48 protein-coding genes and 1 tRNA gene (1 of these 49 only partly in view) are annotated in these 57,671 nt (G+C 52.5%); 27 read left to right on the plus strand and 22 right to left on the minus strand.

Translation table 11 applies throughout. The features are described 5' to 3' along the window. Window positions 1-450 precede the first annotated feature (450 nt). On the plus strand, window positions 451-2,028 hold the full coding sequence (locus KOR42_RS05985; RefSeq protein ID WP_197440905.1) for a DUF885 domain-containing protein: 1,578 nt from the start codon (window positions 451-453) through the stop codon (window positions 2,026-2,028). Window positions 2,029-2,133: 105 nt separating this feature from the next. Here KOR42_RS05985 and KOR42_RS05990 read toward each other — a convergent pair whose 3' ends face one another. The 3 genes from KOR42_RS05990 to KOR42_RS06000 form a co-directional block, all read right to left on the minus strand. Next, window positions 2,134-2,727, minus strand: a complete 594-nt coding sequence (locus KOR42_RS05990) for a redoxin domain-containing protein (RefSeq protein ID WP_146507919.1) — start codon at window positions 2,725-2,727, stop codon at window positions 2,134-2,136. Between the two features lie 168 nt (window positions 2,728-2,895). Further along, the gene (locus KOR42_RS05995) at window positions 2,896-5,022 is read right to left on the minus strand and encodes an alpha/beta hydrolase family protein (protein ID WP_146507921.1); all 2,127 of its coding nucleotides are present in this window, start codon (window positions 5,020-5,022) and stop codon (window positions 2,896-2,898) included. Between the two features lie 101 nt (window positions 5,023-5,123). Then, window positions 5,124-5,822, minus strand: a complete 699-nt coding sequence (locus KOR42_RS06000) for an SGNH/GDSL hydrolase family protein (protein ID WP_146507923.1) — start codon at window positions 5,820-5,822, stop codon at window positions 5,124-5,126. 387 nt (window positions 5,823-6,209) lie between these two features. Here KOR42_RS06000 and KOR42_RS06005 point away from each other — a divergent pair, with 387 nt between their 5' ends. The 3 genes from KOR42_RS06005 (at window position 6,210) to KOR42_RS06015 (ending at window position 11,285) form a co-directional block, all read left to right on the plus strand. Beyond that, entirely contained in the window at window positions 6,210-7,070 is an 861-nt protein-coding gene (locus tag KOR42_RS06005; RefSeq protein ID WP_146507925.1) for a transposase, read from the plus strand. Between the two features lie 183 nt (window positions 7,071-7,253). After that, entirely contained in the window at window positions 7,254-9,692 is a 2,439-nt protein-coding gene (locus tag KOR42_RS06010) for a DUF1549 domain-containing protein (protein WP_197440906.1), read from the plus strand. Window positions 9,693-9,812: 120 nt separating this feature from the next. Beyond that, a complete protein-coding gene (locus KOR42_RS06015) occupies window positions 9,813-11,285 on the plus strand; it encodes a DUF1501 domain-containing protein (protein ID WP_231740693.1) in 1,473 nt (490 codons plus the stop codon). A 116-nt stretch (window positions 11,286-11,401) separates the two neighbouring features. Here KOR42_RS06015 and KOR42_RS06020 read toward each other — a convergent pair whose 3' ends face one another. Further along, window positions 11,402-11,929 carry a DinB family protein gene (locus KOR42_RS06020; protein WP_146507929.1) on the minus strand — a complete coding sequence of 176 codons (528 nt, stop codon included), beginning with the start codon at window positions 11,927-11,929 and terminating at the stop codon, window positions 11,402-11,404. Window positions 11,930-12,114: 185 nt separating this feature from the next. Further along, window positions 12,115-12,567 (minus strand): ankyrin repeat domain-containing protein, encoded by a 453-nt coding sequence (locus KOR42_RS06025; RefSeq protein WP_146507931.1) that lies wholly within the window; start codon window positions 12,565-12,567, stop codon window positions 12,115-12,117. A gap of 358 nt (window positions 12,568-12,925) precedes the next feature. On the opposite strand from KOR42_RS06025, the gene KOR42_RS06030 reads away from it, so the two are divergent. After that, window positions 12,926-13,285 carry a cupin domain-containing protein gene (locus KOR42_RS06030; RefSeq protein WP_146507933.1) on the plus strand — a complete coding sequence of 120 codons (360 nt, stop codon included), beginning with the start codon at window positions 12,926-12,928 and terminating at the stop codon, window positions 13,283-13,285. A gap of 41 nt (window positions 13,286-13,326) precedes the next feature. Here KOR42_RS06030 and KOR42_RS06035 read toward each other — a convergent pair whose 3' ends face one another. Both KOR42_RS06035 and KOR42_RS06040 read right to left on the minus strand, forming a co-directional pair. Then, window positions 13,327-14,817: a sulfatase-like hydrolase/transferase gene (locus KOR42_RS06035; RefSeq protein ID WP_146507935.1), complete on the minus strand. Its 1,491-nt coding sequence runs from the start codon at window positions 14,815-14,817 to the stop codon at window positions 13,327-13,329. A gap of 100 nt (window positions 14,818-14,917) precedes the next feature. After that, window positions 14,918-16,336, minus strand: a complete 1,419-nt coding sequence (locus KOR42_RS06040) for a DUF1501 domain-containing protein (RefSeq protein ID WP_146507937.1) — start codon at window positions 16,334-16,336, stop codon at window positions 14,918-14,920. A 513-nt stretch (window positions 16,337-16,849) separates the two neighbouring features. Here KOR42_RS06040 and KOR42_RS06045 point away from each other — a divergent pair. The 3 genes from KOR42_RS06045 (at window position 16,850) to KOR42_RS06055 (ending at window position 19,440) form a co-directional block, all read left to right on the plus strand. Beyond that, entirely contained in the window at window positions 16,850-17,779 is a 930-nt protein-coding gene (locus tag KOR42_RS06045) for a dihydrodipicolinate synthase family protein (RefSeq protein ID WP_146507938.1), read from the plus strand. 50 nt (window positions 17,780-17,829) lie between these two features. Next, window positions 17,830-18,246 carry a YkgJ family cysteine cluster protein gene (locus tag KOR42_RS06050; RefSeq protein ID WP_146507940.1) on the plus strand — a complete coding sequence of 139 codons (417 nt, stop codon included), beginning with the start codon at window positions 17,830-17,832 and terminating at the stop codon, window positions 18,244-18,246. A 105-nt stretch (window positions 18,247-18,351) separates the two neighbouring features. Further along, a complete protein-coding gene (locus tag KOR42_RS06055) occupies window positions 18,352-19,440 on the plus strand; it encodes a hypothetical protein (RefSeq protein ID WP_146507942.1) in 1,089 nt (362 codons plus the stop codon). A gap of 73 nt (window positions 19,441-19,513) precedes the next feature. On the opposite strand, the gene KOR42_RS06060 is transcribed toward KOR42_RS06055, so the two are convergent. Next, window positions 19,514-20,608 carry a phosphatidate phosphatase App1 family protein gene (locus KOR42_RS06060; RefSeq protein WP_146507944.1) on the minus strand — a complete coding sequence of 365 codons (1,095 nt, stop codon included), beginning with the start codon at window positions 20,606-20,608 and terminating at the stop codon, window positions 19,514-19,516. A 316-nt stretch (window positions 20,609-20,924) separates the two neighbouring features. After that, window positions 20,925-21,350, minus strand: coding sequence for an alternative ribosome rescue aminoacyl-tRNA hydrolase ArfB (gene arfB, locus KOR42_RS06065; RefSeq protein ID WP_146507946.1), 426 nt, complete (start codon window positions 21,348-21,350; stop codon window positions 20,925-20,927). 320 nt (window positions 21,351-21,670) lie between these two features. On the opposite strand from arfB, the gene KOR42_RS06070 reads away from it, so the two are divergent. The 3 genes from KOR42_RS06070 to KOR42_RS06080 all read left to right on the plus strand — a co-directional run bounded on the left by KOR42_RS06070 (window position 21,671) and on the right by KOR42_RS06080 (window position 24,114). After that, entirely contained in the window at window positions 21,671-22,576 is a 906-nt protein-coding gene (locus KOR42_RS06070; protein ID WP_146507948.1) for a YdjY domain-containing protein, read from the plus strand. Window positions 22,577-22,712: 136 nt separating this feature from the next. After that, window positions 22,713-22,786, plus strand: a tRNA-Arg gene (locus tag KOR42_RS06075). A 164-nt stretch (window positions 22,787-22,950) separates the two neighbouring features. Further along, window positions 22,951-24,114 carry a tyrosine-type recombinase/integrase gene (locus tag KOR42_RS06080; protein WP_146507950.1) on the plus strand — a complete coding sequence of 388 codons (1,164 nt, stop codon included), beginning with the start codon at window positions 22,951-22,953 and terminating at the stop codon, window positions 24,112-24,114. 5 nt (window positions 24,115-24,119) lie between these two features. On the opposite strand, the gene KOR42_RS06085 is transcribed toward KOR42_RS06080, so the two are convergent. Continuing rightward, entirely contained in the window at window positions 24,120-24,362 is a 243-nt protein-coding gene (locus KOR42_RS06085; protein WP_146507951.1) for a helix-turn-helix domain-containing protein, read from the minus strand. Between the two features lie 215 nt (window positions 24,363-24,577). Here KOR42_RS06085 and istA point away from each other — a divergent pair, with 215 nt between their 5' ends. From istA to KOR42_RS06100, 3 genes are all read left to right on the plus strand, one after another. Beyond that, window positions 24,578-26,092, plus strand: a complete 1,515-nt coding sequence (gene istA, locus KOR42_RS06090; protein WP_146507953.1) for an IS21 family transposase — start codon at window positions 24,578-24,580, stop codon at window positions 26,090-26,092. Next, window positions 26,089-26,883: an IS21-like element helper ATPase IstB gene (istB, locus tag KOR42_RS06095; RefSeq protein ID WP_146507955.1), complete on the plus strand. Its 795-nt coding sequence runs from the start codon at window positions 26,089-26,091 to the stop codon at window positions 26,881-26,883. The genes istA and istB overlap by 4 nt, the downstream gene beginning before the upstream one ends. 526 nt (window positions 26,884-27,409) lie before the next feature. Next, a complete protein-coding gene (locus tag KOR42_RS06100; protein WP_146507957.1) occupies window positions 27,410-28,765 on the plus strand; it encodes a glycerate kinase type-2 family protein in 1,356 nt (451 codons plus the stop codon). Between the two features lie 56 nt (window positions 28,766-28,821). Here the strand turns inward: KOR42_RS06100 and KOR42_RS06105 are convergent, their stop codons facing one another. Continuing rightward, entirely contained in the window at window positions 28,822-30,117 is a 1,296-nt protein-coding gene (locus KOR42_RS06105; protein WP_197440907.1) for a hypothetical protein, read from the minus strand. A gap of 547 nt (window positions 30,118-30,664) precedes the next feature. Next, window positions 30,665-30,967 (minus strand): hypothetical protein, encoded by a 303-nt coding sequence (locus KOR42_RS06110; protein WP_146507961.1) that lies wholly within the window; start codon window positions 30,965-30,967, stop codon window positions 30,665-30,667. Between the two features lie 236 nt (window positions 30,968-31,203). Between KOR42_RS06110 and KOR42_RS06115 the strand changes: the two genes are divergently transcribed. After that, window positions 31,204-32,439, plus strand: coding sequence for a M28 family peptidase (locus KOR42_RS06115; RefSeq protein WP_197440908.1), 1,236 nt, complete (start codon window positions 31,204-31,206; stop codon window positions 32,437-32,439). A 109-nt stretch (window positions 32,440-32,548) separates the two neighbouring features. On the opposite strand, the gene KOR42_RS06120 is transcribed toward KOR42_RS06115, so the two are convergent. From KOR42_RS06120 to KOR42_RS06130, 3 genes are all read right to left on the minus strand, one after another. Next, a complete protein-coding gene (locus KOR42_RS06120) occupies window positions 32,549-33,652 on the minus strand; it encodes a tRNA adenylyltransferase (protein WP_146507965.1) in 1,104 nt (367 codons plus the stop codon). Window positions 33,653-33,896: 244 nt separating this feature from the next. Then, entirely contained in the window at window positions 33,897-34,565 is a 669-nt protein-coding gene (locus tag KOR42_RS06125) for an LON peptidase substrate-binding domain-containing protein (RefSeq protein ID WP_197440909.1), read from the minus strand. An 18-nt stretch (window positions 34,566-34,583) separates the two neighbouring features. Next, window positions 34,584-34,955 carry a DUF309 domain-containing protein gene (locus KOR42_RS06130; protein ID WP_146507969.1) on the minus strand — a complete coding sequence of 124 codons (372 nt, stop codon included), beginning with the start codon at window positions 34,953-34,955 and terminating at the stop codon, window positions 34,584-34,586. A gap of 179 nt (window positions 34,956-35,134) precedes the next feature. Between KOR42_RS06130 and nth the strand changes: the two genes are divergently transcribed. The 4 genes from nth to KOR42_RS06150 all read left to right on the plus strand — a co-directional run bounded on the left by nth (window position 35,135) and on the right by KOR42_RS06150 (window position 41,575). Then, the gene (gene nth / locus KOR42_RS06135; protein WP_146507970.1) at window positions 35,135-35,797 is read left to right on the plus strand and encodes an endonuclease III; all 663 of its coding nucleotides are present in this window, start codon (window positions 35,135-35,137) and stop codon (window positions 35,795-35,797) included. A gap of 413 nt (window positions 35,798-36,210) precedes the next feature. After that, complete coding sequence (locus KOR42_RS06140) at window positions 36,211-39,741, plus strand: acyl-[ACP]--phospholipid O-acyltransferase (protein WP_146507972.1); 3,531 nt, start codon at window positions 36,211-36,213, stop codon at window positions 39,739-39,741. A gap of 87 nt (window positions 39,742-39,828) precedes the next feature. Beyond that, window positions 39,829-40,473 (plus strand): nucleotidyltransferase family protein, encoded by a 645-nt coding sequence (locus tag KOR42_RS06145; RefSeq protein WP_146507974.1) that lies wholly within the window; start codon window positions 39,829-39,831, stop codon window positions 40,471-40,473. A gap of 340 nt (window positions 40,474-40,813) precedes the next feature. Continuing rightward, window positions 40,814-41,575: a DNA polymerase III subunit delta gene (locus KOR42_RS06150; protein ID WP_146507976.1), complete on the plus strand. Its 762-nt coding sequence runs from the start codon at window positions 40,814-40,816 to the stop codon at window positions 41,573-41,575. 118 nt (window positions 41,576-41,693) lie between these two features. On the opposite strand, the gene KOR42_RS06155 is transcribed toward KOR42_RS06150, so the two are convergent. Beyond that, a complete protein-coding gene (locus tag KOR42_RS06155) occupies window positions 41,694-43,037 on the minus strand; it encodes an FAD:protein FMN transferase (protein ID WP_146507978.1) in 1,344 nt (447 codons plus the stop codon). A 291-nt stretch (window positions 43,038-43,328) separates the two neighbouring features. Here KOR42_RS06155 and KOR42_RS06160 point away from each other — a divergent pair, with 291 nt between their 5' ends. Both KOR42_RS06160 and KOR42_RS06165 read left to right on the plus strand, forming a co-directional pair. Then, complete coding sequence (locus KOR42_RS06160) at window positions 43,329-43,982, plus strand: hypothetical protein (protein WP_146507980.1); 654 nt, start codon at window positions 43,329-43,331, stop codon at window positions 43,980-43,982. A 1,298-nt stretch (window positions 43,983-45,280) separates the two neighbouring features. Beyond that, window positions 45,281-45,478, plus strand: coding sequence for a cold-shock protein (locus tag KOR42_RS06165; RefSeq protein ID WP_146507982.1), 198 nt, complete (start codon window positions 45,281-45,283; stop codon window positions 45,476-45,478). Window positions 45,479-45,759: 281 nt separating this feature from the next. On the opposite strand, the gene KOR42_RS06170 is transcribed toward KOR42_RS06165, so the two are convergent. The 3 genes from KOR42_RS06170 to KOR42_RS06180 all read right to left on the minus strand — a co-directional run bounded on the left by KOR42_RS06170 (window position 45,760) and on the right by KOR42_RS06180 (window position 47,780). Further along, a complete protein-coding gene (locus tag KOR42_RS06170) occupies window positions 45,760-46,446 on the minus strand; it encodes a hypothetical protein (RefSeq protein WP_231740696.1) in 687 nt (228 codons plus the stop codon). 54 nt (window positions 46,447-46,500) lie between these two features. Beyond that, on the minus strand, window positions 46,501-47,220 hold the full coding sequence (locus KOR42_RS06175; RefSeq protein ID WP_146507986.1) for a hypothetical protein: 720 nt from the start codon (window positions 47,218-47,220) through the stop codon (window positions 46,501-46,503). A 68-nt stretch (window positions 47,221-47,288) separates the two neighbouring features. After that, window positions 47,289-47,780 (minus strand): DUF2752 domain-containing protein, encoded by a 492-nt coding sequence (locus KOR42_RS06180; protein ID WP_146507988.1) that lies wholly within the window; start codon window positions 47,778-47,780, stop codon window positions 47,289-47,291. A 607-nt stretch (window positions 47,781-48,387) separates the two neighbouring features. On the opposite strand from KOR42_RS06180, the gene KOR42_RS06185 reads away from it, so the two are divergent. Continuing rightward, window positions 48,388-48,594 carry a small basic protein gene (locus KOR42_RS06185; protein WP_146507990.1) on the plus strand — a complete coding sequence of 69 codons (207 nt, stop codon included), beginning with the start codon at window positions 48,388-48,390 and terminating at the stop codon, window positions 48,592-48,594. 229 nt (window positions 48,595-48,823) lie between these two features. Here KOR42_RS06185 and eboE read toward each other — a convergent pair whose 3' ends face one another. Then, entirely contained in the window at window positions 48,824-49,996 is a 1,173-nt protein-coding gene (eboE, locus tag KOR42_RS06190) for a metabolite traffic protein EboE (protein ID WP_146507992.1), read from the minus strand. Window positions 49,997-50,196: 200 nt separating this feature from the next. Between eboE and KOR42_RS06195 the strand changes: the two genes are divergently transcribed. The 5 genes from KOR42_RS06195 (at window position 50,197) to KOR42_RS06215 (ending at window position 54,210) form a co-directional block, all read left to right on the plus strand. After that, on the plus strand, window positions 50,197-50,808 hold the full coding sequence (locus KOR42_RS06195; protein ID WP_231740698.1) for an RNA polymerase sigma factor: 612 nt from the start codon (window positions 50,197-50,199) through the stop codon (window positions 50,806-50,808). Between the two features lie 19 nt (window positions 50,809-50,827). Further along, window positions 50,828-51,340, plus strand: a complete 513-nt coding sequence (locus tag KOR42_RS06200) for an anti-sigma factor family protein (protein WP_146507994.1) — start codon at window positions 50,828-50,830, stop codon at window positions 51,338-51,340. Further along, window positions 51,333-52,754, plus strand: coding sequence for a hypothetical protein (locus KOR42_RS06205; RefSeq protein ID WP_146507996.1), 1,422 nt, complete (start codon window positions 51,333-51,335; stop codon window positions 52,752-52,754). Before KOR42_RS06200 ends, KOR42_RS06205 begins: the two co-directional genes overlap by 8 nt. Window positions 52,755-52,846: 92 nt before the next feature. Continuing rightward, window positions 52,847-53,560: an ABC transporter ATP-binding protein gene (locus KOR42_RS06210; RefSeq protein ID WP_146507997.1), complete on the plus strand. Its 714-nt coding sequence runs from the start codon at window positions 52,847-52,849 to the stop codon at window positions 53,558-53,560. Then, the gene (locus KOR42_RS06215; RefSeq protein ID WP_146507999.1) at window positions 53,557-54,210 is read left to right on the plus strand and encodes a hypothetical protein; all 654 of its coding nucleotides are present in this window, start codon (window positions 53,557-53,559) and stop codon (window positions 54,208-54,210) included. The genes KOR42_RS06210 and KOR42_RS06215 overlap by 4 nt, the downstream gene beginning before the upstream one ends. Before the next feature lie 105 nt (window positions 54,211-54,315). Here the strand turns inward: KOR42_RS06215 and KOR42_RS06220 are convergent, their stop codons facing one another. Further along, the gene (locus KOR42_RS06220; protein ID WP_146508001.1) at window positions 54,316-56,340 is read right to left on the minus strand and encodes a DUF2079 domain-containing protein; all 2,025 of its coding nucleotides are present in this window, start codon (window positions 56,338-56,340) and stop codon (window positions 54,316-54,318) included. Window positions 56,341-56,443: 103 nt separating this feature from the next. Next, window positions 56,444-57,671, minus strand: partial view of a family 16 glycoside hydrolase gene (locus KOR42_RS06225; RefSeq protein ID WP_231740700.1) — the 3' portion only. 488 nt of this gene lie beyond the right edge of the window; only the last 1,228 of its 1,716 coding nucleotides appear in the window; its start codon lies off the right edge, out of view; it ends in the stop codon at window positions 56,444-56,446.

Consider the following 57,671-nt stretch of genomic DNA (forward strand, 5'->3'; position numbering starts at 1 on the left):
CGTGCGGACTTTGACCGCCTGCGGGCATTCTACCGTTCTACGAAGAACTTTGCGTCGAGCAGGGTTGAAATCCTTTCGCGATTCGAAAAAACCGGACCCGCCTGCTATAAGTTTGTGTGAGCAGTTCTTCGAATCTCCCATTCATTTTATGTTTGTCACGGGGCGGATTCGCGATCCGTTCGCATCAGCTACACGTTGATCTTCCTCTTGGAATGTTCTCACAGAATCGATGAATGTCATGACGCTTCGATCTATCCGTTGTTTCGTTTTTCTCCTGACACTCTTCTCGATTGTCCCGCACTCGCTTTTTGGACAATCCGAATCAAAGAACGCCGCAGATCGTTTGCAGGATTTGTTCGATTCGGAGTGGGAGCGAACGATGCGGGAGTCGCCCACGTGGGCCTCTTCACTCGGTGACCGGAGGTTCAACACGAGTGGCCTGACCTGACCGTGGAGGCAATCGAGAAGTCCCATCTTGCAGATCGAGCCGTACTCGAAGCACTGGCGACGATCCCCGTCGAGGAGTTGTCAGAAGACGAACGCATCAACCATCGATTGTTTCACAGAAAGTATCAGTTTCAAGTCGATGCACATCCTTTCGCCTGGTACCTGGTGCCTCTGACGCAGCGAGGAGGAATTCAAAACGCGGGATCGACGGCGGACAGTCTTCGTTTTGAAAAGGTGGCTGACTATGACGACTGGATTGCGAGGATGGAGGCTTTCCCGAAATACATGGAGCAAACTCTTGCCCTCATGCGGCGCGGAGCGGAAACCGGAGTGATTCATCCTCGCGTCATCATGGAACGAATTCCCGGCCAGATTGAAAGGCAAATCGTCGACGATCCAAAGGATCAGCTTTTCTTCAAACCGTTTCGTGACTTCCCCGATTCCATCAGCGAGTCGGAACAGCAACAGCTGACCGAACGTGCCATCAATGCGATCGAAGAACATATCGTGCCCAGCTACGCTAGGCTCCAAGATTTCTTTCTGAATGAGTATCTTCCGAAGTGTCATCCCCAAGTGGGAGTCTGGCAGGTTCCCAATGGCGACGAACTCTATCGTCTTCGTTGTCGTCAATTTACGACCACGGAACTGACACCGACGCAGATTCACACGATCGGACTCTCAGAAGTGGCTCGAATTCGGGGAGAGATGGAGCAGATTATCGCGGAACTCGAATTCGAGGGGACGTTTGCGGACTTCCTTGAAATGCTCCGTACAGATCCACGCTTTTACTACGAAACCAGCGATGAGTTGTTATTGGCGAACCTGGCTGTGTGCAAGAAAATTGATCCGCAACTCGTCAAATTGTTCAAGCGGCTTCCTCGAATTCCGTATGGAGTGGAAGCGATTCCCTCGCACATCGCCCCGGATACGACAACAGCTTACTATCGTCCTCCATCTGCGGACGGAACGCGTGCAGGCACCTACTTCGTCAATCTCTATCGGCCAGAGGTTCGACCGAAGTACGAAATCGAAGCTTTGTCCCTGCATGAATCTGTCCCGGGACATCATCTGCAAATCACGCTTGCTCAGGAACTTGAACAGCTTCCGCGGTTTCGGCGTTTTGGAGGGTATACCGCATTTGTTGAAGGATGGGGGCTGTATGCTGAGAGTCTTGGCGAAGACCTGGGGCTTTATCAGGATCCGTATTCGAAGTTCGGTCAACTCACCTATGAGATGTGGAGAGCGGTTCGTCTAGTCGTCGATACCGGGATGCATCACCAGCGTTGGTCTCGTCAGCAGGCGATTGACTTCTTTGCCGAGAACACAGCGAAGACCATGCTCGACATTGAGAACGAAATCGATCGTTACATTTCGTGGCCGGGACAAGCTCTCGCTTACAAAATTGGTGAACTCAAGATTCAGGAGCTTCGAAGGAAGAGCGAACAGGAACTTGGAGACCAGTTTGACATTCGCGATTTTCACGATGTCGTTCTTCGCAATGGTGCAGTAACGCTCGACCTTCTTGAAGAAGAGGTCCTCAGTTGGATTGCAGAAACGAAACAATCACAAGTTGAGGAATGAGGACGTTCGCGGAGTCGTCCGTCTCGCGTGTTTTATATTTCAAGCAATTAAGAATCTTGAATGTTTGCGACACGCGCAAGATTCGAGAAAAGCGACGGGCACCGATTAATTGAGCTTCGGCCAGAGACCTTGGCCCAGTTGTTTGAGGACTGAGTCTTCGTCGGTGACAGCGATCGGAAATCCGTTGTCGCCGTACGCGACAGTTCCATCTCGTCCAATCAGAAACAAACCGGTTTCGGGCTCGCCCGTCTCGGAGACTCTCCCCCATGCGGTATGTGCTGGCAGAGGGGCTGGGTTGGTAAAGTCGACATCTGTCAGAACGGAGAACGGAATCGGCTGTCCGAGTTGCTCTTCCGCCTGCTCGTTCGCATATGGAGTCGCAGTGCTCACCGCCAGAACTTTAATTCCTGCGGCGCTGAGCGCGGGGAAACTCTCAAGCACAGATTTCGTTCTTGGATCTCCGTCGACCCCTAACTCTGCATCGAAGAAAATCAGGACGATTTGATGTCGACCTAAAAGTCCTTCCAGTTTGACGATGTTCCGTCTGTGATCAGCCAATTGAAACTTCGGAGCAAGCCTGCGCGGGACGACGTGTTGTGGCGGATTCTTTCTCCATTGGTCAATCTGATTTTCCCGGAAGATTACAAGGCTCAAAATAATCAAACCCGCGACAATGACTGCGTACTCACGACGTCCCATGTTGTGGCTGTACCGAATGATTGAGGGAGAAAATGGGCCGATGCAGCATCTTCAGCATCAACATCGGCTTGAATTAGTTCCAAGCAATCATAGACCCGACGTTCCGGGAAGAAACCCGCAGCCACGCGAACCGTCCCGAATTCTCTCATCCGAGACAGATGATTGAAATTATTTCGAAAGTTCGCCCCGAGAGATGTTTTTCAGGGAAAGTGGTTCGTCCGAAAATTGAATTTCAGGGCCTTCGATGTTCTCAAAGGCTCGCTTGAACTGATCGACACTCGACACCCCGAAGAGGTGAATCTCGGAATTCTGACCAGATGGTGTCGACATCGCCCAGCGACTAAGTCCGGCGAGTCCGCCGTATTTCAATGCCCCGGGAAGTAGATTGGGGTGTTGTATGGAGTCGATCTCGGAGAAGGCAAATCCGTTCAGATCGGCCACGATTTTCATAGAAGTCGACGACAGTTGTTCATTGTTGCGGGCTGCAATCGAAGCGAGCAGCGTCCACACTCCTGCCTCACCAGTTCCCATGAGAGTGGTATCACTTGGAGGCTCGTTAGAATGTGCAGCAACGACGGCGAGGATATCTCGGACTCGTTCAGTGACGAGAGGAAGATTGTATCCCAAAGTGTAGCCGGGAAATCGTTCGTCAACTTTGGGAAGTTCCTCGGCGAAGTCTTCTCCGGTCAGGTAGAGACGAGCACTGATAACAGTGCTTCCGGAACGAGCCAACTCTTGAGCGATTGGAGAAAGGTTTCCGTCAGCATCGATCATCGGGTTAGCGTCGGGAGAATCAAACCAGAAAACAACTCCCTTTGACGGGATGGAAGAATCAGTCACCGAAGTCGTCGGAACGAGAAAGCCATCGTCATAGGTGACCATCCCGGTTGTGATGGTCAGTCCCTGAGACTCGCGTGTCGATTCGATTTTCAGACTCACGTCGCGAATGTGTGGCTTCAGCATTACATCAACCGCGACTCCGATGATTTCGGAACTCGCATCGGGAGGCGATGACCACCAGCGATCGATTTCGGACAGTTCTTCGCGCGTCATCAGAGCTCGAAGGTCGGCAGCTGAGAGTGCTGATTCCGGTTGTGGAGTATCAGCGGAATAGACGGTGGCCTCTTTAATAGACAGTGGTTCGAAGTCTTTTTCTTCCAGTGAGACTTGCTCAGGAAGATTAAGATGGTTCTTCATCCACTGATACATGACGTTTCGAGAAACGGCGTTGTAGTTGTGTTTGAATTGTGGAAACGCTTTCGCTGAGACAAGGTGAGAGACTCCGTAGAGATCGTAGACCTGTTTTAGCTCCGGAAGTCCGCGCGTTTCGATGTCGATCGTCCAGTCGTCAGCTCCGGTCATCGCCATGGGACGCGGGGCCGTCAACGCTGCGATGGCGACGTTGTTGATATCATGACGCAGGTAACTCGCGTTCTCGCAGACGCAGCCCCCCTGCATTGCGGTCGAAACCATGACTGCGGGGAAAGCGACGGAAATTCGCGGGTCGATTGCGGAGAGGATCATCGTTTGTGTTCCTCCTCCACTTGCTCCAGTGATGGCAAGTCGCGATGTGTCGACATCGTCGAGCGATTCAAGGAAGTCGAGTGCCCGAATCGAACTCCATGTCTGAAGTCCCATCAGATTCTGAAACCACAGTTCCGCCTTCGCATCGTTGAATCCGGTCCGATGATCGAGCGTTTTGCTGTCGGCGTAACCGATCATATCGTAGTGAAACACGACACAGCCCATGCGAGCCAGTTGAACCATGCGGGCTTGCATCGGGAAACGAGCTGCCGATTGAAATTTTTCCGCACCCGCTTCAATCTGTGCCTGAGCGTCGCGTTCCGAAGCCGAATAGAACCGCCCGTCCTGCCAGTGGCCATGCGGACTTAAGATTCCGGGGACTGGTCCTTTGCCTCCTTTGGGGCGATACAAACTGCCTGAGACAAACAGGCCGGGGCGACTCTCAAAGTAAACTCGTTCGACGGTGTAGTCGTCTCGTTCGACCATGCCGTGAATAACCGGGTTGAGCGGTGTTTTTTCCGGCATGGGCCATAGGCCGGTTGCGACGAGAATCTGCTGACGGATCCGCTCAGCCTGTTTCTCCCATTCGATAAGAGTCTCTTCCGGCTTCCACGGATGGTACGGATCGTTCAACGTTCGAATGGAGGGACGGCCTGAGCTTCCCGATGGAGGCTGTTGGGCCGAACACGAAGAAACGAAAATTGAACAACTCAGAAACGCAGAAACCAACGAAAGGACGGGAATGCAGCGACTGGAGAGAAGATGAGGCATGACCGACCTTTCGCGTTCCGTTGAAATGAACTGTGGTTTCGCGTCGACGTAGAAAGTGCTGGCGACTTTCCGGCACAGAAAAACAAAATCAGAACTCTGAGTTACCGAGATTGTCCTTTGCCCGCCACAAGATGCGGAGTGAGCAACTCTGTCCAGAGTTCATAGCCAGCTTCGCTCAAATGAAGTCCGTCATCGGCGAACAATTCGTCGCGAGGAGTTCCATCTGTCCCGATCATGGGAGCATCAACATCCACGAACGTGAGGTGTTCGTTCTCATCAGCCATCGCTCGAATGATTGAGTTGGTTTCTCTCACCTTGTTGATGAGGTTCCAACGTTTCAGGCTTGGCTTTACCGCGATGAAGGTGACTCTCGTTCCGGGAAGTGACTCTTCCGCTTTCGAAAGAAATTCTTCAAAGTCGTCTGCGATTTGTTGAGGAGACTTTCCTTTCGCAAGGTCGTTGTCACCTGCATACATCACAATCTGACGCGGCTGATAAGGTTTGACCGCGCGGTCGAAGAAATGAACGGAGTCGGCAACTTGCGAGCCACCAAAACCGCGATTGAGAGCATCAAGTTCAGGGAAAGAATCGTTGAGTTTCCAACGTTTAATGCTGCTGCTGCCGATGAACAGAATCTGCCCTTTCGCTTTGGGAGACTTCGCATCGTCAGCTTCGAAAGCAGAAATGTCTTTTTCCCACTTCTCAAACGGAGATTTGTTAGCGGGAGGTTGTGCGACGAGTTCACAGGCAACGACAGGTAAGATTACGGCAATCGCCAATAGCGCAGTGATGCGACTCATTCGGAAATCCTTGAAGCTGGAGTGGCAATTCGATTGAAAATCTGAGGAACCGGTGTGAGCGAAACAAGAGGCGGGCGACACGTGAGTCGACGGTCTCAAGCCGGTTGGCTTCACTCACGGAAGGTTGAAGGTCGATTCATCAAAATTTAGCTGTGCAACCGGTCGATTGCTAGAGAAGGACTCGAAGTCTTGTTTTGAGCCGGTCGTTTTGAGAAATCGCCCATGTCGGGAGCGTGTTGCTTTGACCGCTGCACTCGCTTGAACGGTTCACCACGTCTTCGTCTTGCGTGCTCGTGTGAAGTCGCGAATGGGATTTCGAAAAGAACTTGAAATGCATTGTTGAAAACATCTCTGGAATCTGAGATGAGAATGCGCTAAAATCTGGTGATGAGTGATTCCCCACGAACGAATGTGTTGTTGGAAGTGGCAAAGCTGTCGCTTCGGATTGGACGCAAGTATGTCGAGCCGTATTCGCATGCGAAGAGTCCCAAGAAGTTCACGCAGGAACAACTCATCACGTGTCTGGTTTTGCGAGCCTATCTCAAAACGACCTATCGCGGCGTTGTCGAAATTTTGGAGGTTTCCGACGGCCTCCGAAAAGCCCTCGGACTGCGGCGGATTCCGCATTATTCGACGCTGAAGAAGTTCGCTGATCGCAGCGGAGTGTTGGACATCGTGGACGCGATGATTTTCGAAATCGTCCAGCAGTTCAGTCAGGATGACGAAGAAGCAGCGATCGATTCCACCGGACTCGAAACGACCTCAGCGAGTGCTCATTACAAAACTCGTAGTGGGAAACAACGCAAGAAATTTATCAAAGTATCGGTCTGCGTGTTGGCGGGTTCGCTCTTGCCCAGTGGATTAGCAATCAGCTGGGGACCAAGCAACGACAAGTCCGAAGCTGGTGAAGTCTTGGCGAAGGCGTCGAACTCGTCGACACCGACACGACTCTTTGCCGACGCAGGGTACGACGCCGAATGGGTTCATCGTTTTTGTCGCGAAGAGTGGCGAACCGAAAGCATCATCAATCCAGCTGTTCATCGCAGCGACGGTAAGCTGAATGGCGAGTACCGCTCACAGATGACCAGGACAGAACTCGAAACAAAAGGATACGGCAGACGCTGGCTTGTGGAATCATTCATGAGCGGATTGAAGCGAACCACAGGTGCCGCACTCTCAGCCAGAAGCGAGAAAGCCCTGTTCGTCGAAGCCGCCCTCAAAGTCCTCGCCTACGCCCTGAGGCGTTAGCCCACGATCAAAACCTGTGATTTGTTTTCAACACAGCAAACTTGAAACTGCTTTCATCGCAGCGAGGGTTCATCTGTGTTCCTCCAATTGACTATGATGTAGAGAGTCGCATCCCCAGCGACAACGCGATCTGTGGATCGTCGTACTTTGCCCTGCCCAATTTTCGTTCGAAGGAACTGTCTGTTGCGAACGGTATTTCTGAACATCACTGCTCTTGCCATTTTTGCGTTCGGATCAACCGGATGGTCTGCGGAACGAATCGATTTCGCTCACGAAGTCGTGCCGATTCTTAAGAAGCATTGCGTCGAGTGTCACGGTGGGAAGAAAGCGAATGGCGGTTTCTCGATCAATACACGACATTCAGTTCTCGACGAAGGTTATGTGATCCCCGGAGATGTCGAAAATTCGTATCTGCTCGATCTCGTCGCTTCGGATGATGCGGACACGCAGATGCCTCCACCAGAAAAGCCGCGATTGTCGGACTCCGAAGTGGCATCTCTTCGCAAATGGATCGAAAGCGATGTTCCATGGGAAGAGTCTTTCACGTTTGCAGAAAGGGTCTATGAACCGCCACTTCACCCGCGACATGTTGTTCTGCCTCCTCCTCAAAACGGGCGGCACAACCCCATCGACCGGATTCTGGACCAGTATCTTCTGGCGCGGAATCAACCCATTCCTGAAGGAATCGACGATCGACAATTTGTGCGGCGAGTGTATCTCGACTTGATTGGAATCCTGCCGACTCCTGCGGAAGTGGAAGACTTCGTCAATGCTCCTCACAGCGACGCTTCTCAGAGCGACAATCGAACAGAGTTGGTCGATCAACTATTGAGTCGCAAGATTGACTATGCTGATCACTGGATGACGTTCTGGAATGACCTCTTGAGGAATGATTACACCGGGACGGGTTTCATTACCGGCGGACGAAAGCAGATCAGCGGGTGGCTCTATCAGGCACTGGTTGAGAATCTCCCGTTCGACCAGTTCACAAGAGAACTCATTTCTCCGGAGAGTGATGTCAGTCGAGGGTTTATTGACGGGATCAAGTGGCGCGGAGAGGTCAGTGCTGGGCAAACGCTTGAGATTCAATTCGCTCAGTCGATCTCGCAGGCGTTTCTTGGCATCAACATGAAGTGTGCCTCCTGCCATGACAGCTTCGTTGATCATTGGAAGTTGGAAGATGCGTACGGGCTCGCTGCCATCTATGCGACCGATGAGTTAATGATTCATCGGTGTGACAAACCGATTGACAAGTTGGCAAAAGCGGCCTGGGTCTTCCCGGAACTCGGGGAAATCGACCCGCAAGCTTCACGCGATGAACGACTGCGGCAACTCGCTTCGTTAATGACAGATCCGCAGAACGGGCGATTTTCGCGAACGATCGTCAATCGACTTTGGGCCCAGCTGATGGGGCGAGGAATTGTTCATCCGTTGGATGCGATGCAAACGGAGCCATGGAGCGAGGACCTACTCGATTTTCTCGCTGAGTATCTTGTCGAGACCGACTACGATCTCAAGAAACTCCTGCGTCTCATCGCAACGTCGAAAGCGTATCAGTCGAAGACCGAAGTGTTGAAGCAAGAAGCGGATTCGGCGGAGTATATTTATGCGGGACCACGAGCCCGGAGAATGACAGCGGAACAGTTTCTTGACGGGGTTTGGGCGATCACGGAAACCGCCCCCATTGACATCGATGCTCCTGTCTTAAGGAGCAATGGAACCGTTTCCGAAGAAACTCCTCTTGAGGCAAAATGGATCTGGAGGTCTTCAAAAGACGGCGAAACAGGTCCCCCAGGACCGGAGACGATCGTTCTTCGAAAGATCTTGGACCTCGATCAGGAAGTTCAAGACGGGGCTGCGACAATGACGTGCGACAACGAGTTCTCATTGTATCTCAACGGGCGAGAAGTCGTCTCCGGAGATGCGTGGAATAAGCCTGTCACGATTCCGATTCATCATCTGTTAAAGGTGGGGAAGAACAACTTTTCCGTCGTGACAACAAACAGTGGAGACGGCCCCAATCCCGCTGGATTTATTTTCGAAGCTCGTTTTAATTTTAAAGATGGTTCAACGCTTGCTATTTCTTCCGATGACTCCTGGCATTGGAGCGAGAATCAACCCTCCGGGCGTGAAGGCCGACTTGGACAGGTGAAGGGACCTTGGCACAACGTCGTGATCGTTCCGACGCTTCAAGCATGGGAACAGGAAGTGGGGGCGAAACTTCGCCAAGAGGTCGGACGAATCGAACGATTCGAGGTTTTGCCAGCAAGAGCATCGCTGTTGAACAACGATGCAATGATGCAGGCTCTCGGGCGTCCGATGCGGGAGCAGATTGTCTCCTCGCGGCCCAGTGAACTGACGACGCTCGAAGCAATCCATCTCACGAATCATCCTGACTTGGCGAAGACACTCTCTGACGGAGCGGGAAAGCTCTGTGCAGAGTTTGACGGAGAAGTAGATTCTCTGGTCGAAGAAATCTATCTCCGAGCGTTCGGACGCGTGCCGACTGATTCGGAGAAGTCCGTCATCGTTGAAACGCTTCAGGTCCCCTACTCCCAGGAAGATGTCGAAGATCTCCTCTGGGCTGTGGTGTTGACTCCGGAATTTTTCCTGATCCGTTAAATTTCGAGTTAATTAGAATTCGAATAAGCGGCACTAAATAAAATTTATAAGATAGTGATCGATTGCGTAAGCCCTGAGCATCCGTTGTTCGCGATCGTCATCGAAAGTGATGTGAGTCTGATGAAATCTCCTCAGAAGCTGAATCAACACGAGTCCATGGCTGCCGAGAACGTTGCTCGACGCAGATTCCTTCAACAACTCTCCGCCGCATCTCTGGCGGCAATGGCTTCAGGAGCGCCTCGCCGACTTGCAGCCGAAGATGAGGAGCCGGTCGAGAATCCGGAACCGACCGCAGACTCTTGCATTCTGCTTTGGATGGCCGGAGGAATGGCAGCTCCGGAAACCTTCGATCCAAAACGATATCGGCCGTTTGAACCAGGATTGCCAGTTGCTGACGTGCTAAGCACGTTTCCGTCCATCGACACAAACGTCGATTCGATCAAGATTTGTCAGGGGCTTGAAGGGATCGCCTCTGTCATGGACAAAGCGACGCTGGTTCGTTCCGCCGTTCAACCTGATCTTGGAAGTATCCTGCATAGCCGGCATCAGTATCATTGGCACACCGGGTATGTTCCGCCACAAACGGTTGCATGCCCGCATCTGGGCTCCTGGATGGCGAAAGTTTTGGGACCGGTCAATCCCATCATGCCTGCCTTCGTCAACATTGGACAACGTTTGGAAGGAGTCGGTGAGAAAGAAGAGCTGAAGGCGTTTACGACGGCGGGATTCTTCGGAAGTGAATATGGTCCGATGAATCTTCCTTACCCCGATCAAGCAGCGGCGTCGGTTCAACCGCCTCCGGGAATGACAGGCGCTCGATTCAGTCGTCGTGAGAAGCTTTATCAGAATCTCGTAAAGATGAGTCCGCAGAACGAGTACGTGAGCGACTATCAACAGGAGTCGATGCTGCGATCGCTCGACAAAGCATCACGACTCTTAAGCGACGATGCACGCTACGCTTTCGATATCCACCGCGAACCGAAGGAGACTTACGACAAATACAATACAGGTCGTTTCGGTCAAGGGTGCCTGCTCGCCAAACGGCTCGTCGAAGCTGGCACTCGTTTTGTCGAAGTCACAACGGAGTACGTTCCGTTCCTTCACTGGGACACGCATAACAGCGGGCACTCGACGGTGGAACGACTTCATCGCGAGATTGATCGTCCGATTCAACAGCTGATTCTCGATCTCGACAACGACGGTTTGCTTGACCGCACGCTTGTGATTGTCGCTTCCGAGTTTAGTCGAGATGCCATTATGGAAGGTCAGCCTGGCTCAAATGCAAACGATCAGGCGACGTTCAAAGTCGATACGATGACTGAAGAAAAACACTATGGCCTGCACCGTCACTTTACCGGAGGAACAAGTGTCTTGATGTTTGGCGGAGGGCTGAAACGAGGATTCTTGTATGGACAGACCGCAGACGAACGTCCTCTTCTTGCAATCAAAGACCCTGTCTCGGTGATGGACTTGCATGCCACGATTATGCATGCCATGGGGATCAGTCCCCGCACCGGATTCGATATCGAAGGGCGACCGTTTTATGTCACCGAAGATGGTAAGGGGCTCCCGGTCATGGATCTGTTTGCGTAGTCGATCCAGACCGGCGAGCGCATCAGAGTTTTTGTTCGCAATTATCTGCACGGCCGCGCACGGATTACGTTCAATGGAATCGGCAAAGGCGAGCACAGTGGAATCGCGAACAGGACTTAAGCGGACCCCATTCCTTCCATTCGACGCCAGGCACTGAATTGTCCGAGGTGCATCATCATGTGGCCTCCGCAGTAAAAGGCGTGCATTGATGCAATCGACGGAAACAGTTCGACAGTTCGTCCTTCACCGGGATTCGGCTTTTGGAATTCTGCGTCGGGCGTTTTCTTCAACTCCCCAAGAGCTGCTTCATAGCCTTGGAAGAATGATCGAACGACTTCTTCCATTGGCGGATAAATCACTCCATCTGGATCATCCTGACAAGCGGCAGTCTTCGAGAAGACTTCTTGACTCTTCTCAGAAGGTAACAAGCTGGAGCCATTTCCGCCCAACTGTTCAACGATCACAGTCGGGTAGAGGCTGAGGTGTCCGATCACGAACGCCGGGTGATTGGATTCTACGACGACTCCTCCAACATTGGCGAACCTTGCGAATCGATCTGCCGCGACGTCTTTCAAGAGGCGTTCCGCATAGCTCAGAGACATTTGCAGGCTGTCGGAGATTGTGGTGCCGATGGACCGTGACATGTTTTGCTTTCTATCGTGATAAACCAGTTTTGTATTTCGAATGAATCATTGGACGAGATGTCTGCGATGGACTGCAGGATGATTTCAAGGTCATCGCTTCTCGTCAATCAATTCGGCGCAGCTTCTGTTGGCGTATGAACCACTGACTTGCTGCTTTTTTTGATTGATCCGGGTCTTCAACGCCGCTATTCAAACAGGCGTCGAATTCTTTCCGACCTGCAGGACTTCGCAAGTGTACGGAGAGGTTCGCCAGATCTCGAGACAGCATCCCGTAATGCTGGAAAGCGGATCAGAGAGCGTTCAATGATTCTGATATCCTCGTGATCGATGGCTTCCACGAGATCATCAATTTCCATCGCGAGAAGTCCGCCGCGTCGCCTGAGAAATTCGATCGCCCAACCCGCCGGAGTCGCGCTGAACTCTCCGTCTCGGAGATTGACGTCCGCTCCCGCTTCAATCAGAAATTCGGCGATTTCTCGATGTCCGCGAAGTGTTGCGTAGTGAAGAGGTGATGCACCGTGATCGTCGAGTGCATGAACGCAGTTTGGATCTTCTTCGACGGCTTGTTGGACTTCGTCCAGATCGCCAAGATGCACGGCGGAAAAGACAGGGGCAAGTGCGTTAAATCCTTCCGGCATTGGACTGGCCTCCCCAGAAGTCTCGATCTTCTTGAACGCGAATCGAACGAGTGAAGTTGCCGTCCTTGATTGATTCGAAGTTCAATTCACTTCCTTAGGATCACGTCAATGAAGATTCTCGAAAGCGATGCTCAACGGTATGATAACACAATTCGTTATCAGTCTCGACACAATTCCTCAGTTGTCTTGTAAATGCACAATACGCGTTCATTGAATTCACCGAAGCGAGTTGTCCGTTTTGGGGACAGGCTGTAAATTGGCGTTGACACTTTTGATATACAGACTCACAAAAGGTCACGGTTTGTAGCGATCAAGAGGATTTCGAAACTGAGTATTTTCAGTGCGACGAGGAAGAGTTATGCAAGCAGGCTTTCTTGACTTAAATCAAATCCCTGCAGTGGAAGTCTTTCCCGGTTGCCGACTGAGAACGCCTCATGGCGAGAACTTGATGTTGTCCTATCTGGAGATGGATGAAGGGGCCGTCATTCCGTCTCACTCGCATCCCCACGAGCAAGCGGGGATTCTGCTTCAGGGGAAACTAGATCTGACAATCGAGGGCGAAATGCGGACTGTTGAGCCGGGGGCGATGTTTCTCATTCCCGGCGGAGTGGAACATATGGCGGTCGCGAGCCATGGGCCCGTCGTTGTCCTCGATGTGTTCAGCCCCGTTCGCGAAGACTATGCGCAGCTTGTGGCGTCACAGTCGAGTTCCAAATAGAACACACTGTCGTTCCCACGCAGATTGCGTCACTCTTTGCGTCAATTTTGTGGGAGTGACGGGAGGTCTTTTCTCCATTTCAATAGCTGTCGACGCAGGCGTTTCGTGACCTTGGGGTGCTCCGCCGAAACATCGTGAACTTCTGTGTCAGATGATTTGAGATCGTAGAGTTGAACGTCGCTCCCGTCAGCGTTGATCAGCAACTTCCAACGACCGTCCCGCACTGCAAGATTGGGGCTCTGATCTTCTTTCAGTCCAGGCTTGAGGTAGCTGGGATCTCGGCCGTATTCCCAAAACAAGGGGCGTGTGCGCTGACCTTTCCCCGTCAACAATTTCTCACCGAGGTCTTCGCCATCGAAATACTCATCAGCACTTGAGTTGACTCCGTTCGCAGTCAAAACCGAACTGAGTTCAATTCCCGCAAGAGCGGTCAGGGTGGGGAAGAAATCGACTGTCGAGAAAATAAGTTGTTTGTTGATGGTGTTCGGGGTAATCTTTCCGGGCCAGCGTGCAATCATGGGCATTCGGATTCCGCCTTCGTAGAGCGACCATTTTCGCCCGCGAAATCCGGCTGTGCTGCCTGCTGGGAGATGCTCGGTTTTGTAATATCGTCCCCAGGCTGTGGGACCGTTATCGCTTGTCAGGAGGACCAGTGTGTTGTCGTTCAAGCCTTCTTCATCGATCGCATCGATCAGCCTTCCGATCTGCTTGTCCATCTCAACAAGAACAGCGAAGAACTTCTGTTCGTTCGGGTTGTCTGTCACTGATGCGAATGCTTCCGCAGTTCCGGGAGCGGGTTTGTGTGCATCATGGACATCGTTGAGCCACAAGTGCAGGTAGAACGGATTCTCTTTATTCCGTTTCATGAACTCGATGCTGCGGTCAATGTAAATCAGGGTTTGCTCATGTTTCTCAACACGAGTAATGGTTCCTCGATTGAGTTTGGCACTCTGATCGGACAGCCCGCCGGGAGGAAGAATTCGGTCTCCGAGACCTTCGAAGGAGACAAGTGATTCATCGAAGCCGTATTCCGTTGGGAGTGGAGCATCGTCAACGTCTCGTCCTCCACCCTGATGCCATTTCCCGAAGTGTGCGGTTGCGTAGCCATTTGATTGAAAGGCTTTCGCGATGGTAGGAATGTCCGACCTTAAATAGTCCGCCATGCCACGGGCACGATTGCGTTTTCGATGATTGAGATAAGAGTTGATGAGGTGACGAGACGGGAACTGTCCCGTCGTGCATCCAACCCGTGAAGGAGAGCAAATCGGAGAGGCGACATAGAAATTCGTGAGCCGCACTCCCTCTTCCGCCAGTTTGTCGATGTGTGTCGTTTCAGGGTAATGGTCAATGGTTGAGGAATCCCAGCCATCCGTGCCTAAGTCGCGAAAGCAACTTAAGTCACCGTAACCCATGTCATCAATAAATATAAAGACGATATTGGGAGGTGTTGATTCCGCGCCGATCACTGAGGACGAAGTCGGAATTAAGAACAGGCAACAGAGGAGAGTGACTCGGCCGAGCGTCTGAAACATATTGGTTCCAATTATGGAGGAAGTCGACGTTGTGAAGATCAACGGTTGGCTCGGTCGGGCCAAACGTTGCGCGTTTTTGTGAACGTTAGTCCGGAGCGGTTCAGGAGAGAATGTCTTTGATGACGTGAGCTTCTTCAACCCCGGTGAGCCCGAGATCGAGCCCTTGAAACTTCACGGTGAATCGGTTGTGATCGATTCCGAACAGGTGAAGCATCGTTGCATGAAGATCTCGCACATGAGCGACGTTTTCAACAGCGTGGTATCCGAGTTCGTCGGTCGCTCCGTAACTCGTTCCGCCTTTGACTCCGCCTCCGGCCATCCACATCGAGAAACCTTTGATGTGGTGATCGCGGCCGGTTCCGCCCTTCTCTTGCGACATCGGGGTCCTGCCGAATTCCCCGCCCCAGATGACAAGCGTATCGTCGAGCATTCCGCGTAGTTTGAGATCCTGGATGAGAGCGTAGGTTGGCTTGTCAGTGAGGTCGCAGCAGATGTTCATATAACGCTCGAGCCCCCCATGATGGTCCCATCCCCGGTGGTAGAGTTGGATGAATCGGACTCCGCGTTCAGCCAGTCGCCGAGCAAGAAGACAGTTGGAGGCGTATGATCCATCGCCTGGCGTGGCTCCGTACATGTCGAGAATGTGCTTGGGTTCGCCGCTCATGTCCATCAGTTCCGGAACAGATGTCTGCATTCGGAACGCCATTTCGTAAGCTGCGATTCTGGCGTCGACTTCTGGGTTCTGAATCGACTGATTTCGGTGGCGATTTAACTCGTTCACAGCATCGACGAGTTGTCGTTGTTGCGACAGTGTGACTCCTTGAGGAGGGCGAACGTAGTAGACAGGGTCACCGGTCGAACTGAACTCGACACCCTGATACTGGCTTGGCAAAAATCCTGAGGACCACTGACGCGAAGCGATCGGTTGAGGATTTCGTCCTCCGACGCTGGTCATCACGACGAATCCGGGGAGGTCTTGTGTTTCACTTCCGAGCCCGTATGTGATCCACGATCCCATCGAAGGGCGTCCACTGATGGCGGTCCCGGTGTTCATGAATGTGTGAGCGGGATCGTGATTGATCTGCTCTGTCACAAGCGATTTGACGACGCAGAAGTCGTCGGCCATTTTCTGGTGCCACGGAAGGAAATCACTGATGAGCTGGCCACTCTCCCCATACTTTCCAAATTTTGTGAGTGGCTTCTGGCACTTTAACTCCTGCCCTTGCAACTGGGCAATCGGTTGCCCGGCGGTGAACGATTCAGGCATCGGTTGTCCGTGCAATCGTTCAAGTTCCGGCTTGTAATCGAACGTTTCGAGATGAGACGGCCCGCCTGCCATGCACAGGAAAATGACACGTTTGATCTTTTGGGGTAAATGCGGGAGTCCAGCCTGCCCGCCTGTCTCAGTTCCTCCAGCTTGGAGTTGATCGGAGAAAATGAGGTTCGAGAGTGCGGCACTCCCAAGTCCCACGCCCGAACTGGAAAGAAATGTCCGTCGATTGAGGATTTGATCAAACATTCTGGAAAAGAACCGTTAGTATCGTCTTGTGATCGGAGTACAGCCCGTCCATCGGACGTCAACAATTGTGATTGTAGGTTGTCGCATCAATGATCGTCGAGGTGACGAGCGAATTTTTCGTCGGGGATTGTATGAACTTCACGAGCCAACGACGGCATCTCGCTGCTTCGAACTTCTGCATGTGATCACAAATTGAATCTTCCGCAGAAAACGTTTGTGCGTTCAGCTGCTCGCAGTCATGGTGATCGATTGAGGAATCAGCGCGCGATCCTTCCAATCGATGGCTCAGCGATTACATTGTTGACTTGGAGTTGTCTCAAATCCGCCACACAATCGAATGGGGACATTCGAAGTTCTTTCGAGCTGAAAGATTTGAGTTGACACCTTGAGCGAAGCGTCGTGTGCAAGAAATTCTCTCCGACCGATGACTCAGTCCATTTTTCCTGAGTTGTTGCGAGCGAGTCGATCATCCCATTCGAGAAATATTCAATCCTTCAGACCGAGTCAGTAGCTATGTCGACAGAGTCGATTTCTTTCCGAGGAATTCTTCCCCCTCTCATCACTCCGTTGCTGTCCCGCGATGAAATTGACATCGTGGGAACTCACCGGTTGATCGATCATGTGATCGCCGGAGATGTCCACGGGCTGTTTGTTCTCGGAACAAGTGGAGAAGCTCCGAGTTTGAGCCATGCGACTCAGCGAGAGTTTTTGAAAGTCGCGGCCGATCAGATTGGCACTCGAGTCCCGATGCTCGTCGGCGTGACAGATACGTCGCTGTCGGAGTCGATTGAGTTCTCGAACTACGCCGCAGAATGTGGAGCCGATGCGGTTGTTCTGGCCACACCTTATTATTTCCCGATGCATCAGGACGATCTGAAACGCTATGTGACCGAATTCGCAAGCGAGGTTTCGGTTCCCTTCTTGCTGTACAACATGCCAAGCCATACGAAGGTGAGCTACGAAATTGACACCTTGCGTGATCTGCTTGAGCTTCCGAATCTTCTCGGGGTCAAAGACAGCTCCGGGAACATGCAGTATTTCAACAAGCTTGTGGAGTTGAAACAGGAACGCGAGGACTTTGTTGCGTTGATGGGACCGGAAGAACTGATGGGGCAATCCGTGCTGATGGGGGGAGACGGAGGCATCTCCGGTGGAGCGAATCTCGTCCCCGAGTTGTATGTCAGTCTCTATGAAGCTGCCGTTCGTGGCGAACTGCGTGAAGTGCTTCGGTTGCAGCAACAGGTGATGCGACTGTCTCGCAAGCTTTACGAAGTGGGAGCACCTCCGACTTCTTACTTGACCGGAATTAAATCGGCGCTCGGGATTCGGGGAATCTGCAGCGATCGAATGTGTGAACCGCTTTATCAGATGCCTGCGGAAAAGCAGCAGACGATCCGTCGACATCTGGAAGATCTTGGAATCGTGGAACGAGTTGTTTCCTGAATGTCGATCAAATCGTGGGTCAGGAACAAGAATGGTAGGTGCATTGAGCGATGAGCAGCGACGTTTGGTATCAGGACGGGCTTCAGTTTTCATGTTCGCAGTGTGGAAACTGTTGCACGGGGACACCGGGATATGTCTGGGTCACCGACAAAGAAGTGGAAGCAATCGCCGAATATCTCGATAAACCGGTTGGGGAAATTCGACTTCTCTACACACGTCCTGCCAGAGGAATTGTGTCGCTTCGGGAGTTCGCGAACGGAGACTGTATTTTCTTTGATGGTGAGAAACGCGGCTGTCAAATCTATCCGGTCCGCCCGGCACAATGTCAGACGTGGCCGTTCTGGCGAGTGAATATCGACACGCCTGAAAAGTGGGAAGAAACCAAAAGGATCTGCCCCGGAGCTGGTCAGGGAGAGTTCGTCAGCCTTGAGTCGATTGAAGAGCAGTTGGAAAGAACGCATCTCTAAATACACACTGCCATTCATTGTGAACAGGCAGATTGATGGATCGCTCTTGTGATGGTGAGCAGCATGGTCGTATTATTCTAAAAACGTTTATCAGTGGATGGACCCATGCCTTCTGTAAAAAAACTGCTCGCCTTCGGAGTCGTCTTGAGTCTCTTCTGGGGGATCCATAGCCCCGATCTGTTCGCGCAGACTCCCAGAGAACAGACCATCCTCTCGATCGATATTCTTCTTCCTCGCAACTCAACGGACATCGTCAGAGCACAAGAGTGGGGGCGGGTTTTCGAGAAACTCGGCCACAGCGTACGCATCTCGCGTCCAGTCGGGAAAGAAGAGCCTTCAATCAAAGAAACAACTCGTGGTTCACTGAGGGTCGTCAGGCTCAAGGGGGCAATGGATCGAGACGGCTTACTCTATTTCCCTGACGTCGTCTTCAAAGTTGGCGAGTCCGAACAACTCAAGACCTGGCTCGACGAACTGATCGTCTACGGAGCACAAGGCGCCCCGGAAGGAAAGAAGCTGTGGGGACTCAATCAGACGCAGTTCGAACAGGTTCTGAAACAGCTTTCTCAGCCCGTAGAGTCGTCAACTCTCGAAAAGTCATTCGAGGCAGCGATCGCAAGTTTACCATTCTCGAAGGACGTTCCACTTGTTGTTGACCCGCAAGCTCAGAAGCAATTTGGCTCCGTCCAAGAACAGATTGTCCAGCAGGAATACTCTGGGCTCACATTGGGAACGGCTCTCGCAGGATTGCTGAACGACTTCGGGTTGGGGTTCATGCCTTTGCGAACTCCCGACGGAACGCTTCAACTCTCCGTGCGACGGAAACAGGAACTGACGAACGGTTGGCCGATCGGCTGGAAAGTCGATGACCTGACGCCCCGAAATCAGATCGCCCCTGCTTTGTTCGAATTTGTACGGACCGGTTTTGAGAACCGACCGCTCACTGAAGTGCTTGCTGCAATCGCCTCACAGACAAAAGTGCCCGTTGTCGTCGATCTGCCAGCATGCAAAGAGAAAAGTATCGATCCTTCGGCTTCTCTGGTTTCCTACCCTCAAAAGCAGACAGCCTGGGCAGTGGTTCTGGCATCGGTGGTCCGCCAGGGGAAACTCACTCACAGCATCCGACAAGATGAAGCTGGGAAGCCCGTCGTCTTGGTGGCTCCCTTCGTCCCTTATCGACTCGAAGAGAAATAAGGATCAATTCCGCAACTTCGCTCCCCTGCCCGATTCGCGGAATTCTTAGCGGCAAGCTTTGACTGTATTCACGTCAACTGGCTGAACGCTGGCCGATGAAACTGGTCCAGTCGAGTTCTTCCGGTGATTCAAAGATTGACCAGCGGTCTGAACTGAGATTTGAGAACCTTGCAGCGATCTCAGCGCGGCTGTACCGGTGATATCCATCGCTGAGATATCGAATCGCAACGTGCGAAACCTGATCCCGAAAGCGTTCGGCGATCTCGGCGTAAAGCTCGGCATCGCGTTCTCCGGAATCACCGCACAGGACGAATTGGCGTGCGGAAAAACTGCGAAGAAGAGTTTCGATTGTCTTTCGTTTCGATTCGTATGCCGCCTGCCGTTTCCAGTTTTTGCGCAACTCGCTGAGGCGAACATTTCTCAAGTGCAAACTACCGGTCGGAAACGCGTCTTTGTCCAGCCATGACACAAGCGGGTCGTAAAGTGGCCACGGGCTCGAGGAGACATAGTGAAAGCTTGTGCCGAGTGAAGCGAGTCGCTGATATGTTTCCGGCATTCCCGGAACGGCTTGAAATTCACGAGTGAAGGTATTTGCAAGCAATTCGCGGCGGTCGGCAACGTTCGTGACTTTGATCGTGTCGTCGATATCCGAGATGACGGAAACTCCCTCCGGGGAAATCAATTCGACCTCACCAGCGAAGAACCGGTCGTCGTCCTCCGGAAGATGAACGCAAAGCTGCACGAATCTTCGTCCGAACTGATCGACCTGGATCGACGGTTCGAGTTCCGTTTGTGGGACGGTGACTGTCGTGCGGAAGTGGCCGTCTGGTGATGATTTCGGCAAGACAAAGGCTTGCTCGGCGATGGCGATCGGGACCGAAATGTTCGCTTTACTGACATTCAAGAAAAGGTCGGCTCGATCGCGAAAAAGCCGATGGATCTGGGCATCTTTTTCCGGCTTCACCACACGTTTGAAAAGGTGAAGCAACACCGTTTTTCGAATATGGCGGCGCGTGGGGGCATAGATCTTGCCGTGAATCTCAAGATGCCAGCACTTCCCCGCTGGGCTGTAGAACGCGTAGCTGCGAAAGAATACGACACTTTCTCGCGCACGTACGGAACGTTCTTGAATGCCCGGCAGAGAGTTGACTGGGATCGATTCCGCCATAAGTGTCGTCGTTAGTTGTTGAACTGAGGGTGGAGTGGTGTTTCACTTCGACAGGAACACACTCTGCCGAAACTTCCATTTCAAAGTTCAGAACCCACATTTCTCAGCCGAGTGTACCATTTTCCAGCACGGTTCGTCACGCCAATTCCAATGAAGTTGCCGGCATCTCTCACGAGTGTTCACAAAGGGCCGATCTCAGTTTTCTTCGAGAGATTGAGAACATGATTGGAAAAAGTTTTCGCGAATTCCAACGAGCGAAGACAATGAAGAACCTGTCAAATTGCCCCGGCGAATTCACTGTCGGGGACGAAATGTTCTAATCCTCTTTCGGTGGCCGACGCGATTGTTTGCGGTCTGATCGTCTCTTCTTCTCGCGTAAACGTTTCTCTTTAGCCCATCTTGGTAGGCGTGTTGGCTTACGTTTCTTCGCGGGTGCCAATGCTTCAACGACCATTTGCCGCAGTCGGTTCAAACAGTCTCGCCGATTTCTTTCCTGATCGCGAAACTGCTGACTGTTGATGCGGAGCACGCCCTCTTCTGTGATCCGATTTCGCTCCCGAATCAGAAGTCGTTTGAGAACGTCGGGGGGAAGCGTCTCGTTTGCCTTCGCGTTCCAGAAGAGTTGTGCCTGGGAATTGACTTTGTTGACATTCTGGCCGCCCGGTCCAGAACTTCGTGCGTAGCGAAATTCAATCTCAGCCAACGGAATCGAAATTCTCGGCGTAATAAACAGCTCACTCATTGAATCGCACACGATTTCATGTTCTGACAGGAATCTCGCAAAGTTTCAGAAGCTGAGACCGCCAATCCCGAAAGGGTTCGCGAGTATTCAGTGGAGACGCGCCCCATTCCGAATCGAAGCAATCACAAATCGTATCAGACCCCTGCCCGTTCGAAGAACCCCGATTCGCACACAACAGCTTCGGTTCGGCGGCAACGTATCAAAAGTTTTCTTCCCAAGAATCTCCTCCACGCAGGTCTTTCCCCTGTTCAAAGCAGACATTGTTTTGAACAATTCCAAGTGAGACTTTTGCAATTGTTTTCTCTAGCAAGCCTCCATGAATGATGAATCATCCACTGTTGAAGATCCTTCTAGCGTGTCTGTTCTGTTCGCTGTCCTCAGCTTCCGTCTGGTCAGACGATGAACCGACACAAGCGGCCGAAACTCCTCGACCTCTCAACAAGTCGGGGACGGTTCTGATCGACAAGCCAAACAATCGGTTGCTGCTGAAAACGACAATCTGCTTGCGAGAGGGATTGTTGGAGATGCTGCTATGTACGAAGCAAACGAAAGAACATGAATCGATCCTGACAATTGACGCCCCAGCATCATTGATTCATGCAGGATTGCTCGGGCTGGGAGCGAAACCCGGAAAGCCTGTGCAATTCCGGCCGGAATTCAAGCCCCCGCAAGGTCAGGTGATTGACATCTTTGTCAACTGGACAGATAAAAACGGGAAGTTGCACCGTGTTCCCGCTCAAAAGTGGGTGCGTTATGCCACCTATCGATATTTCGAAGCACCGCTCGCGAACCTTCCCCCTGGAGTTCCTGTCGATATCGGAGACGATTCTCTTCGCTATGACTCGATGAACAAGTTGCTTCTCTGGTTCGGAACGATGTCCGAAAGCAAGAAGGACGAATTTCTCAGCCTCAGCGAGAACGAGGAGTATCAAAAAGCAATCAAAACAATCTTCGATGCAAGTCAGGCCCGACAGATGAAAGCGAAATTCATCTTTGCAGGCAGCGGTTTTACGAAATTGGACGACGGAGAACTCTACTACCAGGCGGAAGCCGGAAGCGTGATTTGCGTCGCGAACTTTTCTGACGCAATGATCGACGTCAACATCGAAAGCACCGCAAGCGACGCAGCAGGCCGCTCCTTCGAACCATATACCGAACGGATTCCAGAAGTTGGCACAGAAGTGACAGTCGAACTGATTCCACTCAAAGCAGACACCAAAGAGTGAGCCACATCACCCGACGGCATCACCGTCATCCGAGGAGCCAACCCGAAAGACCACCATCCTTCACAAAATCTCAAGAAAATCACACTACAAATTGGATTGCGGACACGTCAAAAAGTCGTTAAGTTTCCCCTCCCAAGCACCCCTAGCTCAATTGGATAGAGCACCGGTCTACGGAACCGGAGGTTAGAGGTTCGAATCCTCTGGGGTGTACTAGACTTACGACGATTGACCTTCCTGGTGGCACAACAAATGGCACTGCAAACGAAGGTCAGAGGGTAAAATAGAAGTGCCCCGCAGGCTGCCACCTGCGAGGCACACGTAGTGAGCTTTCAGCCCGCCTGAGCAGTTCAGGTTCTTTAGCTGGAGGTTTGCAAATGAAGTTCTCCCAACCTTGGTATCGCAAGGCCCGCAAAGCGTGGTTTGTGACCCTGAACGGAAAACAGATCCGTTTGGGCGAGTCCAAAAAAGAAGCATTCGCCAAGTATCGTGTGCTGCTTAACGAGCCGACGACGCGTCAGGTTCAGACAGCGTCCCTGGTCGGCATCATTGATGCCTTCTTGGAGTGGGTGCAGAAAAACCGCTCGGAAGCCACCTATGAGTGGTACCGCTATCGCTTGCAGCGATTCGCTCAAAAGTACCCGGATCTCAGAGCCAGTGACTTGAAGCCGTATCATGTCGAACTCTGGGCCGACCAGTACAAGCACTCCCAAACGTCTCGGAGAAATTACCTGCGTTCGGTCAAACGCTGCCTGAAGTGGGCCAAGAAACAGGGCTACATCGACGGCAGCCCGATTTCTGACCTGGAAGTTCCCAGTGCCGAGCACCGCGAACTGGCACTTGATGCCGAGCAGTTTCAAGAGCTGTTGACCTTTGTGCGAAGTCCCGAGCTTCGTGACCTGCTTGTGGTCAGCTGGGAAACAGGCTGCCGACCACAAGAGTCGTTGCGAGTGGAAGCCCGTCACGTCGACCTGGAAAATCAGCGTTGGATCTTTCCCAAATCGGAATCCAAAATGAAACGGCTTTCGCGAGTTGTGTATCTTTCGAAGACGGCTCTTGAGATCACACGCCGATTGAAAGAGCAGCATCCCGAGGGAAAGCTGTTTCGAAACGCCAATGGGAAACCCTGGAGCAAGGATTCTGTCAATTGTGCCTTCGATGCGATTCGGTTTCGAATGGCACAGGCAGAAATGGAGCGACGCGGGGAAGTCATTTCCAATGAAGTGATCGCGACTTTTGTTCCCACCTTGTCGCCAACAAGGAAAGTCAATGGTGAGCTTGTCATCAAATCCGAAGGTGAGCTTCGCAGTGAAGCGAAAAGAAAGCTGCTTGCCAAACGGGCTGTCGAGCTCGTCCCTCGGTACTCTTTGTATGTCTTGCGTCATAGCTTTGCCACCAGGGCACTCAAGAACGGGATTGACAGTATGACGGTTGCATTGTTGCTCGGTCACAAGGACGCCTCAGTGCTGGCACGTGTCTATCAGCACCTCAATCAAGACCCAATTCATCTGCTGCGTCAGGCAGAACGAGCGGCAAGCTGACTGAGTCAGAGCTTCAAATGTTTCAAAGGAGGGCGCAAGGCACGAGGCTTTGCGCCCTCTTTTTGTTGCTTGTGAGTCTGGATGAACGCTGCCAGATCTTCTGGATCGATGCGATAGCCCTTGGAGACTCCCGTCTGAATGTAGGGAAGCTCGCCCTTTTCAATCAGTCCGTACACGTTGCGACGTGAGCAGACAAGAATCTCGGCCACGTCAGAAATCGTTAACAGTTTTGGAAGTGAGTCACGCATCGTGGTGCATCTCTGTTGTCAAAAGTGAGTCGGTCACCTGGGGAGTTCAGCTTTTTTCAGCGGTTTTTGCGGGTGTAGACATCGGTCAGAAAACGTAGCGCTCGACGGAGAGGGTGTGACGGAATAAAAGCGTAGCGCCCAGATGATCACTTGTTGTCAGGTGTTCAGACTTTTGGTTTTCACCATTTGTTTGAACTGATGGCAGCGAGGGACGGGTGTTTACCGACATGCAGAAGTGGGCGGAGATCCGTCGTCGTGTGCTCAATGACGAGATCAGCAAGCGTGCGGCGTGTCGTGAATATGAGATTCACTGGGACACGTTGGAGAAGATTCTCGCGTACAGCGAGCCACCGGGGTATCGACTCACCGAGCCGCGTAGATCCAAAGTTGATCCATTCTTGCCAGTCATTCAGGAGATCCTGGAGTCGGATAAAAAGGTTCATCGAAAACAGCGACATACAACTCAACGAATCTTCGAACGATTGCGTGATGAGCATGGCTATGATGGCGGTCTCACGATCGTCTCCAGTGCGGTCCGCAAGCTGAAGCAGCAGAACAAAGAAGTCTTCTTTCCACTCTCGCATCCTCCGGGTGAAGGGCAGGTCGACTATGGGTTTGCGGATGTTTGGCTGAACGGCGAACTGACGAAGGTCGCTTTGTTCGTGATGACGCTTCCCTATTCGGATGCGATCTTCATTCAGGCGTTTCCGAGAGAATGCACGGAATCCTTCCTCGAAGGACACGTCCGAGCCTTTGAGTTCTATGGTGGTGTTCCAACACGGATCAGCTACGACAACAGCAAGGTCGCTGTCGGAAAGATCGTTGGCCACCGCGAACGTGAGGTCACCAAAGAGTTCCTGCGGCTCAAAAGCCACTTTCTCTACGAAGATCACTTCTGTCTCGTCAGACGACCCAATGAGAAAGGGCACGTGGAACGTCTGCTTGACTTTGCACGTCGGTCATTTCTCGTTCCGGTCCCACGTGTTGAATCACTGGAAGAACTCAACGCACAGTTGCTGCACTGCTGTGAGAAAGACCTTGATCGCACACTCAGAGGGAAGTCAGCAGCCAAGCGAGAGTTACTCAACGAGGAGCAGTTGTGTTTCCTGTCGATTCCCACCGAACGGTTCGAAGCCAGACGATTGCAAACGGTGCATTCCAATTCACTGTCGCTGATTCGCTTCGATCGCAACAGCTATTCGGTGCCAACAGAGTATGCTCATCGTTCATTGACAGTCATCGCGACGGTGGACGAAGTCCGTATTCTATGCGGTGATCAACTCGTGGCCTTTCATTCCCGCTGCTGGGAGAAGGAGCAGTATTTCTTCGATCCGATTCATTACCTGGGACTGTTAGAGCGTAAGCCAGGTGGCTTTGATCATGCCAGACCCTTCGAAGAGTGGGAACTGCCGGTCTGCTTTGGAATCCTCAGACGGCGTCTGGAAACGGAACAACAGGGACTGGGGACCAAAGAATTCATCAAGGTTCTCAGACTTTTGGAGCGACATTCTCTCTCCTCTCTCAAGTCGGCCGTGCAGCATGCTTTAGAAATTGGAGCCAGCAGTGCCGATGCCATTCGCCTGATTCTCGAATACCAGCAGGAACCGGTGATCGACCTGTTCTGCCTGGATGGTCGACCGCACTTGAAACAGGTCAAGGTCACTCAGACCAACGTCTCTGCTTACCAATCTTTACTCACTTCAAACCCTGGAGGATGCTCCGTCTCATGAAAAAGATTGAAACCAAAAGTCTGGTGCTACTGCAGCATCATCTCAAAGCGTTGCGGATGCCAACGATGCTCAGTGAGTGCGAGAAAGTGGCTGGTCAATGCGCCACGGACAATGTCGACCATCTCGGGTTCCTGTTGAGGCTATGTGAGCTGGAACTCATTGACCGGGAACGTCGTGCCGCAGACCGTCGACTGAAAGCGGCTCCGTTTCCCAATCACAAAACATTGGAGAGCTTCGACTTCAAAGCCCAACCATCACTCAACAAACTTCTGATGACCGAACTGTTGCGAGGAGAGTACCTGGATAAGAAAGAAAACATCCTGCTGGTCGGGAATTCCGGGACAGGCAAGAGCCACATCGCCACGGCACTGGGGATCGCTGCCTGTGGACAAGGCAAACGTGTGAAGTTCTATCGTGTCACAGAACTGATCACGTTGTTGCTTGAAGCTCGCGAGGAACGTGACCTGCTCCGACTCAAGAAGCAACTTTCGAAGCTCGATCTGCTGATCCTTGATGAGTTGGGCTACGTCCCCGCCAGCAAAGTGGGAGCAGAGTTATTCTTCGATGTCATTAGCACCGCCTATGAACGGCTCAGCGTGATCATCACCACCAACTTACCATTCGAACACTGGACCGAAGTACTGGGGAGTGAACGCCTCACCGGAGCCGCCCTGGACCGGCTGACTCATCGTTGCCATATCCTGGAAGCCTCCGGGGAAAGCTACCGTCTGCAAGATGCGAAGAGACGACGCACAAAACGCTCAAGCTCTGGCCAATCAAAGACGAAATAACCTGTACCGACACTCCCGGCCGAGACGCTCACATCCCTCCACCGGGTTCCTTATCAACAACAGCGCTCCGTTTTTCGCCCGTCGAGCGCTACGTTTTCTAACCGATGTCTACAGATAGGTTTGGGATTTTTAGAAGAATTCTTGCTCGACTCAGGATCGGGGGAACGGGACAGGTCAGCACCTGGAGAGTGTCACCCGAATTGTCACCCAATGACGCATCTGACATCGCGAGAAGAGAGTTGCGATGAGCGTGCAGTGAGCGTATAACGCTAATCGTAGGGTCAACGAACCCTGAGCGAGGTGTTCACTTGCTTTCGTAAAGCCTAGGTCGCTGGTTCAAGTCCAGTCGGTGGCTTTCATGCGGAACTGGTCGACATTTCGCATCTCAATTCTTGCCGACCTGGAAGATGGCCGTCGTCCGATCGCGTGACTCAATTTGTTGAACACGTATCACGTTGAACATGTGTCGAGAGATTCAATTCCAGAATCATCGGTGAGCTTCCTCAAATGAAGATCGTCCGGTTTCATGAGAGTTCATCGCCAATCCGCGATTGAGATCTGGAAAGCTGGAGTCGACGCTGTTGAATCGACGCGACTCGTTTCCAATGCGATTCAGATCGAGAACGATCAGCTTGTCTGCGGATCGGATTTGTGGAAGCTCAAGGACAACTCTCGAATCTGCGTTGTAGGAGCCGGGAAAGCCGGTGCTGGGATGGCGGCCGGGATCGAATCAATTCTCCCGGATGAATGGCTCAATCGCACCGAAGGCTGGGTCAACGTTCCGGCGGACTGCGTCAGTTCGCTGCGTCGAATACATCTGCATGCTGCCCGCCCCGCGGGTGTGAATGAACCGACAGACGCTGGGGCTGAGGGAACCCGACGGATTCTTGAGCTGATTGGAAGCCTGGGTCCGGACGATTTGTGTCTTGTGGTCATTTCGGGGGGAGGCAGCGCACTTCTCCCTGCTCCTCCTCCGGGAGTGACGCTCGAACAAAAGCAAAAACTGACACGAACGCTGATGCATTCGGGAGCCACCATTCACGAATTGAATTCCGTCCGTCGTGCGCTCTCCGAAGTGAAGGGAGGAGGACTGCTGCGTGCCTGCCGGGCTGGTCAGTTGATTTGCCTCATTATTTCCGATGTCATCGGCGACCCGCTCGACACGATTGCGTCTGGCCCAACCGTCGAAACGCAATCCGATCCGGAAGCTGCCATTGCTGTCCTCGAGAGTCGTTGCCCTGACGAAACGCCAGAAGCAATCTGGAAGGCTCTTCGACAGCAAGTCCATCAGCAGGCAGACCATTCTTCGCCGATCACAACGAAGTATTCGAACCATATTGTTGGCAACAATTCGACAAGCGTTTCAGCTGCAACTCGAAAAGCGGGTGAGTTGGGTTACAAAGTCATTTCGTCATCAGCCGATCTGGACGGTGACGCTGATGAGATCGGGAAAAGCCTGGCCCAACGCTGTCTCGACGAACGCAATCGCCTTTCCTCCTCAGAGAAAATCTGTGTCATCGAAGGGGGAGAACCGACCGTCTCACTCGCTAAGACGGACCTTCCGCGTCGCGGCGGAAGAAATCAGCAGGTGGTCCTCGCAGCTGCAGAAGTTCTAAAAGAGGCGGACAGTTCCGGAATCACGATTCTTTCTGGCGGCACGGATGGAGAAGATGGCCCGACAGATGCCGCCGGTGCCGTCATCGACTCTGAATTGCTTGCGATCGCGGAACAACAATCGTTGACGATTGACGAATTCCTCTCGATCAACAACTCCTATCCGTTCTTCGAAGCTATCGGCGGACTATTAAAAACGGGTCCGACCCACACGAATGTGATGGACTTGCGTGTCGCACTTGTTTGCTCGAAAGACAACGCTGACTAGCTGAGACAAAGCGGCCCTGTTTGCTGTCAATGATTGTACCGGAATACTCTGGCCGTTTACTTCAAGCCGGGATGAGCTCGCACAAGTAGATAGGTCCCTTTCGCCCGCAATCCCAATTGATGAGCATGAATGAGGTTGGCGAATGCCTCATTGGGGACGACATCTGTCAGCTCCCCGGAATACTCTCCGGTGACATCGGGCTCGATCACGACATGATGCCCGGCATGCTGTCCAACGATCTCAAGAACCTTTCGAATCGAAACATTCTCAAAGCGAAACGTTTTTCGATCCTCACTATCGCCTGCCGAAACACTGACCAATGGTGGCGGTGACGGCTCTTGGGCAATCGTCTCATCTTCCGCTTTCACAATGCTCAGCTTGTCTTCCTGCGACGACGTTTCAAGCGGTGGCGGACTGACTTCTTCTGCTTCAACAATCGTCTGGGGCTGACTTCGAACTTCTTCAATCAGCTGACGCAACTCCCGAATCTCCGTCATCCACTCAGGCGTTTTGTGGGATTCGCCGACTCTCTGAAGTTCGCGTCGCGCGTCGTTGAGTTGAATCTCCATCAATTCGCGCCGAAGCTCACTCACTTCGAGGGACAAGTCTGTATCGACAAATGGACTTCGGGTTGAGTCAGAACTCTCACTGGTTGAAGCATGGCTGCGATCATCATGCATTTCAGGGATCGGAACCATGATCGATTTCTGATCGACCTGTTCGCCCTCAGTCGCATGGGATGAAACCGGAAACGACGGAGCTGATAGCGGCTCAATCGTTGATGGCATCGCGGGCAATCCGATTCGTGCGTCCCGATCCGCTGAAGCAACCTGAACGCCCTTCTCACGATGGGCAGCAGGACTCAAAGACGGGATCGATCGAGAATCAACAACGTGCTCTGAACTCACGTTCAAATCTGTGCTGTTGCCGAATTGCGAAGGTGAGGACACGACAGGGGACGCGATTGCCTGAAGAGCGCCGGGAGCCCGGGCTTCTCCCGTTGTCCCGGGAAACGTCGAACGAGTGTGGGCCGTTCTGACGTTGTCATTGGGAATCTGCTGCGCAGGCTGTGAAGCAGGACGCGCTTGCGCCCGCAGATCATTGAACGCAACGTGCTGTCGATTCTTAATTCCATCGGTTGACGGAGAAGCGAATTCAGCGGTCGTTTTTACTTCAAGCGTTGCCACATCAACGTCGGAAGACGGATCGTCTTTGACGGGTGCTCGGTCTTCGGGGCGAATTTTCTTTCTCGCGAACTCGAAATCTGCGGGATCGAACCCGGTCAAAACCAGTGTGAGCCCGAATGCGAGAAGCATCGTCCAGAAGGCAGTTTTGAATGTGGTATGCGACATCTGACCAACTGATGGGGACAAAAACTTCAGTCCTTCTCAATCCATCGGTCTCATTGGTAGCTGTCTTCAGCAGAATCGGCATAACCCGCAAAGATTCACAGGGATGCGCGCACAAAAAAACGCGACAAGGTCCCCTCAAAGCTCCTAGCTTCTCCTTGCCGCGTTTAAGTTGTCAGTGCGATTTGTGACCGCGAATCTCGGTCACGGAAACATAGATCCGCCAATTCACGTGTCAAACTGAATCGAGCAGAACGCACAAAAAAGGAGAAAGAGCCAAAACAAAAAAACAGCCTGCTTCGAAGCCGAAGCAGGCTGTTCCCCTCACCCTCAAGTTGATTTATCGCCCCCGATAGGAGCAAGTTTCTCGTTCCTGTTCGTCGTCTGAGCGGTTTCCCGCCAAAAGACTCAGAAGTGATTGCTCATGATGTCATGTGCAATCCTGAAGGAAAAATGTGGCAGTATTTTTCGTCATGCTGCCATTGAACGTCGGAGTGGTTTCGACAAAATTCTGGTGAAACCACTCGCTTCACTCATACACGAGCCTTCGTTAGAAGACGTCCAGAATGAAGTGATGTCCCCAGTGGTAAGGTCGTTCGCTTGGGTAGAAGTTGTGCCACTGAGAGTTGTACACAGGGATCCGACGCTCGGTCGGATACCGATAATACATGTGATCGTAGCTCTCTGGCTGAGTCTGATAGTTCTGTGGGTAGTAGACGTAAGGATAGTGGTAGAATCGCTGCCAATTCGTCGGTTGCCCCGGAGGAGCTGCTTCAACTTCGCTGGTGCCGACAAACATGACGACCAGAAATGCGACAGAGCACAAACCGGCCAGAAGTGTTTGCTTCAACATGAATGATCTCCATGACTAATTTCGGAGAGAGCGGACTAAATTCCTCAGGACGTGTTACCGCACAAGCACCGGTGAGAGTGATCGCATCACGTCGAAAGTTGACTGATCAAAGGAAACATCGACAGCCGACGACGTTCAGAACAGGATTTTTCGTTAGAATCCGCCCAGCCGTTACAATTGGTCGCCATTCCGAATCAATACGTTCGACCGCGCAACTCAAGAAAATGCTCCATACGATGTCGAAAGCCTGCCCGGTTGATCACGACAACTCCGAAGAACGTCGACTGCATCGACTTCTCTTCATTCTGATTTTCAGTTTGATCGTGCCCGCTTCTATCGCGTTCTCCAGCGATGAACACACCGAGGAAGCACCTGAAAACGCGATTGAAACAGGGATCACCGCTCAGGCTTTGAAGCCTCATCTCGAATATCTGGCCAGTCCAGACAGACGCGGAAGAGACGACTGGGGGAAAATTGAGTCGGCCGATTACATCATCGCCCGGTTTGAGGAATTCGGGATTCGTCCACTTTTCGAAGATGGATTCATTCAGGCGGTTCCTGATTTCAACGATAAGTCCGCGGAGCCGATCATCATGGGGCGTAACATCGGCGGATTTGTGGAAGGGACGGACCCGGATCTCAAGAAAGAATGGATCGTCGTCAACGCCCACTACGATCACCTCGGAGTCCGTGGGGGAAAAGTCTTTCCCGGAGCTGACGACAATGCGAGTGGTGTTTCGATGCTGCTTGAACTGGCGAAGCACTTCGGTCAAAACCCCGCACGACGCAGCATCGCATTCCTCGCCTTCGATCTCGAAGAGCATCTGCTCTGGGGGTCTCGATGGTTTCTGGCACACTGCCCGCTCGAAGAAGAATCGATCCGCTTCTGCCTCACCGCAGATATGATTGGGCGCTCACTGGGCGGGCTCGATCTTCCAACGGTTTTCGTCATGGGGGCGGAGACGTCTCCTCAAGTCAGCGCCTGCCTCGATCAGATCGCTGTCCCCGAGGATCTTGAAATCGCTCGCCTCGGAACAGATATCGTTGGAACCCGAAGCGACTACGGACCGTTCCGATACCGGAAGATTCCGTTTCTCTTTTTCTCAACGGGCGAACATCCCGACTATCACACCCCTCAGGACACACTGGAGAAACTGGACGTCGAGAAGATCGCTCGTGTCTCAACCGCAATGCTTCGCGTGACTGACGAGATGGCCAATCTGCCGTCTTCAATCGATTGGGACGTTGACACAACTCCTTCGCTCCATGAAGTCCGAGCGATTCATTCTGTGACGAAACAACTTCTCGATGCGGAAGAGCGAGGAGATTTTGAGATGACGGATCTCCAGCGACTGTTCGTTTCTCAAGTCAAATCGAAAACCGGCTACATGCTTCGTACCGGAAGAATCTCACCCACCGAACGCACATGGCTTGTGCGATCCACACAGCTCATGATGTTCTCGCTCTTCTAGCGCAAGTTGCCCGTTCTTGTGCACTCGAACGCACTGTTTCATCAGTCCAAAGGCTGAGTTTGCTCGTGCGAGTGAGTGCAAACCAAATCAAAGAGTGCTCTCAATCGAGTCACTCGTCTGCTTCGTCCAACGCATCCCGTGCGAGTTCACGAATGACTGTCAGTGCTTCGCTGACTTTTCGAACATCCGCTCCCGGTGTTCTTCCGAGCAGATCACACTCCACAAGCATTGTGAGATCTTCGTAGTCCACATGCTTTTGCAACCGCCGCAGGGCTCTTGCTCCAAGCACTCCGATCTGAGCACGCTGGGCATCTTGCAGATTCTCGATCAGCCATTCCGTTCGTTCGGTGATCCAGCCATCGAGAACCTCTAAACCGGCACTCGTCGGGTCCATTGGATCGACGGCAAGTCCCACATCGTGAAGAAGCGCAGCGAGGAGAAATTCTTCGTCGTAAGGTTTTCTCGAATACGCCTGCTCGAAGACCTGCAAGCTGTGATAGAGAGCGTCTCCCTCGGGATGATCGTGTTTGTTCTGCTCCACACTCTCAAGAGGAAGTAGCAGGAGTCGATAAAACTCAAACCGATCAGATGGCTCGAGTTCCGAACACGTCGAGACTTCCGGATCGAAGTCCGGATAGCTGTTGCGGAGGATTGCCTGAAACTCCTCGAAAGTCGCCGCAGCTTCTATATCGGCGTCTTCTTCGATTTCGTTCGACGACAAATCACATGATCGAAAAATCAGTTCGACGGGATATTTCTCCTTCACGAAAACTCGAGTCGCTCCAGCATCGACGAGCGCATCGACTGGCGGATTCTCGAAAAACAATCCTCGATCATCGAGCAATCGAAGGACTCGATCCAATTCGCAGATGTCGAGTAGAATTTGAATTTGCCCGCCCGATCGCACTTCACCATCAACCGCTCCTCCGGTGAGAACCGGCTGAAATGGTTCGAGGAGCTTCATCATCCTCCAGGCAGTCAATCGAAGATCGAGGAGATTGTCGAACCCTCGATCCCCTTCGAAGAGAGAGACGAATCGCTGGACTTCGTTCCTCAGTTCCGTATCCGTCGGGAGCAGCGATTGTTTGACCCAACCTCCGCAGATCTTTTTCCCCGCACGCATCTTCGCGCGGTAATAGTCGACTTCCTGTCGAGAGTGAATCAACCGGGCAGCATCAACAAGGATTTGCTGTTTCGTTTTATCATTGTTCATAAATGAAGGTATCGGAAATACCTTGATCGAACTGAGAACGTCCCCATTTGGGGAGAAGTCATGAAATCACATTCACCGCGTTTGAGAAACATTGGGCGAATGTGTGTCTCGGAATGATTGCCATCGAGCAATCCTCCACTTGAACGTTACGGAACTCACGAACAACCGGCAAGATGCTTGCCTTTGTTTCCGACAGGAAGAATCGTTCGCTCGCCGAATTCGCTGATCGTTTATTGATGGTTGATCAGTTGCTGCTGAATGGCGGCATTCCGTTGACCTTGTCACGAAGTGAACGACGAGATCGGACACAGAGCCGATCCAGAATCCATTCGGCCCGTCGATCGGCGGAGACTTCGGTGGGCAGTTCGAATCGTTCATCAATCTCGAAATCACAGACCGTCGAGACAAGAGCGACGAGGCGGGAAAACGAGAGTTCAATTTCGAGGAGTGGAATGAGAAGTCGATTCGCGACCGCTTCCGGGAACAAGTGCTCCAACACCTGCAAAATCGCAAGCCGAACTTCGCGACGATCGCTTGAAGAAGTCGAACTATCGTCATGGAGATGGCGGACAGCGACCGAATCGTGACTTGAGCCAGTCTCAAGAATCTCCGCACGGGAGAGTCCTCGCAGTTCGACTCGCATTTCGTCCGGAGATGTTTCTTCGACTCGCAGAATTCTGGCGAGACACACGATTTGACCTTCACGAATCCATGTTCGATCCGGGACCAGAATCACGGTCTCGTCGGCTGCTTCGTCGACGACTTGTTCGAAAGCACGCTTGAGACCAGCGCGAGCAATGACGACTTCCGCCGCTTCCGGTAAGACGGGGAGGTCTTCCAGAACCAAGACTGGATAAGACAGTTGAGACGGCTCGATGGACGGTTTCAACAAGTTCTGTATTTCCGATGACATCTTCATTTCCTGGCAACGCTACTCCACAAACTCCAATTTTGGACACAGCTCCGGATTCATCTTCACTCCCTGCGGATAGCTGTCGTGAGCCCCCAGAATGGGTTCAAAGCAGACTTCGAAGTCTGCAAGAAAAGAGGTCAGATCCACCCCCGAGCATTCCGGGAGATAGGGAGTGAGATACCGAACTGTGGAATCATGCATCTTTCTTGCACCTCCAAGGTTTCCCTCTCCAAAGTGAAAGAGGGCGACCGCGGCATGGATCAGGCCTTGAAGGAATTCCCGTTGATCTCCGAGTGTCTCCGACCAGATTTCTTCAAGAACGTCATGACAGGCGAAGAACTCCTCTCGATTGAACAAGCTGACGGCGTGTCGAAACTGCTCGTTATCCATTCCACCTTCTCGAGTTCTTACCTGATCATTGCGAGGTCACGATTTCCCTGCACTGGACATTGAGCTTAGCGCTTTGCATTGATAATTGTCGACAACAAAATGAACTCTGGATTGCTTTTCTGAAAGCTCTCCCAAACACTCTGAAACACGTGTTCAACGGATGAAACGATCGGCCCCCAATGTTTGACACCCTTGATGCCAGAAAGCGACAAGCCCGCAAAGTGGTCACGCGACTTCGCAAGACCTACCCCGTCGCTGAGTGCGCTCTGCACCACGATTCCCCCTTTCAGCTCCTGGCAGCGACGATTCTGTCGGCCCAGTGCACGGATGAGCGAGTGAATTCCGTGACGCCCACTCTGTTCTCCCGATTCCCCGATCCCGAGTCTCTTGCCAGCGCAACCCAGGAACAAGTCGAGGAAATTGTCAAACCTCTCGGTTTCTTTCGCGCCAAAGCCACGAATCTGCGAGGAATGGCTCAGACGCTCGTCGATCGCCATGACGGAGTTCTTCCTCAGTCGCTCGATGAACTCGTCAAGCTTCCCGGAGTCGGTCGAAAGACAGCGAACGTTGTTCTCGGAACCGCATTTGGAATCCCGAGTGGAGTGGTCGTCGACACACACGTGCGAAGAATTTCCAACTTGCTCGGCCTGACGGAAAGCCAGAACCCGGAGATTATCGAGCGCGATCTCGTTGCCATTCTTCCGAAAAAGGAGTGGATCAACTACTCCCATCGAATGATTCACCATGGACGGCAAATTTGTATCGCGCGTCGTCCGAAGTGCCTCGAATGCCCCATGCTGAAAATCTGTCCTCGCGTTGGACTGAGCCCGCTGGAGAGTTGAGCAAGCAACTTCCGGCGCGCTCACGGAACCGTTCTTTGCAGCCTCGAAACGCATTTGAGACGCCCAAAACTCGGGCTGTTTGGGCGACAGCTGAGCCTGTTTGGGAAAAGTGGTGTTTTTGCTTCGACAAGACCGTGATATTCTCCGGAAAAGGTCGCCGATTTCCGGAAGCCAAAATCCTCACGATCTCCGGCCATCAGCGATTGACGCAAGAAAACACAGCAATCATCGAAAGAAACATGTTCAGGCGAGTGCTTTGTGACCGTCGAAACGGGCTGCAGAACTCGTTGCACGTTTTGTGCCCCGCTCCAATGGGCTGAACTGACACTTCGCAGTGACGCCCCGGACGAGTTGATGACTGACAGCTGGACAATTTATCAAATTCACAACTTCTTCGGACAAGAGACGACAGTATGAATTCCGCTGAAGTCCATACAGATGATCTCGGCGAGTCAGCACGAGAGGAAGGGTCGCTGACCTCTCTCAGCTTTATCGGACTGGTTCTGACTCAGTTCCTCGGGGCGTTCAACGATAACCTGTTCAGATGGTTGTCTGTTCCAATTGCCGAACAAGTTGTGGGACAGTCCAACGCCATCGCGATCGGAACCGTCTGCCTGACTGTTCCCTTCCTGATTTTCTCTCCCATGGCAGGATGGCTGGCGGATCGATTCAGCAAACGATCTGTCATCATCGCCTTTAAGGTTGCCGAGATTGGCATCATGCTGATGGCGGTTCTTTCCATTCTTTACGGAAACGTCACTGCTCTGTTCAGCGTGGTTTTCCTGTTGGGAAGTCAAAGCGCCCTGTTTGGCCCGGCAAAGTTTGGAAGCATCCCCGAAATCCTTCCGACCCGTCTCCTGTCAAAAGGAAACGGAATCATGCAGCTGACCTCAATCCTGGCGATCGGGTTGGGAACTGTGGCCGGATTCGCGCTCTATGACTGGGCTCGCCCCACTCTCGGAGCTGGCAACATTCAGGATCTGTCAGCGGTCTCCTTCATTCTGATCGGTCTTGCGGTCGCGGGGACTGTGTCGAGTCTCGTCATTCGAACGGCAGCCGCTGGCAATTCAAATGCGAGGCTGCAAATCAATCCAATCACCGCAATGGTCCCTCCGTTGCGAGCAGTCTTTTCTGATCCACGACTTCTGAAAACGGCTCTCGGAATCTCTTTCTTCATGTTTCTGGGATCGCTGTCACAACAGAACATCAATCCTTACGGCGAACTGATTCTGGGACTGAGTAAATCTGACGTGGGAATTCTTCTGGGAATTCTTATCGCGGGAGTCGGCTGCGGGTCGGTGCTCGCGGGGTATTGGTCAGAAGGGAAAGTCGAGTTGGGAATCGTCCCGATTGGAGCGGTCGGAATAGTCGTCAGCTCATTCTTTCTCGTCGCTGCCGGCTGGATGTATACACCCGATTACCCGCCCAAAGAGCAGTTCGCTTACTGGGGATCGTGCCTCGGCCTGTTTCTTTTAGGAAGCAGCGCTGGCTTGTACGACGTTCCGTTGGAAGCTTATCTGCAATTCCGAAGTGATCGCAAAAATCGCGGCATGGTGCTCGCAGGAAATTATCTGATCTCCTACGTGTGCATTGTGCTTTCCGCAGGAGTCTTCCTGCTTCTTCGCGAAGTGCTCGATGTTTCCCCACTGAACATCTTCCTGCTCGGGGGACTCATCACCATTCCCGTTGCCTGGTATGTCGTGTTCGTCGTTCCGGATCTCACGTTCCGATTCTTTATGTGGCTTCTGACGCACACCGTTTACAAGCTGCGAATCTTTGGGCGAGAGAACATTCCGGAAAAAGGGCCCGGCCTCATCGTTCCGAATCACGTCAGCTTCGTCGACGGAATTCTGATGATGATTTCGTCGTCCCGAATGATCCGATTCGTCATCTATGCCGACTTCACCGAAAAGCCGTTTCTTCGACGGCTCGGGCAAGTCATGCGAGTCATTCCCATTGATGCCAGCCGTGGACCGAAGGAACTCGTTCGATCGATTCGAATCGCGAAAGATGCCATCAAGGATGGGGAACTGGTCTGCATTTTTGCTGAAGGCCAGTTGACTCGCACCGGACAGATGCAGCCGTTTCAGCGTGGGATGTTCAAGATCATTCAGGGATCTGACGCCCCCATCATTCCTGTGAATCTTCACGGATTATGGGGAAGCATCTTCAGCTGGCGGGGAGGAAAACTCTTTTGGAAGTGGCCGAAGAAGTGGCGATATCCCGTCGATATCCATTTCGGAAAACCGCTTTACGACGTAAAAGACCCAGCAGTCGTCAGACAACAAGTGGAAGAGCTCGGAGCCGAGGCAAATTTAATGGACATGAAACGACAGCCAATCCCCGCCAAGAGATTCATTCGACATTGCAAAGCCAATAAGGGTCGAACGAAAGTCTCCGATTCCACCAAACAGACGCTTGAGGGTGGAAAGCTTCTGGCCGGTTCTCTCGCATTTCGACGTGTTCTTCGTCGAGAAGTCTTCTCGCCGGAGGACAAGACAGTCGGAGTTCTGTTGCCGCCGTCGGTGGGAGGATGTCTGGCGAACATGGCCCTCGCTCTGGATAAGCGCATCAGCGTGAACCTCAATTACACACTCTCAGAAGATGTGCTGAATTACTGCGTCGACCGTGCCGGAATTCGACACGTTTTGACGAGTCGAAAGTTCCTCGAAAAGAAACCCTACACTCTCAAGAACGCGGAATTCGTTTTTCTTGAAGACCTCAAAGAGAAAGTTTCAGCAGTTGATAAAGCCGCCGGAGCATTCGGGGCTTATGTCATGCCGACATCCGCACTCGAAGCGTCGCTGGGACTCAACTCCGTCGATCCGAACGAAACACTGACCATCGTCTTCACTTCCGGTTCGACTGGTGAACCTAAAGGTGTTGTCCTTTCGCACAGCAATGTCGGAGCCAACATTGAAGCGGTCGACCATCTTCTCAACCTCAATGACAACGACGCTCTTCTCGGCGTTCTCCCGTTCTTCCATTCCTTCGGCTACACAGCGTGCATGTGGTTGCCACTCTGTTACAACGTTCGAGGGGTTTACCATTTCAATCCGCTTGACGCCAAAATCGTCGGTCGATTGTGCCAGGAAAACCGGGCGACAATCCTCATGGCGACGCCAACGTTCTTGCAGATGTACTTGCGACGTTGCGATAAGGAACAACTCGAGTCGCTCGATCTGATTGTTGTCGGTGCGGAGAAACTTCCGGAACAACTCGCCCGTGAATTCGAAGCTAAGTTTGGAGTCCTTCCCACCGAAGGTTACGGAACAACCGAATTGTCTCCCGTCGCAGCGGTCAATATTCCTGATCATCGTTCGACGGACATCGTTCAACGCGGGACGAAACTCGGAACCGTCGGTCGACCACTTCCAGGAGTCACAGCCAAAGTTGTCGACCCGGACACCGGAGAAGATCGAGGCATCGGAGCAGAAGGTTTGCTGCTGATCAAAGGCCCCAACGTGATGCAGGGTTACCTCGACGAGCCCGAACGAACAGCGGAAGTTCTCAAGGATGGCTGGTACTGCACCGGCGATTTCGCTTCCATCGATTCCGAAGGTTTCGTCTCGATTACAGGCCGACAAAGCCGGTTTTCGAAAATCGGCGGTGAAATGGTTCCGCATATCCGGATCGAACAGGAACTCACCCGCATCTGCCACGACTGCAATGACGAAGAAGGAGAAATCCTGCTGGCCGTCACTGCTGTGCCTGATGATCGAAAAGGCGAAAAGCTGGTTGTGCTTCACAGACCACTGCACATCACTCCAGAAGAAGCGATCAAACAACTGTCCAGCACCGGGCTCCCCAAAATTTGGCTTCCGTCACGTGAGAGCTTTGTCGAAGTCGAATCAATCCCCGTCCTCGGGACCGGAAAGCTCGATCTTCGCGGAATCAAAGAACTCGCACTGGAGCGGTTTTGCCAAGCGGAGCTGCAAGCCTGAGACAGGCAACTCCCATGATTCCGTCCGCCTCGGCGGTTTCGAACGATTCTGAACATCAATGAAAGTGCTCTCAGCCCAGGATTCGCTGTGAACAAATCGGAGCGTCAGATTGCCCCCGAACTCCATGCAGCGATTCCGGCAGCGGGTTTCAGTCGCCGAATGGGGAAACCGAAGTTGCTCATGCCGATCGAAGGCAAAGCACTGATCGAGCACCTCATCGACCACCTCCAGCATCCCTCGATCGGTTCGATTTCTATTCTCGTAAGAGCTGAAGACAACGCGCTGCGTCGTTGTTTGCAGACGACCAACGCCACCGTTGTGTTCGCAGAAACTCCGACTCGTAACATGCGGGAAAGCGTCGAACATCTCTTCAATGCGATCGAACAGACCGTGAATCGCAACAAACCCCGCGGCATGCTGCTCATTCCGGCGGATCACCCCTTCGTTGCTTCAGATGTGCTGAACAGTCTTGTCTCTCAATGGCTCACTTCGCCCGACCGAATTGTGGTCCCGATTCACCAAGAGCGGCGAGGACATCCGGTCATCTTTCCGTGGGATGTGATTTCGCGCCTCGATGAAATCCCCGCTGATTCCGGACTGAACTGGCTCGGCAAAGAAATGGCCCACCTTGTTCAGGAAGTTGCCGTTGATGATCCATCGATTCACTGGGACATCGACACCCCTGACGACTTTCGAAGAATCTCAGCATTTGTGCAAAATCGACTCAAGTAGCTGAACTTCATCGTCGCAATCGACTTGTCTTGATTCTTTTCTCGATGATTTCTGCGATGGCTCGTGCGGATCACTGTCGCTCCGAAGTTCCGATTCTCTCGAAAACTTGAACTCTGACTGAACGACTCGTCAGGCAACTGCCGATTCTGATGCATCTTCGTACTGAAAATGACGATAAATACGAATAGAGGAAATAGACCATTTTCGTGGTTTCGATGCACTCGCTTGAAGTCGTGCCTTATCAAGCAGGCAGCCTGGCTCGTGCGAAGTCACGGGCATCGGTTTATCACACTGTCATGGAAGAGTTGGGCGATTGCGTTACGCAGTCCGGAGAATGATCATGGATACCATTGGCACAATACGACCGGAAGAGAGCTTCTGCTCATCAGAAAGCCAACTCGAAGAGGCTGTTGAACGCTTGAAGTATCTGGTCTCTCGCAAGAGTGCGGGACTTCTGGTCGGTTCGAGCGCGGTGCAACTCCAGACAGCGACGGAACAACTGATTCGCTCGCTCTCCGAAGAAGGGCAATCAGCCCAACAGATTCATCTCGCGGGGGTCTCTGTTGACGAATTCCCTGAATTGATTGCGACGGAACTTGGTGTGCGCCCCGTTCGATCGAGTCGAAAGATCGATCAGTGGTCCGCCATTTCGAACTTCGCTTCATCGTCGAAGCTGCTTCCGGTCCGACGATGCCTGATCCTCTCCGGACTTGAACTCGTCGACGAATCTCTCATTCCCGCCCTCGATCGCATCCTGACGCTCATCCGGGGCACAGTTCCCGTGATTTTCACTTCCTGGCAATCGCTGCGAGAACCTCTTCGAACCGTTCTCAGTCAGCATGCCTGGATGAAGGTCGAAATCGGCAATTTGTCTCCTCAAGAGTCGGTGCAGGAATTGGCAGGAGAACTGGCCCGAAAGAAACTCGACGTCAAACTCTCGGCAGACGCAGCCGCAGTTGCCCATCAACTGACCAACGGAGACTTGAATCGGTTGAGACGTTTGGCCGAACTCGCAGCGATCGCTGCCGAAGCCGACGAACTTCCCATCATTGACGCTGACGTGCTGAGATCGCTTTCGGAAGAAATTCCCTCTGTGGCCTGAACCGGTTTCAGAAGGAACTTCACTCCATGAAACGGGGATCACTCGACATCTATTGTCCCTGTTTCTTCGGAGGGAAAATTGTCTTGCGCGAATCCGTGAAGCGATCTCGAAGTGGACACTACAGAGACTCATCAGGGCCGGACTCGCTGTGTGATTTCGACGAACTGGCCACCTGCTCTTTCAGTTGCTGCTTGAACTGATCGCACTCTTCCGGCGGAGTCGTACACATTTCACAGATCGAGCGTCCCTCTTCATCTTTGAGCCCCTCTGCACCTCCACAACTTCCTTTCAGAGCTCGATTGGAGAAAATCACTCCGACCGCCAACCCGGAAAGTGCGAGCGCGAAAACGAGGATCGTGACCAGAAAAACAGTGAGCGGAGACTCCTGACCATCGCCTTTGAGGTCATCGGGATCGACTTCCACAAAAGCCCCTTCGGAAGCGGTCGTCGCCAGCTTCTCGATCCCGTTTTCGTCATCAGTGATCAGATAGGCTGCGATTCCTTCCTGATCAGCGAGGCGCATTCCTTCTTCAGGACCGAGAACCATGAGTGTCGTCGCCCATGCGTCGGCGAACATGCAGTTGTCGGCAATCACCGAGACCGATGAGAGATCATGCGTGACGGGCGATCCGGTTCGGGGATCGATCGTGTGCGAATACCGTTTTCCATCGTATTCGAAGTAGTTGCGATAATTCCCGGACGTCGCGAGCGCCTGATTCTCGAGCGCGACAGTCGCCTGAAGTTGTCGACTGTCTGAGTTGGGGCGTTCGACTCCGAGTCGCCACGGCTGCCCCTCTTTGCGACCCGACGTCCGAACTTCTCCGCCGATCTCAACCAGACAGTTCTCAATCTGCTGCTCGTTCAACAGAGCCACGATTGCGTCAACGCCATATCCCTTCGCGATCGCGGAAAGATCGAGTTCAACATCCGGAAGCGATTTCTTGATCGCGGGAGGGTTCATCCGCACGGAAATGTGCTCCCCTCCGACGCTCTCCATCGCTGCCTGAATCTCTTCGTCAGAGGGAATTCCATCCGCTGCCGGGTCTTTTCCGAAACGCCACATCCGAACGAGTCGCCCGACCGTTGGATCAAACGCTCCGCCCGAAACTCGAAAAATCTCAAGGGCTGCTTCCACAACTTCCGCCGTCTCCGCAGAGACCGGAAACCAGTCGGTCGAGGTCTGAGCGTTGAATCGCGAAAGCTCTGATTCGGGATCATAGGTCGACATCATCGCGAGGATTTCATTGAGGCGGTGGTCAACCTGTTCTCGAATGAGTTCAAGGTCCGGGCCGTCGGTCTGCAAAGCTGACTCAACAACCCATTTGATGGAATAGGTCGTTCCCATCGTTTCGCCGACAATCTCGACGACCTCAGCGTGTCCCGTCTGTGGCACGAGAGCGATCATGAGAAAGTGAACGAAGGCAGCCAATCGGACAGCGAAACCTGAAACCCGGGAAGTCATTGCGCAGTAACCATTGAAGGAAGTAAAGAAACCTGTCGGAATTCGATTCTACCCAATGTCCTGCCCGGGAACAGGTACGCGGTTTTTGATCGAGGTCGCAAACTGGCAACATCCTCAAACACGACGTGTTTCCGTGTTGATCTTCGGAAACAGGAGGTTTAGGAAAGGTCGGAAATCAATTCCAAAGAAACATTCTGTAACATGTGATGAGATAGAATGTTGCGAGAATTTGCACCCAATTGCAAAAGAGACTGTTGTGATCGGGTACGGGGTTTGCCACAGTGTTTCGAAATGATTACCTTCTCATCGAAATCACTCCCGTTCTCGCAAGACGTCTTCATCGCTTTCAGAATCGCCATTCTGGAAACTGAGGAAAGACTGTCCCTCGCGCATCAAATCGACCTAGCGGATCATTCCGGGTTCGGATATCTGACACAGGTCCCGTTTCTCAAGAGTGTGCCGCCGCAAGTTCAAATCGACTTGCTACTGACATTCTGGGATCGATACCTCGCGAGAGAGCGTTTTGCGTCTGACTATCTCGACGAAAGTATCGTCTACGCAGTTTGCGAAACAGCTGCGACGCTTGTGCGGTCGCAACCGACAGTTGCCAGTCGATTCATTGAAACTGGACCGCTCAACTGCCCGTTCACCCCCACTGGGGAATCTGCGGATCGGCTTCAAAAGCTCCATCTCGATTACGTCAGCAATGGACACTTTCTGCTCCTGAGCCAATTTCAGGACCTTCCGCCCGATGAAGCTCGCGAACTCAAGCGGGAATACGGAATCAATTCCGACTCGAGCGAACGCATGTTTGACGTATTGAGCCAGTGGCATGTCTCGACAGACGTCGAATCCCGAGCGATCGGTCTGCTCACCGAAAGCGAATCGGCGCGGATGAGTCAGGTGCTGGCAACTTCGATGGGATTACGAAAAGTTAGTGAATAACGTCGCTTGTGCAAAAACCGGAATTGCCTTTTCGTGAAAGACGTGCTCTAATCAAGAGAAGTTATTGAATTGTCACAGCAATGATGCTGGGCTTTTCCACATTGGGGTCCGGGAAATTTCGTTTCCTAGTCTGCAAGACGGTAGAGTCCTGTGATCACCTGTGGTTTAAGTGCGTTTGGGAAGTTCTGTTTTGCTGCCGACTGAAGTTTGCTTCGGGTTTGTTCTAAAATTGATTCAGTCACTTTGGCTGCTGATCTGCGGAAGTTTCTGGGCATTGGCCGTACACTTTCGGCCCGCAACGTTTCATCCCCTGGACGCGAAAGCTCTCTCTGATAACGCCCCAATTCACCCGAAAAGAACTGGTGGCAATCTTCTTGTGCACTTCTTTGCACCATTTCTTCACTCTCTCTATCGCGAACGGATAACCGCCGTTCCCTTGATACATCGAAGGAATGCCTCACAACGACTGTACGTGATTGAGCATTGGCTCACACGAAGCCTTCATTCGAACAATCTGGTTCGAAAAAGTCGTGCATTGGCAATCCGATTCAAAAGCAGTTGCCTGACCAGCAACTTCGCTTCAACTTTCAATGCAGCTACTGATTCCCATCGCCTGGCGAGTCTTTTCTCGCGTTTTTCCGGGTATCAGTTTGCTGAGCGGCAGCTTTACGAATTGTCGTTTAGGTCTTGAGTTTAACATGAGAACGGTTTCAGCTGTCGTCGGTGCATTTTTGTCCAGGAATGGATGCTGGAGTGGTCAGACACTTTGGGCTCCGGATCGGTTGAAGTTAAGGAGTTTATCCCAACCACAAATATGTGTCTCTGATGCGATCTCATCTGGAAGAGAGCACATCAGGACCATCAACCGGAGAACAGAGTGTTTCGTTGCGAATTGTGTCAGGCAGTTGTCCCAGCCGGTGTGCGTACCAGTCGTGTCATCCTGGTAACACGGTCGAAAACCTATGTCGAGCGTGGCCGTCAACCTATGGAACGAGGAGGCCCACGAGGACGGGGAAGAAGTTCCGGAGGAAAATCCAAATTTGACAAGGGCGGTGAAGGCTCGGAGATCGTTCGAGAAGCTGCCGTCTGCCCAAAATGTGCTGCACAGCACGAACAAGATGAAGAAATAAAACAACAACAACTTATTAACAGCTCACCTGAAACAGGTGAGTCTGATTCGGAGTCTTGACCGATTTTTTCGGTCTCAATTCGGAATGGAACTGTTTCCATTCCAAACCCACTTCTTGGTCCTGATACCGGGACCACCCACCACTACTTGGATTTTGGAGAGTACTGAAATGGCCACTGGTCGCATCCGTAAACTTGCGGAAAAAGGGTTTGGTTTCATCGAAACTGACAAAGGAGATCTGTTCTTTCACATGTCTTCACTGCAGGGCTGCCGATTTGAAGATTTGTCCGAGGGACAGGAAGTAGAATTTGAACGCGGTCAGGGTCCAAAGGGTCCACGCGCCGAGAACGTGAAGCTGGTGGGATAAGCCAACGTTTTCTGTGACCGAAGAACTGATAATGGCGATCTGTCCTCGTGACAGGTCGCCATTTTCTATTTGATCACACTCTGCCCGGAACGAATCATCAATCGCGACCTGACGACAATCGAGCCAGCCAATCGCCACGCCTAAGCCCAGTGACGATCTCTTTATACAAGCTATGAATGTGAATTCCCATTGGGAGTCAGAACCGTTTCGCTCAGGCCGCTTGCTTCGACCACAACGGCACTCTCTAAGACGAACGAGTTCAGAGAAACCACGCAATCAGCTTAGTTTGCCCAGCCGATCATGTCTCCATGGAATCGGTCATAGAAGATCCAGCCAATTCGCTCGCTGAGTCGAGAGAGATATTCCCGCTGAAACGACGTCAGCGATTGATCATAAGACGAGCGTGGGACACGCGTCGGGAAAACGAAATCAAGTTCTTTGGTGAAGATCCTGTCTCCGTAGCCGTCTTCATCCACTTTCACGACGTGAATATAAGCTTCCGTCTGTCCCCGATACAAAGTGGTGCTGGTCCCTTCGTGCAACGAGAAGTCTGCCAGTTCAATCTCGATCACATAGTCGGCATCAAACTCGGCGCCGATTTCTTCTGCTCGCTCCCAGTCCGGATGCTCATCAACCCAGGCTTTAATAAAGTCGGGATGGATCATGGTAATGTGGTTCTGAGACAGCCGCCCCGACACATATGTCGCAACCTGTTCATCAATTTGTGGAAACTTCCACTGCAGCTCCGTCGGTGCAAAGCAAACGACCGCGACTTTAATATCGGGGTTGCTGAGCGACTCTCCCGTCTCCGCATCAAAGTCCGGTTCAATTGAAGGCGGACCGTGAAGGAGATAGCTGATGATCACAAACTGCGAACACCCCGAGCAGGTCAATCCAAGCAGGCACATCAGCACCAAACTCCGGAAGGCTCTTCCAAACAGAAATGGAGTCATAGGATTACTGTTCATGTTTCAGTTTGAGGGGTCGAAGACTGCGATTTGTGGAGAAAATGACGACGCGGATTATCTCGCAAAGAGATCACCCTGACTCACACGGTAGAACGAACTCCCAACATCGTCGGCAATCTGATCGATGAAGCGGCGAATGAATACGTTCTGGGGCATTTGATCGGTGGTGACCGGATGCGACGTGGGATGCGTGGTCCGGAATTCCTGATCGTAAACCCGTAATGTCGATTTCATAGAGTCATCACCGATGACCTCGTACCCGACGATGCTTCCGCTCGTGCGTCCGCGAAACAGATTCGGGCTGTTATCTTCGCGGAACTGGAAGCTGTTGACGTTGATCACCATGATGTAATCCACGTCAGGTAATTTCCGGGCCAGGAGATTCGGGTCGAACGTTCCGCCATTCGCGTCGAGGATATTTGCCGCAGCGTCCGGATGGAGAACCGCCATTCCTCGTCGCTTCATTCTTCGGATCACTTCATCCTGCAAATCAGCAGTCAGTGAATCGTATTCAGATTGCACATATGACGGAGCTGTGCAGTGGATCAGAATTCGCTTGTTTTCATCTTCGAGAGAAATGCCGGTCGCCAGTTCAAAACCGGAGGTCTGAACTGGATCCCCGATCATCATTTTTCCCATCATCACCAGCGAGTTGAGGCACCCTGTCGAAATGACCGTCAGGGCAAAACACAACATCAGTTGCGCGATGCGTCGAGAATGAGCTCGTGAGTGACAGGATGTCGGTTGTTCCGGCATCGGGTGGTCCTTCACCATTGAGCGAGCATCCTGCTCGCCGGGGAGGGAATAAATGAGGCAACAAACTTTTGATCGAAATGGCAGTCTCAAGACGAAATCAATCGGGCTGTCCACTGAAGAAGAGCGACGCTTGTGATCACTATCATCAGGAACAGGGCCAACTTCGTCGGATCTTCAACTCGAAACAATGTCCCGCTTCGCAGGCTGATCATCGCCCAAGGCAGGAATGCCAGGCAGACCAGTGACAGCAGAAACACTGCCAGATTCGCTTTCGCTGAAGTGATCCAACGTCCACGGACAAAATTCGACACACTCGTCGTCCCGCCACAGCTGGGGCAGTTGACTCCAAAGAGCGTCTGGATTGTGCACGGTGGAAGTCCGAATTGTTGATGGGTTCCGTATCCACGAGGGTCAGGTTCGACCGACGCTGCCAACCCGAAACCGAAAAGGATTCCGAGTTCAGCAAGGATCAGGAGAATTTTGAGGGGAAATGTGAGGGGAAATGAAGGAATCTTCGAATCACGCATTTGAGTGATGTGACTTTGAATATCGATTGGACTGTGAAACGACAAGCTCATTCTTGGCACAATTTCAAGCAGAAAACTAGCCCCCTGCGCGAGAAGTTTTCACGTCTGCCCAGTTCTTCTCCCCACACGGAGCGCTACCTGAATCTCCAATCAAACGTCATGTTTGCCCCCTTGAGCGGATCTTGAGAAATGATCCCCCAATGACGTTTTTGCCTCAGTGAACGTGATTCGACCGCAAAACTCATGCACCCTGCCGAAAACGACTGCTGCAGGCCGAATCCATTATCCCAATTCCTGACCGATCACAAGAAGCTGGCCGGATCTCTCGAACTCCGCGGAGGCGGCTGCGAGTTTTACCGTGCTCGATTCCCTCACGATGCACTCGAAAACGAGCAGACGGACGACGATCAAGCGACCCCACTTGAAGCAAAATCTGCCGAACCATTGGGTTCCGATCTCTCCCAAATTCCCATTCCCAACCTCCGATATGAACCACTCAGTGGTGCGAAATCAGCTTCAATCGGACTCAGAACGAGAAATCGAATCGAAACGTTGATTTCGCTTCCCTGATCCACTACTCTTCACGACCCTGAAATTTCGGGGACGGCCGACGATGTGTCGGTCGGTTCTCTCAATTGCCTTGAAACTGTGTGCTAAGATGAGTGTTGACAAGAGTTTACGAGGTGGCGGCCGGCTGGCTCGATCACGCAACGTCTTGAAGAGAAGCGAGCGCATCGAAAAGCTGAAAGAGCAGGACCGATGGATCGAGTCCCAAAGTCCTTACGGTCTGCCGAAAGTGCGTATCGTCAAAGTTGTGGCAGGTAAGAAAAAGAAGAAGAAGAAAGACGAAGACGAGGACAAGTAAGGCTTTGTCCCTAAAATTGCCCGGAAGAAACAGAACGGGCAAAATGGGCATCCTTCGCAAAGTCCGTCGACTTCAACGACTTCTTCATGCATCCGCTGAACTTGCGGAACGCTAGAGACTCTCGGGTGTCTGAAAACTCCCGAGAGCTGAAAACAACAAGGCGACCCTCCTCATTGGTGGGTCACCTTATTTTATTGGCACCTCTTCTCTTCATTCGCTGACAGGTTTGTCAGTCGCTGCCGATTCGCTTCAAAAGCTCGCGAGTCGCTCGCAGTTCGCCGACAAGTCCTTCAACGAGCGGAATGTCTCTTTCACCCGGAAGAACATTCCACGTGTATGTCTCCACCTCAAGATGTGGTGCGTAGTCGAGCTTCGCGACTGCAGACAACGCATTCTCAAGCTCTGGTCGAGTTGTCCCCAGCTCGCCGACTGACTCAGCATCGACCGGGACATGAAAATGGACTCGCCACAAATCGGCACTTCGAAATTCTTCCGGAGGATTTTCGCACAGCTCGACCGAGAGATCTGTCGCTGAGACGATTCCGTTCGATGATCGGGCAAAGCTTTGATGCAGATATCGTTGCTCAACAAACTGCTTGAGTTGATCGCGTGCCGCTTCTCGCTCCCACGGATTCTTCACGTCAATGGCACAGGTGATGTGCACTTTGTTGATGCGAATTCCGCTGGCGGTGAGATCTTCAATCGACTTGGCTGTCTCTTCAAATTCGACAGCTTGATGACAAACGTCGTAGCAGACCCCGAGATGCCGCCTTGCGATCTGATCGTGTCCTTGATTGTCTGCCTCTGAGAACAGCTTCTCAAAGAATTGAATGGTTTCCGGAGTCGTCTCAAGAACACACAACGGTTCCGGTTCGATCGCAAGTCGGATGACTTTTCCGGTTTCGTCATGGAGGCGATCGAGTTCTTCCGTGAGTTTCAGCAAGTTCTGGATGCACTGATCGTCAAAGTCGCTCGGTCTTTGGAACCCCTTGAACCCCAACGGGACGGTCGACAAGCTTCCTTCTGTGCCTTCAGGCATCAACTCGGCGAGCACATGGGCACAGGAAATGGTATAAGCGAGCCGTTCTTCAGTCGTCCAATCAGGCAAATAAACCTGTTCTTTGACTCGTTCGCTGTGAAAATTCCCGTACGGAAACGTATTCAGTGTGTAGCAGACGAGATCTCCCTCCTGCAGAACGTTCTGCAGCTGGGAGACTTTTGCGGAGTGCTCCTGGATTTGCGCAATTGCCGAAGCGGGCAACCAAAGGCCAGCCGCAATCCGGTCTCCGAGTTGCTGTCGTGCGGGAATTGTGAAACTCGTCAAACCAGAAGCAATTTCTTCGATGGTTTTCCCAGGATGAACGTTTGTGCAATAGCTGAGCGGCAAAGTACTGAGAGACATCTGAAATCCGTCAAATTCATCAATTCGGGCGTCCAATCAATCTAGGCAAACTGAGATCTACTTCACAGCCTGATTGCCAGCTACGATTAAAATTGGTTACCTTTAGGGACAATCGAAACTCGCGATCTCTTCCGGGGTTTCAATTGTATGTGATAAGTCGGAGAGAGAAGTCCTCTGAGCAAAGAATCGTAAAGCGAGTGGTGACATCTTCGCTGAGCCAGCCTTCCTATCTCCACGATCCTGACGTGCAGCTGATGTTGCGAGTCAAGGACGGGGATGATGGTGCGTTTGCACAGATTGTCCAGCGGTTTCAGAACCGACTGGTCGGAGTATTCACGAATATGTTCGCCGATTCTTCGCTGGCAGAAGACCTCGCTCAGGAAGTCTTTCTTCGCGTTTATCGAGCCAAACAGGGATATCAACCGACCGCAAAACTCTCGACCTGGATTTTCCAGATTGCTCACAATCTTGCCAGTAACTCGAGACGTTCCAAAGGTCGCAAGAAAGAAGTTCAGTTCCAGCAATCACTGAGCGGTTCACAACCTGTGGCGTTCGGTGAAGAGCGGCTTCCGGAAAATTCCTCGCTGATGCCAACCCGACAGTTCGAAAAATCCGAGTTACAAGATCGAGTTCAACAAGCAATGTCGCTTCTCAATGAACGGCAAAGGATGGCTGTCCTGCTTCATCGCTTCGAAGGTATGAGTTATGCGGACATTGGCGAAGCCATGGACTTGTCCCCGCAAGCTGTAAAATCACTACTGTCGAGAGCCCGGGAAAATCTTCGGGAAGCACTCGAATCATTCGTTCAATAACCTCAAAACCTTTCGTCTCATGGACAAGCTGAGCAGACTAACTCCCGAAGACCGCGAGAATCTCATCGCTTACCTTGATGGTGAGCTTGATGAGCAGGCGACGCGTCACATGGAGTCAATGCTCGTTGAAAGTTCCGTCGCGCGCAACGATGTCGAAGCTCTTTCTCGAACTTACGATCTGCTCGACGAACTGCCTCGGCCGAATGTCCCGAACGATTTCGTTGAACGAACCGTCGCCACTGCGAAAATGGAACATGTCTCCGTTCCAATTTCGAAACGCCCATGGTTTCGCAAGACGACCCAGATTTTGACCCTCTGTGGATGGACGACTCTCCTGGTCGCATCGGCAGCTGTGGGAAGTCTGGTCTCCAGTCGGTATTTTCAGAGTCAGGACGATGTGCTGATCGAGAAGCTTCCGGTGATCGAAAATCTCGATGTGTATTACGAAGTGGACAATCTCGAGTTCCTGAACCGGCTCAGTGCGGAGACGTCGCTTTTGAACGAAATGGCGAGGGAGGCAAACGATGAATAAATCCTTCGTAAAACTCTGGATCTTCCTGTCAGTCATCGCAGCCATGATCCTCGGCCCCTATCTGGTTCGAGACAAGTCCGAGTTGCTTGCACGACGCAGCAACAACTTGAAGAAGATCGCTGAGATGACGCCCTCGAAACGCGATCACCTCAACCGCAATTTTTCTGCGTACGAGACCATGACCACTGAACAAAGACAGCAGATTCTGGAGATGCACTCCGAACTGCAGTCGACTGCTGCTTCGAGTGATCAGCAGTTGAGCCAGGTCATGAATACCTATATGGACTGGTTGCAAACGCTGGAACCGTACCAGCGCGATCGGCTCAAACAAATCACCGACCCGTTGCAGCGAATTGACGCCATCCACGAAATCCTCGAGGAACAACGCGTACGACATGCTTCGCAAGTCACGCAACGATCGCTGGGACGAGAAATCGACCCTCGGCTTCGCGACTGGCTCCGGGCCATGTCGAGCGTGCCAGTCCTTTCGAATGAATCCATTGAACGCCTGATGGACGGAGTGGTCGAACTGAACCCTCTGCTCTTTACCCTCGACGATCGTCGAGAACTGGATCAGCTTGAAGGCTTGCAACACCATCTTCGACTTCTGGAAATTATCCGAAGTCGATCAGACGCCTTCCCGGTAGATCGAGGCCCACCCGGTGAGAGAGGACCTTCCGGAGATCGTGGTCCCGGCCCTGGTCCTGGACCTCCCGGAGAGCGAGGTCCTTCTGGCGAACGCGGTCCTCCCGGATTTCGAGGCCCGTTCATCTTTCCGGAGTATCGCCCGGTCCTGGATTCCCTCGTCGCGAATTTCGATCGTTACGTCGAAGATTCCGAAGCGAGAGACTTTATCCACGATGATTCCAGCAAATTTCCTGACACTTTCCGGCTTCAGGGGATGCTCTTCAAATCGATGATGCTGGAAGCCATTGAAGAAGAACGGATTTCGCGCAGAGCCACAACTGCCGATCTGAGAGAAGATTTTGACGCCATCAGCGAAGCCGAACAGGATGAACTTCTCAGCTTGTCCGCCGTCGACTTCTACCGGTCTCTTGTCTCTGCGACGGAGACACATGACGGCGTCCATCACGTTGACGTGATGAAAGCGTTTCTTCCCATTGAAATGCTTCACTGGTCACTCAATCGTCGCTCGAAATTCGGTCGCCGCGATCGCGGGGACGACGACGACCGAGACGGAGACGGCCGAGACAGAGACGGCCGGAATGGCGAAGGACGAAACGGGGAAGGACGGGGAGGATTCGGCTTTCGGGGAGACGGCCGGAGAACGGACAATCGTGGTCCCGACGATGATGGTCGCCCGCGCGTCGGCCCCAATCGTTTTCAGCGTGATCCTCCCAATGGCCCCAACGAAGAATCGGACACATCCAAAGACGATCAGTCGCCGGAGTAGAATTTGGGTCTCCACAGCCTCTAAGATAAAGGCTGGCTTTGCCGAACGTCGGCAACGATTTTCCAAGTAGCTGCTCAAGACAGACGATCACGATGACAGATGGACTGAGAGTCCAGCAGTTGACCAAGCACTTTGACTCAGCTGCAGGCGAATTGACCATTCTCCGAGACGCTGAATTGTCCATGTCGACGGGTGACTCTGTGGTCATCACCGGCCCTTCCGGGTCCGGCAAGAGCACTCTGCTCTACATCGTTGGAATGCTCGATCAACCGAGTTCCGGCACAGTGTCTCTCAACGGTGTCGATTTCAGTTCGCTTTCGTCGGCAGATCAGGCTCAATTTCGGAACGAGCAAATCGGTTTCGTCTTCCAGGATCATCATTTGCTCCCGCAGTGTTCGGTTCTGGAGAACGTTCTTCTTCCAACACTTGCAGGATTCACGGACCGTTCCGACGCAGTGGATCGAGCGAAGGCGCTCCTCGATCGTGTTGGGCTCTCTGACCGAATCCAACACTTCCCCGCGATACTATCGGGGGGAGAACGTCAACGTGTTGCCGTCTGCCGGGCACTGATCAACCAACCTGTCCTCCTTCTGGCAGACGAACCAACCGGAAACCTCGACCCTGTGACCGCCGAATCCGTCGGCTCACTCCTGCTCGAAGTTTCGAACGAGCAACAGACGATGCTGGTTTGTGTCACTCATAGTATGGAACTTGCGAATCGCTTCCCGGTCCACTACGAGTTGTCCCAGGGCAAGCTTGTGGAAGTCAGCAACAAACTCGACCATTCAGCCGAGGCGAACGCATGAGCACGCCGCCGAGACGTCCCGGTCAACGACAACGGAGCTCCTCGCGGGTTGTTGTTTTTTTGATCATTATTGGGATCGGCTGGTACCTTCAGCGATCTGAAGAGGCCGAACAAGAGAACGCTCCGCCTTCGATCCCGGTCGTTGAAGCTCCTTCACTCGATCCTGACGAGGAGCCGATCCAACAGTCTGCAACAGACGAGAACACGGCGAGAACACCGGAGATCAAGATCTCGGTCCCGAACACCGAGCCGGATGAGCAAGCCCCGTTTCTTGTCGAAGTCTCTGAGAACATCTTTGAGTCTCCAGCCGGACTCGTTTACCGGTCCGGCAGCGTCGATGGTCATCGCGTCGACCACGTTCTCAGCCACGCGGAAGACATCCCTTCCAAACCGATTCACGGAGTATTCCGTGGAGATCGTGAAGAGATTTTCAAACTGATTGATGATGCGTGGAAAATCGCTCAAACACGCGGCCCGCCACAGGTTGAGACAGAGCAAAATCGTGATCGAACCGTTCTGACCGTCGATATGAAACGCCCGATCGGATACGTCGGAGGGCAATCGGGAAAACGGCAGGGACACCCCGAGTGCAGAAAGATTCGACTGGTTGTTGAAGATCAGAATGTCATCACAGCCTACCCAATGAGATAGGACGTCCTCACGGTTTCTCTCTTTCGCTGAAGCGTATTCTTTAAAGCACGCCGCTCGATACGTTCCGGTGAACCGTGCTCGTTCCACCGGTTGTGCACGTTCAGTTTATTTCAACTCGATCGTGGACGACTTGCGCTTCAGCACCGCGAAATACCCATTGGTTTCATCGGGAAGCAACTCCCATTCATCGGGTTCGGCGACCAGTTCACGAAGCTTTGAAATGTCGTCGTACACTCCGATGCTGTATCGATGACGTCGATCAATGATGATGAGATCCGTATCTGTGGGAACTCGATCTTCGTAGTTCGCCACCTTTCGCGGATAGTCGCTGTAGTCGTACGATCGTTCCTGATGCGTCAAACGAACATGCACATAGTCTGTCGAAGCGACGCGAGCGTTAGCGGGAATCTGCTCGAGAATCGCTTCAATTGCCTTCGCTCGATCATCTTGGACGTAAAGGCTCTTCCAGTACATTTCGTGCCCCGGATCCCAAAAATGAATGCTTACCGGGGAAAACCCGAAGAGGAGCGTGGTCGCGAAGGAACAACTGACGATCCATTTCGCCATCGTCCCCTTCCCTGTCCGGGCGAAGTCGGCTCCCACGACAACAGCTGCGCTCCACACCAGAATCGGGACGATCGGAGCATGAAAATGGTGGTACGGTCCCGGAGGTTGCATCGCCAGATTGTTCAGACAAAGAAGCATGAACAGCGGAAGCGCAACGAGCAACTGTGACCACGCACGCAACGGCATCCCCAGCGGCACTAGCAGACGAAGGAAGTAGATCACCGAACCAACTGTGACAAGCTGTCCGAGCAAGAGCTTTGGATTCAGCAGCATGTTCGTCGCGATCTCGGTCGGAGTCTTCCCGAACGCTTCAAAATATCTGGCATAGTGGACCGTTTCCCAGCCGCGAAAGTAGGGGATGGCGAACTTCACAACGACGAGAAGGTAAATCGTGGCCAGGACGCACGTCGCGATTCCAATCCAGAATCTCGCTGCATCACGCGGCGTATTCTGTCGTTTGGATCGCACCCATTCGTGACACGCCATCCACAATCCGAACGGTGCAATGACGATTGCATAGTCTTCCTTGGCTGCAAGACAAAACAGGAAGCATCCGATCATCGTTTTCCATCGACGTGATTCACTCGCAAGGATCGCCCAGAACATCGCCGGGACTCCGAAAACGATCGGCCGAAACGTCTTGAGATCGATGGCGATGTCCAGAAAATGCATCGGGAAATACAAGAGGTAGGCCAACCCCATCAAACAGGCAGCCTTCGGATCACCCGATGATCTACGGGTGATGAAATAAACGGGAATCGCCCCCGACGCCAGCAGCAGAGTCTCGCAAAGCTCAAGAAGCAGGTGCGAAGGCCAAAGTGCGTAAACCGGCAGAAGGAAGAGATGAGCGAACTGAATGTGCTCGCCCCAGAACAAACCCTGATCCAGATAGCTGCGAAATCCTTTCCCGTGAAGCACATTCCACAGATGCTCTTCGTACATAACCGAATCGCCATGCGGAATCCGCAGGTTGAACCAGAGACACCAGTTCATGCCGACGGAAATAACAGTGAAGAGAATCATCCCGAAGACCAGGAACAACATCGCTCGAAATTGCGACGATTTCCCGGAAGCTTCATCGATCGCTGTTCGACTCCACTTTCGGCGATCCAGCAGCTCGTAACACCAGCCAGCAAGGAAGAGTCCAAAGGCCAGGTTGACGAATCCGATCAGCAAACTTGTGAGCAGTGGAGAGAGAAACGCAACCAGCCAGAGGATCGACCACGCAAGCAGCCACCAGGACCACCTGACGGTCTTCACGAAGACTTCGGAAAGGCTGATCCTCGATCCGCCTGTTCCGATCCAACCGGAACAGGCAACGGAGAGATTCACCACGAAGCTGGTCATCAGCCCGACCAATAAAACTGCCAACCAGTTCAGGCTGACATCTCGATTGGACGCAACGGGAGCGACAGTTCCGCCCAGACTTTCCACAATCGTTGCGCGCAGCGACTCTGAAAAGAATGCACTGGAGGCCATCGACGATTCCAGAACGAATCCGACAAAAATCGTCACTGCGACCACTTGAAGAAGAAGCGCGAAGAAAGCTCGTTGAGAAATCATATCAGCATTATTCGCGGCGTTCCGTTCGTGAACAGTGTGCGAGCGTCTGTTTCGTATGCAATCGTCATCGTGAAAAGGATTTCATCAAGTTGCGAAATCGTCCTCACTCAAATTCGAACGACTCGACAGTCAGTTGCCGCTTCGGCCAGTAGTCACCTCGACGAAACTCGAATGCGGTCGGGACGAATTCACCAACAATTTCCGCTGATGCGCCATCTGTTGGAATGTCGTCTTCGAATCCAGTCAACCAGAGAACAGAATTGACGACCAGTTGGCGGAATCCATCGTTGAGTAAGTCTGTCGACGAACCCATGGTCGTTGTGACAACTTCACCGACTTCACCGCCAGGCACCTGATAAGTCTTCGTCCAGACAACCGGCATCATCGGATCGTTCTTGGAGTCATCAAGTTCCGTGTCGGTATATCTCATTCCATAAAGCGGATCACCCTCGCTTGCCTCGCCTTCGCGATTGACGACTTGACCAAGAACAAGAGGCTGCGAATCGCCGGGAAGCGGCAGACGAACACCATACACGTCGGTTGGCCCCCAGATTCCTTCGACACCTCTGAGAATCGGATGATCCGATTGTTCTTCGACAATCACCCCACGGGTGCTTTGCGATTTGTGTTTTCCGTGATGGCTGATCCACTTTTCACCGAGCACCAGCCGTCCGAAACCATCCTTCCAGGCTTCCTTCGGACCGTTGTACCCGTTGCTGTAATGTGACCAGGAACTCCCTTTCGGGAAGTTGAATGCATGCGTCGCAGTTCTCAATCCCAACACAGGTCCGCCGCGCTGCAGATACCGATCGATGTACTGCATCTGATCATCTGGAAGAGCACGGAAGCGAGTGGCGATGATCATCAAGTCTGCATCTTCGAGAGCTTCGAGCCCCGGAATGTTCTCGCCGTAGTTGGGGTCGATGAAACCTGTTTCGGGATTGATTGGAAAGACAACGCGACAGTCAAAGCCATGTTGTTCGGAGAGAATCAGCCCCAGCTGCGGAAGGGTTTCTTCAGAACGATATTCTTCATCGCCAGCGATTAGAACAATCTTCTTCCCGACGCCGATTCCCTCGTCTCCGGAATACTCGATGTACTCTTTCTTCGCTGTTTCATCCACGGAAACTTCCTGAAGCTGAAGATTCTTCCAGCGGACTTTTGTTCCAGCCCGTGACTCGTTGTCTCCAATTCCATGAACCTGCAAGGCGATAAAGCCCGACGCATCCATGTCGTCCGTCAAATCCGCTGCGGGAACACCGTTGACCCAAGTCTTGATCGAGTTTCCGATCACCTGAATTCGATAGTGATTCCACTCACCATTCTTGAAT

This window comes from Thalassoglobus neptunius (genome assembly GCF_007859735.1).
Lineage (GTDB): Bacteria > Planctomycetota > Planctomycetia > Planctomycetales > Planctomycetaceae > Thalassoglobus > Thalassoglobus neptunius.

What these genes read in the sequence shown, in the direction of transcription:
- KOR42_RS05990 (WP_146507919.1), bottom strand. Translation starts at nt 2,727, where the DNA reads ATGGGACGTCGTGAGTACGCAGTCATTGTCGCGGGTTTGATTATTTTG.
- KOR42_RS05995 (WP_146507921.1), bottom strand. Translation starts at nt 5,022, where the DNA reads ATGCCTCATCTTCTCTCCAGTCGCTGCATTCCCGTCCTTTCGTTGGTT.
- KOR42_RS06000 (WP_146507923.1), bottom strand. Translation starts at nt 5,822, where the DNA reads ATGAGTCGCATCACTGCGCTATTGGCGATTGCCGTAATCTTACCTGTC.
- KOR42_RS06005 (WP_146507925.1), top strand. Translation starts at nt 6,210, where the DNA reads ATGAGTGATTCCCCACGAACGAATGTGTTGTTGGAAGTGGCAAAGCTG.
- KOR42_RS06015 (WP_231740693.1), top strand. Translation starts at nt 9,813, where the DNA reads ATGAAATCTCCTCAGAAGCTGAATCAACACGAGTCCATGGCTGCCGAG.
- KOR42_RS06020 (WP_146507929.1), bottom strand. Translation starts at nt 11,929, where the DNA reads ATGTCACGGTCCATCGGCACCACAATCTCCGACAGCCTGCAAATGTCT.
- KOR42_RS06025 (WP_146507931.1), bottom strand. Translation starts at nt 12,567, where the DNA reads ATGCCGGAAGGATTTAACGCACTTGCCCCTGTCTTTTCCGCCGTGCAT.
- KOR42_RS06030 (WP_146507933.1), top strand. Translation starts at nt 12,926, where the DNA reads ATGCAAGCAGGCTTTCTTGACTTAAATCAAATCCCTGCAGTGGAAGTC.
- KOR42_RS06035 (WP_146507935.1), bottom strand. Translation starts at nt 14,817, where the DNA reads ATGTTTCAGACGCTCGGCCGAGTCACTCTCCTCTGTTGCCTGTTCTTA.
- KOR42_RS06040 (WP_146507937.1), bottom strand. Translation starts at nt 16,336, where the DNA reads ATGTTTGATCAAATCCTCAATCGACGGACATTTCTTTCCAGTTCGGGC.
- KOR42_RS06045 (WP_146507938.1), top strand. Translation starts at nt 16,850, where the DNA reads ATGTCGACAGAGTCGATTTCTTTCCGAGGAATTCTTCCCCCTCTCATC.
- KOR42_RS06050 (WP_146507940.1), top strand. Translation starts at nt 17,830, where the DNA reads ATGAGCAGCGACGTTTGGTATCAGGACGGGCTTCAGTTTTCATGTTCG.
- KOR42_RS06055 (WP_146507942.1), top strand. Translation starts at nt 18,352, where the DNA reads ATGCCTTCTGTAAAAAAACTGCTCGCCTTCGGAGTCGTCTTGAGTCTC.
- KOR42_RS06060 (WP_146507944.1), bottom strand. Translation starts at nt 20,608, where the DNA reads ATGGCGGAATCGATCCCAGTCAACTCTCTGCCGGGCATTCAAGAACGT.
- arfB (WP_146507946.1), bottom strand. Translation starts at nt 21,350, where the DNA reads ATGAGTGAGCTGTTTATTACGCCGAGAATTTCGATTCCGTTGGCTGAG.
- KOR42_RS06070 (WP_146507948.1), top strand. Translation starts at nt 21,671, where the DNA reads ATGATGAATCATCCACTGTTGAAGATCCTTCTAGCGTGTCTGTTCTGT.
- KOR42_RS06080 (WP_146507950.1), top strand. Translation starts at nt 22,951, where the DNA reads ATGAAGTTCTCCCAACCTTGGTATCGCAAGGCCCGCAAAGCGTGGTTT.
- KOR42_RS06085 (WP_146507951.1), bottom strand. Translation starts at nt 24,362, where the DNA reads ATGCGTGACTCACTTCCAAAACTGTTAACGATTTCTGACGTGGCCGAG.
- istB (WP_146507955.1), top strand. Translation starts at nt 26,089, where the DNA reads ATGAAAAAGATTGAAACCAAAAGTCTGGTGCTACTGCAGCATCATCTC.
- KOR42_RS06100 (WP_146507957.1), top strand. Translation starts at nt 27,410, where the DNA reads ATGAGAGTTCATCGCCAATCCGCGATTGAGATCTGGAAAGCTGGAGTC.
- KOR42_RS06105 (WP_197440907.1), bottom strand. Translation starts at nt 30,117, where the DNA reads ATGTCGCATACCACATTCAAAACTGCCTTCTGGACGATGCTTCTCGCA.
- KOR42_RS06110 (WP_146507961.1), bottom strand. Translation starts at nt 30,967, where the DNA reads ATGTTGAAGCAAACACTTCTGGCCGGTTTGTGCTCTGTCGCATTTCTG.
- KOR42_RS06115 (WP_197440908.1), top strand. Translation starts at nt 31,204, where the DNA reads ATGTCGAAAGCCTGCCCGGTTGATCACGACAACTCCGAAGAACGTCGA.
- KOR42_RS06120 (WP_146507965.1), bottom strand. Translation starts at nt 33,652, where the DNA reads ATGAACAATGATAAAACGAAACAGCAAATCCTTGTTGATGCTGCCCGG.
- KOR42_RS06125 (WP_197440909.1), bottom strand. Translation starts at nt 34,565, where the DNA reads ATGTCATCGGAAATACAGAACTTGTTGAAACCGTCCATCGAGCCGTCT.
- KOR42_RS06130 (WP_146507969.1), bottom strand. Translation starts at nt 34,955, where the DNA reads ATGGATAACGAGCAGTTTCGACACGCCGTCAGCTTGTTCAATCGAGAG.
- nth (WP_146507970.1), top strand. Translation starts at nt 35,135, where the DNA reads ATGTTTGACACCCTTGATGCCAGAAAGCGACAAGCCCGCAAAGTGGTC.
- KOR42_RS06140 (WP_146507972.1), top strand. Translation starts at nt 36,211, where the DNA reads ATGAATTCCGCTGAAGTCCATACAGATGATCTCGGCGAGTCAGCACGA.
- KOR42_RS06150 (WP_146507976.1), top strand. Translation starts at nt 40,814, where the DNA reads ATGGATACCATTGGCACAATACGACCGGAAGAGAGCTTCTGCTCATCA.
- KOR42_RS06155 (WP_146507978.1), bottom strand. Translation starts at nt 43,037, where the DNA reads ATGACTTCCCGGGTTTCAGGTTTCGCTGTCCGATTGGCTGCCTTCGTT.
- KOR42_RS06160 (WP_146507980.1), top strand. Translation starts at nt 43,329, where the DNA reads ATGATTACCTTCTCATCGAAATCACTCCCGTTCTCGCAAGACGTCTTC.
- KOR42_RS06165 (WP_146507982.1), top strand. Translation starts at nt 45,281, where the DNA reads ATGGCCACTGGTCGCATCCGTAAACTTGCGGAAAAAGGGTTTGGTTTC.
- KOR42_RS06170 (WP_231740696.1), bottom strand. Translation starts at nt 46,446, where the DNA reads ATGAACAGTAATCCTATGACTCCATTTCTGTTTGGAAGAGCCTTCCGG.
- KOR42_RS06175 (WP_146507986.1), bottom strand. Translation starts at nt 47,220, where the DNA reads ATGGTGAAGGACCACCCGATGCCGGAACAACCGACATCCTGTCACTCA.
- KOR42_RS06180 (WP_146507988.1), bottom strand. Translation starts at nt 47,780, where the DNA reads ATGAGCTTGTCGTTTCACAGTCCAATCGATATTCAAAGTCACATCACT.
- KOR42_RS06185 (WP_146507990.1), top strand. Translation starts at nt 48,388, where the DNA reads ATGAGTGTTGACAAGAGTTTACGAGGTGGCGGCCGGCTGGCTCGATCA.
- eboE (WP_146507992.1), bottom strand. Translation starts at nt 49,996, where the DNA reads ATGTCTCTCAGTACTTTGCCGCTCAGCTATTGCACAAACGTTCATCCT.
- KOR42_RS06200 (WP_146507994.1), top strand. Translation starts at nt 50,828, where the DNA reads ATGGACAAGCTGAGCAGACTAACTCCCGAAGACCGCGAGAATCTCATC.
- KOR42_RS06205 (WP_146507996.1), top strand. Translation starts at nt 51,333, where the DNA reads ATGAATAAATCCTTCGTAAAACTCTGGATCTTCCTGTCAGTCATCGCA.
- KOR42_RS06210 (WP_146507997.1), top strand. Translation starts at nt 52,847, where the DNA reads ATGACAGATGGACTGAGAGTCCAGCAGTTGACCAAGCACTTTGACTCA.
- KOR42_RS06215 (WP_146507999.1), top strand. Translation starts at nt 53,557, where the DNA reads ATGAGCACGCCGCCGAGACGTCCCGGTCAACGACAACGGAGCTCCTCG.
- KOR42_RS06220 (WP_146508001.1), bottom strand. Translation starts at nt 56,340, where the DNA reads ATGATTTCTCAACGAGCTTTCTTCGCGCTTCTTCTTCAAGTGGTCGCA.